36 protein-coding genes and 3 pseudogenes are annotated in these 52,333 nt (G+C 72.2%); 25 read left to right on the plus strand and 14 right to left on the minus strand.

The genetic code is table 11. From position 1 onward, the window contains the following. Nucleotides 1-149: 149 nt before the first annotated feature. The gene (locus tag ACGF2Y_RS33295) at nucleotides 150-557 is read right to left on the minus strand and encodes an SgcJ/EcaC family oxidoreductase (RefSeq protein ID WP_392955157.1); all 408 of its coding nucleotides are present in this window, start codon (nucleotides 555-557) and stop codon (nucleotides 150-152) included. 711 nt (nucleotides 558-1,268) lie between these two features. Beyond that, entirely contained in the window at nucleotides 1,269-2,459 is a 1,191-nt protein-coding gene (locus ACGF2Y_RS33300; protein ID WP_392955159.1) for an acyl-CoA dehydrogenase family protein, read from the minus strand. Between the two features lie 878 nt (nucleotides 2,460-3,337). Between ACGF2Y_RS33300 and ACGF2Y_RS33305 the strand changes: the two genes are divergently transcribed. Together ACGF2Y_RS33305 and ACGF2Y_RS33310 are read left to right on the plus strand one after the other, a co-directional pair. Beyond that, entirely contained in the window at nucleotides 3,338-4,354 is a 1,017-nt protein-coding gene (locus ACGF2Y_RS33305; protein ID WP_392955161.1) for an alcohol dehydrogenase catalytic domain-containing protein, read from the plus strand. 292 nt (nucleotides 4,355-4,646) lie between these two features. Then, on the plus strand, nucleotides 4,647-5,843 hold the full coding sequence (locus ACGF2Y_RS33310) for an acyltransferase family protein (protein ID WP_392955163.1): 1,197 nt from the start codon (nucleotides 4,647-4,649) through the stop codon (nucleotides 5,841-5,843). A gap of 58 nt (nucleotides 5,844-5,901) precedes the next feature. On the opposite strand, the gene ACGF2Y_RS33315 is transcribed toward ACGF2Y_RS33310, so the two are convergent. Next, nucleotides 5,902-7,467, minus strand: a complete 1,566-nt coding sequence (locus ACGF2Y_RS33315; protein WP_392955165.1) for an MFS transporter — start codon at nucleotides 7,465-7,467, stop codon at nucleotides 5,902-5,904. A 1,082-nt stretch (nucleotides 7,468-8,549) separates the two neighbouring features. Beyond that, on the minus strand, nucleotides 8,550-9,185 hold the full coding sequence (locus tag ACGF2Y_RS33320) for a DUF2306 domain-containing protein (RefSeq protein ID WP_392955167.1): 636 nt from the start codon (nucleotides 9,183-9,185) through the stop codon (nucleotides 8,550-8,552). Between the two features lie 414 nt (nucleotides 9,186-9,599). Here ACGF2Y_RS33320 and ACGF2Y_RS33325 point away from each other — a divergent pair, with 414 nt between their 5' ends. From ACGF2Y_RS33325 to ACGF2Y_RS33340, 4 genes are all read left to right on the plus strand, one after another. Then, the gene (locus ACGF2Y_RS33325; RefSeq protein ID WP_392955169.1) at nucleotides 9,600-9,866 is read left to right on the plus strand and encodes a hypothetical protein; all 267 of its coding nucleotides are present in this window, start codon (nucleotides 9,600-9,602) and stop codon (nucleotides 9,864-9,866) included. Nucleotides 9,867-10,152: 286 nt separating this feature from the next. Further along, complete coding sequence (locus tag ACGF2Y_RS33330; RefSeq protein WP_392955170.1) at nucleotides 10,153-11,640, plus strand: FAD-dependent oxidoreductase; 1,488 nt, start codon at nucleotides 10,153-10,155, stop codon at nucleotides 11,638-11,640. A gap of 681 nt (nucleotides 11,641-12,321) precedes the next feature. Continuing rightward, entirely contained in the window at nucleotides 12,322-12,576 is a 255-nt protein-coding gene (locus ACGF2Y_RS33335; RefSeq protein WP_392955172.1) for a phosphopantetheine-binding protein, read from the plus strand. Between the two features lie 5 nt (nucleotides 12,577-12,581). Continuing rightward, entirely contained in the window at nucleotides 12,582-13,463 is an 882-nt protein-coding gene (locus tag ACGF2Y_RS33340; RefSeq protein ID WP_392955174.1) for a phytanoyl-CoA dioxygenase family protein, read from the plus strand. 387 nt (nucleotides 13,464-13,850) lie between these two features. Here the strand turns inward: ACGF2Y_RS33340 and ACGF2Y_RS33345 are convergent, their stop codons facing one another. Next, complete coding sequence (locus tag ACGF2Y_RS33345) at nucleotides 13,851-15,353, minus strand: FAD-binding protein (protein WP_392955176.1); 1,503 nt, start codon at nucleotides 15,351-15,353, stop codon at nucleotides 13,851-13,853. A gap of 121 nt (nucleotides 15,354-15,474) precedes the next feature. Between ACGF2Y_RS33345 and ACGF2Y_RS33350 the strand changes: the two genes are divergently transcribed. The 4 genes from ACGF2Y_RS33350 to ACGF2Y_RS33365 all read left to right on the plus strand — a co-directional run bounded on the left by ACGF2Y_RS33350 (nucleotide 15,475) and on the right by ACGF2Y_RS33365 (nucleotide 20,018). Then, nucleotides 15,475-16,743: an RNA polymerase sigma factor gene (locus tag ACGF2Y_RS33350; protein WP_392955178.1), complete on the plus strand. Its 1,269-nt coding sequence runs from the start codon at nucleotides 15,475-15,477 to the stop codon at nucleotides 16,741-16,743. 459 nt (nucleotides 16,744-17,202) lie between these two features. Beyond that, nucleotides 17,203-18,549: an FAD-dependent oxidoreductase gene (locus ACGF2Y_RS33355; RefSeq protein WP_392955180.1), complete on the plus strand. Its 1,347-nt coding sequence runs from the start codon at nucleotides 17,203-17,205 to the stop codon at nucleotides 18,547-18,549. A 54-nt stretch (nucleotides 18,550-18,603) separates the two neighbouring features. Beyond that, nucleotides 18,604-19,263, plus strand: a complete 660-nt coding sequence (locus tag ACGF2Y_RS33360) for a dihydrofolate reductase family protein (protein ID WP_392955181.1) — start codon at nucleotides 18,604-18,606, stop codon at nucleotides 19,261-19,263. Beyond that, nucleotides 19,245-20,018: an SDR family oxidoreductase gene (locus tag ACGF2Y_RS33365; protein WP_392955183.1), complete on the plus strand. Its 774-nt coding sequence runs from the start codon at nucleotides 19,245-19,247 to the stop codon at nucleotides 20,016-20,018. The genes ACGF2Y_RS33360 and ACGF2Y_RS33365 overlap by 19 nt, the downstream gene beginning before the upstream one ends. A gap of 250 nt (nucleotides 20,019-20,268) precedes the next feature. Here the strand turns inward: ACGF2Y_RS33365 and ACGF2Y_RS33370 are convergent, their stop codons facing one another. The 4 genes from ACGF2Y_RS33370 to ACGF2Y_RS33385 form a co-directional block, all read right to left on the minus strand. Further along, on the minus strand, nucleotides 20,269-21,525 hold the full coding sequence (locus ACGF2Y_RS33370; protein WP_392955185.1) for an acyl-CoA dehydrogenase family protein: 1,257 nt from the start codon (nucleotides 21,523-21,525) through the stop codon (nucleotides 20,269-20,271). Nucleotides 21,526-21,534: 9 nt separating this feature from the next. Further along, the gene (locus ACGF2Y_RS33375; RefSeq protein ID WP_392955187.1) at nucleotides 21,535-22,869 is read right to left on the minus strand and encodes a condensation domain-containing protein; all 1,335 of its coding nucleotides are present in this window, start codon (nucleotides 22,867-22,869) and stop codon (nucleotides 21,535-21,537) included. 672 nt (nucleotides 22,870-23,541) lie between these two features. Then, a complete protein-coding gene (locus ACGF2Y_RS33380; protein WP_392955188.1) occupies nucleotides 23,542-24,384 on the minus strand; it encodes an SAM-dependent methyltransferase in 843 nt (280 codons plus the stop codon). 258 nt (nucleotides 24,385-24,642) lie between these two features. Beyond that, nucleotides 24,643-25,020: a YciI family protein gene (locus ACGF2Y_RS33385; protein ID WP_392955190.1), complete on the minus strand. Its 378-nt coding sequence runs from the start codon at nucleotides 25,018-25,020 to the stop codon at nucleotides 24,643-24,645. Nucleotides 25,021-25,429: 409 nt separating this feature from the next. Here ACGF2Y_RS33385 and ACGF2Y_RS33390 point away from each other — a divergent pair, with 409 nt between their 5' ends. Then, on the plus strand, nucleotides 25,430-26,662 hold the full coding sequence (locus tag ACGF2Y_RS33390; RefSeq protein ID WP_392955192.1) for a cytochrome P450: 1,233 nt from the start codon (nucleotides 25,430-25,432) through the stop codon (nucleotides 26,660-26,662). 310 nt (nucleotides 26,663-26,972) lie between these two features. Here the strand turns inward: ACGF2Y_RS33390 and ACGF2Y_RS33395 are convergent, their stop codons facing one another. Beyond that, nucleotides 26,973-27,113, minus strand: a complete 141-nt coding sequence (locus ACGF2Y_RS33395; RefSeq protein ID WP_392955194.1) for a hypothetical protein — start codon at nucleotides 27,111-27,113, stop codon at nucleotides 26,973-26,975. A 74-nt stretch (nucleotides 27,114-27,187) separates the two neighbouring features. Here ACGF2Y_RS33395 and ACGF2Y_RS33400 point away from each other — a divergent pair, with 74 nt between their 5' ends. From ACGF2Y_RS33400 to ACGF2Y_RS33420, 5 genes are all read left to right on the plus strand, one after another. Next, nucleotides 27,188-30,385, plus strand: a complete 3,198-nt coding sequence (locus ACGF2Y_RS33400) for an AMP-binding protein (RefSeq protein ID WP_392955196.1) — start codon at nucleotides 27,188-27,190, stop codon at nucleotides 30,383-30,385. Beyond that, the gene (gene cmdF / locus ACGF2Y_RS33405; RefSeq protein WP_392955198.1) at nucleotides 30,382-32,001 is read left to right on the plus strand and encodes a tyrosine 2,3-aminomutase; all 1,620 of its coding nucleotides are present in this window, start codon (nucleotides 30,382-30,384) and stop codon (nucleotides 31,999-32,001) included. Before ACGF2Y_RS33400 ends, cmdF begins: the two co-directional genes overlap by 4 nt. Nucleotides 32,002-32,055: 54 nt before the next feature. Next, nucleotides 32,056-33,585, plus strand: coding sequence for a 4-hydroxyphenylacetate 3-hydroxylase family protein (locus ACGF2Y_RS33410; protein WP_392955200.1), 1,530 nt, complete (start codon nucleotides 32,056-32,058; stop codon nucleotides 33,583-33,585). A gap of 150 nt (nucleotides 33,586-33,735) precedes the next feature. After that, nucleotides 33,736-34,095 carry a YciI family protein gene (locus tag ACGF2Y_RS33415; protein ID WP_392955202.1) on the plus strand — a complete coding sequence of 120 codons (360 nt, stop codon included), beginning with the start codon at nucleotides 33,736-33,738 and terminating at the stop codon, nucleotides 34,093-34,095. A gap of 373 nt (nucleotides 34,096-34,468) precedes the next feature. After that, the gene (locus ACGF2Y_RS33420; protein WP_392955204.1) at nucleotides 34,469-35,827 is read left to right on the plus strand and encodes an FAD-binding oxidoreductase; all 1,359 of its coding nucleotides are present in this window, start codon (nucleotides 34,469-34,471) and stop codon (nucleotides 35,825-35,827) included. Between the two features lie 92 nt (nucleotides 35,828-35,919). On the opposite strand, the gene ACGF2Y_RS33425 is transcribed toward ACGF2Y_RS33420, so the two are convergent. Beyond that, on the minus strand, nucleotides 35,920-38,049 hold the full coding sequence (locus ACGF2Y_RS33425; RefSeq protein WP_392955206.1) for a molybdopterin oxidoreductase family protein: 2,130 nt from the start codon (nucleotides 38,047-38,049) through the stop codon (nucleotides 35,920-35,922). 265 nt (nucleotides 38,050-38,314) lie between these two features. Here ACGF2Y_RS33425 and ACGF2Y_RS33430 point away from each other — a divergent pair, with 265 nt between their 5' ends. Further along, nucleotides 38,315-39,901, plus strand: a complete 1,587-nt coding sequence (locus tag ACGF2Y_RS33430) for a class I SAM-dependent methyltransferase (protein WP_392955208.1) — start codon at nucleotides 38,315-38,317, stop codon at nucleotides 39,899-39,901. A gap of 3 nt (nucleotides 39,902-39,904) precedes the next feature. Then, the gene (locus ACGF2Y_RS33435; RefSeq protein WP_392955210.1) at nucleotides 39,905-41,296 is read left to right on the plus strand and encodes an extracellular solute-binding protein; all 1,392 of its coding nucleotides are present in this window, start codon (nucleotides 39,905-39,907) and stop codon (nucleotides 41,294-41,296) included. A gap of 255 nt (nucleotides 41,297-41,551) precedes the next feature. Here the strand turns inward: ACGF2Y_RS33435 and ACGF2Y_RS33440 are convergent. Together ACGF2Y_RS33440 and ACGF2Y_RS33445 are read right to left on the minus strand one after the other, a co-directional pair. Beyond that, nucleotides 41,552-41,668 (minus strand): annotated as a pseudogene (locus tag ACGF2Y_RS33440) (IS5/IS1182 family transposase); the annotation flags it as partial. Between the two features lie 57 nt (nucleotides 41,669-41,725). Then, nucleotides 41,726-42,554: pseudogene (locus tag ACGF2Y_RS33445) on the minus strand (DEAD/DEAH box helicase family protein); the annotation flags it as partial. 873 nt (nucleotides 42,555-43,427) lie between these two features. Between ACGF2Y_RS33445 and wecB the strand changes: the two are divergent. The 4 genes from wecB to ACGF2Y_RS33465 all read left to right on the plus strand — a co-directional run bounded on the left by wecB (nucleotide 43,428) and on the right by ACGF2Y_RS33465 (nucleotide 47,390). Next, nucleotides 43,428-44,567: a non-hydrolyzing UDP-N-acetylglucosamine 2-epimerase gene (gene wecB / locus ACGF2Y_RS33450; protein WP_392955212.1), complete on the plus strand. Its 1,140-nt coding sequence runs from the start codon at nucleotides 43,428-43,430 to the stop codon at nucleotides 44,565-44,567. 118 nt (nucleotides 44,568-44,685) lie between these two features. Further along, the gene (locus ACGF2Y_RS33455; protein ID WP_392955214.1) at nucleotides 44,686-44,832 is read left to right on the plus strand and encodes a hypothetical protein; all 147 of its coding nucleotides are present in this window, start codon (nucleotides 44,686-44,688) and stop codon (nucleotides 44,830-44,832) included. Nucleotides 44,833-44,920: 88 nt separating this feature from the next. Further along, on the plus strand, nucleotides 44,921-46,300 hold the full coding sequence (locus tag ACGF2Y_RS33460; protein ID WP_392955216.1) for a glycosyltransferase: 1,380 nt from the start codon (nucleotides 44,921-44,923) through the stop codon (nucleotides 46,298-46,300). 439 nt (nucleotides 46,301-46,739) lie between these two features. Next, the gene (locus ACGF2Y_RS33465; protein WP_392955217.1) at nucleotides 46,740-47,390 is read left to right on the plus strand and encodes a hypothetical protein; all 651 of its coding nucleotides are present in this window, start codon (nucleotides 46,740-46,742) and stop codon (nucleotides 47,388-47,390) included. 10 nt (nucleotides 47,391-47,400) lie between these two features. Here the strand turns inward: ACGF2Y_RS33465 and ACGF2Y_RS33470 are convergent. Next, nucleotides 47,401-47,499, minus strand: a pseudogene (locus tag ACGF2Y_RS33470) (restriction endonuclease); the annotation flags it as partial. Nucleotides 47,500-48,142: 643 nt separating this feature from the next. Between ACGF2Y_RS33470 and ACGF2Y_RS33475 the strand changes: the two are divergent. From ACGF2Y_RS33475 to ACGF2Y_RS33485, 3 genes are read left to right on the plus strand one after another with little or no spacing between them, the layout of a single operon-like run. Beyond that, a complete protein-coding gene (locus ACGF2Y_RS33475; RefSeq protein ID WP_392955219.1) occupies nucleotides 48,143-48,604 on the plus strand; it encodes a hypothetical protein in 462 nt (153 codons plus the stop codon). Between the two features lie 42 nt (nucleotides 48,605-48,646). Further along, on the plus strand, nucleotides 48,647-49,870 hold the full coding sequence (locus ACGF2Y_RS33480; protein ID WP_392955220.1) for a hypothetical protein: 1,224 nt from the start codon (nucleotides 48,647-48,649) through the stop codon (nucleotides 49,868-49,870). Next, nucleotides 49,867-52,242, plus strand: a complete 2,376-nt coding sequence (locus ACGF2Y_RS33485) for a lanthionine synthetase LanC family protein (protein WP_392955222.1) — start codon at nucleotides 49,867-49,869, stop codon at nucleotides 52,240-52,242. Before ACGF2Y_RS33480 ends, ACGF2Y_RS33485 begins: the two co-directional genes overlap by 4 nt. Nucleotides 52,243-52,333 lie beyond the last annotated feature (91 nt).

Genomic DNA, 52,333 nt, shown 5'->3' on the forward strand with positions numbered 1-52,333 from the left:
CCCGGCGGCGGGGGGGGCCCGGGCCGCGGCCGGGTCTTTTCCAGGGTTGGGCGGTTTGCCCCCGGGGGGGGGGGGGGGGGGGGGGCACCGGGGGGGGGGGGGGGGGGGGGGGCCCCCCCGGGCCCCCCGGCCCGTCCGGTGCAGCGGTCTCAGTTGACCGGAGTGTTCTGGTAGGCGGCGAGCTGCCACCCGGTTCCCTCCTTGACGACCACCCAGGTGGCCCGGATGGAGCGCTCCGCCGAGACCTCCTTCTCTCCGGGCAGCAGAACGCCTCCCGCGGTGACAAGAATCGCGGAGTCCGGGCTGATGAACTCGACCGAAATCGGTTCACCGGTCACGCGCGTCCCCTTGAAGGGGCCGGCGAAAGCCTCGGTCATGAACTCTTCGACGGCCTCGCGGCCCTTCTTGAAAACCCCGGGCAGAATCAACGTGCCTTTTTCGGTGAACACTGCGGCGAACTTCTTCGCGTCGTGGCCCGCCCACGCCGCGACAATCCTCTGCGGAACCGCCGCCGCGCCTGCCTGGTCGGTATGGGTGGAGCCGGTCGTTTTCGGCATGTCCATCTCCCTCTGGTACGCGTGTTTCCCGGTCCGCGACAGCGTGACAATTTTCTTCCCACCGCAACAACTCCGACGATGCCATTGCATCGGGGAACGGCCCGGGACCGGGCTCGAAATGACGGCGCCCGCAACGGAGAAGGGAATGAGGAAAAGAAACCCGGGTGCGGACTCACCTTCCTCGGAACCTGCTCCCGGGGGACAGGAAGCCGGCAGCCGGCAGCCGGCGGAAGAGGACCGGCCGTGCGCAGGAGTGCGGGCAGCCGAAGACGCAGCCACACGGTGCGGCGCGTGCCCACGGGACACCCCCCGGGGCACGGACTCCGCCCCGGACGAACAGCGAGAGCGGGGGGCGAAGACCCCCGGCGGCCGAGCACGACACAGGAGGGCGGGCGCAGGACTTCGCGGAGGCTACCGGAACCACAGGGCCGATGCCGTCCGAGAACGGACGAACGAACGGACGAACGGACGAACGGACGGGCGGGCGGGCGGACGGGCGGGCGGTGTTCACGGCCGTGCCGCACGTGCGGACCCGCCGGTCCGCGTGGCGGTGCCCGCCGCAGCCGTCCGGACTCCCGCCCGGCGGCCGGGGAACGACGCCCGCAGCCGTGCGGCGGAGACCCGCGGACGCCCGGTGCGAAGCGGCCGGGACCGGAACGGCAGCAGCAGCCACCGTCCCGGTCCCCGGCCCCTCGGCGAGGAGAGGGACGCTCAGAGGTACTGGGTGTTGGGGGCCAGCCCGCACAGGATGCGGCCGTACAGCTCCAGGTTGGTGTTCGGGTGCATGATGGCGTGGAGGTTCAGCGTCTGGACATCGCGCTCGATGCGCTGGATGGGCACGTGGGTGTAGATCGACGAGCCACCGCTCGCCGTGTTCAGGATGTCGACGGCTTCCTTCGACCGCTGGCACGCCGCACCGGTGTCAAGCCGGACGCGGGCCCGTTCCTCCAGCGTCCACGGCTCGCCGGAGGCGTTCTTGGCGTCCACGAGATCGGCGATGCGGTACACGTGGAACTCGGTCTCGTCGATCCTGACCGCTGCCTCGGCGACCTGGAGGTGCGTGAGCGGGGCCTCGCTCTGGTCGGTGTACTCGGTGTAGGTGATCTTCCGGCCGGGCAGCCGCTCGAAGAAGACGTCCCTGGCGCCCTTGGCCAGACCCAGGGCGGTCGCGCTGACCGTGGCGCACGCCGTCGGCATGATCGGCGCCCGGTGGATGAGCGCGTCGGCGTTGCTGCCGTGACCGCTGTGCCCCTGGAGGATGCCGCCCAGCGGGATGTACCAGCCATCAGGCACGAACACCTCGTGGGCGACGGTACTGACACTGCCCGAACCACGCAGCCCGGCGGTGTGCCAGTCGTCGTCGATCTCCAGCGAAGCCAGCGGAATCAGCGTCATGACCGGCTGGAAACTGCCGTCCGGCATGGCCAGCACTGCCGCGTTGGTGTTCCACTTGCTGTGCTTCGCCCCGCTGTTGAACGCCCACCTGCCGTTGACGACGATGCCGCCCTTCGCCGGCGCCGCCATGGCCGTCGGACTGATGATGCCGCTCACCAGGTCGTCCGGGGAGGCGAACACCTCGTCCTGCACGGCGTCGGAGAAGAGCCCGGCGACCCACGCGCTGATGGACCACACACCGGCGGTCCACGACGCGGATCCGTCTCCCTTGGCCAGTTCCGCGAGCACCTCCACCTGGGTCCTCATGTCGGACTCGTAACCGCCGAGGCGGGCGGGGAGCCGGGTGCGCAGCAGACCGGCCTCCGCCATCGCCTTGACGGTGCCCTCGTGCAACTGACGATTCTCTTCGGCCCAGGACGCGTTCTCGCGGAGCGTCGGCACCAACTTCGCCGCGCGGGCAACGAGGTCGGCGCGGCTCGGTGTGACCGCAGGCTCGGTGGTGTCCACAGATTCTCCTTGGGAAGCGGCGACAGGGGGTTCGGTGGGTGCCCGGTGATCGGAGTCCCGGATCACCGTCGCAGGCACCGGTGTGCGTGACATCTCCCGGATTGCGGGTTACGGGCCCCGGGAGCAAGGGACTTGAGCATCCGGTGGCCCCGGACCGGCGGACCGCCCGCCCGCCGTGCGGAACTCCGCGCCCCGGCCCCCGTACACCGGGGAGCCGGTCGCGGTCCACACCGAGGGCCCCGGCACCATGCCGGACGGGAGCCCGGGGCCGGAGCCCCGCGGCGCTCCCGCCCGGCACCACCGCACGACCCCGGGTGCGCTCACCCGTCGAGGCCACTCTCCGGAGCCCGCCGGCTGATCTCACAGCGCAGCCTGCCGCGTCCCGCCGGCTGCCGCATCTCTTGGCTTGCGCTGCCGGGAAGAACCTTCCCCGGACCAACACCGCTGCCCGGGGCACCGGTTCGGCCCCGGACCCGGACCCGGAAGAGGGGCGGGCCGCCCAAGAGCAATCCAGGAGATGCCGGGCGCCCGACCGGATGTGAGGCTGACGCCGGATCGAAGCTTCGGGCGGAGAGGTCCTCCACGGCCGTGCCCGCCCGACGGCCGCCCTCCGTTTCGAGGGACTCCTCACCGCCCGTGTGACGGTCTCGACCCGGCCGGAGCCGACAAGGCGCACCCCGCCCCGGCCCCGGCGGTCACCGCCCGATCGTCATGCCCGTGATGCGGGTGGAAGCCCGGACCGCGCTCCCCGAACCCCTCACCCGGTTCCCCGGCCTCCGTCCGACAGCGGTCCCGAGAACGACGAGCAGCAGAGCCCCTTGACCATGAACGGCCCTGCGTGGCCTTCCCGAACGTATGAAGCCGGAGAGTGTACGCCCATGAAAGCAGCCGTCATTCCCGCGATCAACGCCCAGTGGGAGATCAAGGAGGTCGCGACCCCCCGGCCGGGCCCCGGCGAGGTGCTCATCAAGGTGCACGCGTGCGGGATCTGCCACAACGACATCTGGGTCGCCCAGGGCGTCTTCCCCTTCCCGGCGTGCGATCCGGCGATCACCGGACACGAGGCGGCGGGCGAGATAGTCGAACTGGGTCCGGGCACCACGACCCGCCGGGTGGGCGACCGGGTCGGCACCACCTGGGTCCAGGCCGCCTGCGGCCGCTGCTCCTACTGCCGGCGCAACCTGCCGCTGACCGGCCAGTCCGCCATGACGTGCACCGCACCGGTGATGACCGGTCTGAACCGACAAGGAGGCCACGCCGAATACCTCTGCGTGGCCGCCGCGAGCACCGTACTGCTCCCCGACGGGATCGACTACGCGACCGCCGCGCCCGTCCTCTGCGCCGGCTACACGGCCTGGAGCGCACTGCGCGTGAGCGAACCGCAGCCGCACGAGCGGATCGCCGTTCTCGGCATCGGGGGGCTGGGGCACATGGCCGTGCAGTACTCCCGGGCCTGCGGGTTCGAGACCGTCGCCATCACCCGCTCGCCGGACAAGCACGCACTCTCCGAGAGCCTCGGGGCCGACCTCGTCGTCCGCGACGGGGCGGAACTGCGCGAGGCCGGCGGCGCCGACGTGGTCCTGGTGACCGGTACGTCCTACGAGGCCGCCACGGACGCGCTCCAGGGACTGCGGGTCGGCGGGCGGATCGTGCTGGCCACCATCGACCCGTCGAGTTCGTTCACCATCGGCCCCGCCACACCCTTCTGGGCGCGGGGCCAGCGGGTGCTGGGCGCCACCCACAACGGGCTGCGCTATCTGACCGAGGCGCTCGACCTGGTCGCGGAGGGCGCGGTGACCCCGATGATCGAGGTCTTCCCGATGGACAGGATCGCGGACGCCGTCGACAAGGCGGCGAAGGGCGAGGTCCGCTTCCGGGCCGTCGTGACGTACTGACCGGCTCCCGCCCCCGCCGCAGGGGCCCGCACGCGATGCCCCCCAGGGCCTGCCGCCGGGCGGATCACCGGATCACCGATCACCGGATCACTGATCACCGGATCGCCGGTTGACCGGTTGACCGGCCGGACCGCGCGAGCCCGGCGGACCGGAGCGAACCCGGCACGCCGGAAGAACGCTCAGGGAAACACCGCACTCTGGAAGACGCCGACTCGTGGCACAGCCCGGACAATCCACTTCCGAGACCGGTTGTGGATCTCTTCCGGTCCCTCTGACGACGAGGCAGGTACGCATGACCGAGGCAACGACACCCAGTCCGGGCAGACTTCCCTCCCTGACCGCGTTACGGTTCGTCGCCGCGTTCCTGGTCTTCGTCTTCCACGCGCACTACCTGGGCATATTCGGCGACACCTCGGTGCAGAAGGCGTACACCTTCGTCACCAGCAGTGCCGGCGGCATCGGCGTCTCGTTCTTCTTCGTCCTCAGCGGGTTCGTACTGACCTGGGCGGTGAAGCCGGCCGACACGATGGGCAGATTCTGGCGCCGGCGGTTCTTCAAGGTCTTCCCGAGCCACGCCGTGGTCTGGGTGATCGTCCTCGCCATGCTGCTCGTGTCCGGCACCGCGATCGAGGCCGGGCCCGCCACGGCCAACCTCTTCCTGGTGAACGCCTGGGTGCCGGACATGAACAACCTCATGTTCGCGGTCAACGGGGTCACCTGGTCGCTGTCGGCGGAGATCGCCTTCTACCTGCTGTTCCCGTTCCTGATCCTCGGCATCAACAGGATCCGGGCCGACCGGCTCTGGTTCTGGACCATCGCCGTATCGGTGCTGGCCCTGTCGGTCCCGCTGCTCTCCAAGGCCTTCCTGCCCGACGCTCCGATGTTCCCCGGATACGACCAGTTCTCCTGGCCGCAGATGTGGTTCGCCTACCAGTTCCCGCTGGTGCGCTGCCTCGAGTTCATCGTCGGCATCCTTTTCGCCCGTATCGTCCTGAGCGGGCGGTGGGTCCGCCTCGGTCCGGGCCCGGCCGCGCTCGGCGTCCTCGCGGTGTACGTGGTGGCGCTGTGGCTGCCCGCGCTCTGGTCGTTCGCCGCGCCCTACGCGTTCCCGCTCGGGCTGCTGGTCGCGGCCGCCGCCGCCGCCGACCTCGCCGGCCGGGAAACACCGCTGGCCCGTCGACCGCTGGTCTGGCTGGGCGAGATCTCGTACGCGTTCTTCCTGATCCACCTCAACGTGCTGAACTCGGCGCAGGCGGCGCTCAAGGGGCAGTGGATGGGGTACGGCGCCTTCGAGCGGACGTCGTTGAGTACACCGGCGGCGGTGCTGTTCCTGCTGGGCTGCCTGGCCGTCAGTATCGTCCTGGCCTGGCTGCTCCACCGGTGCGTCGAGATGCCGGTCATGCGGAAGTGGTCCGGCACCCGGCCGCACCGGCCGCCGGTGCCCGCGGCCGGCACCGGTGAGGCCCCCACCCCCACGCCCACGGGCTGAGCCGGGCCCGGCGCTCCGCCCGGTACCCGATGCGGGGGTACCGGGCGGAGCGCCCTCATCAGGATTCGGCCGCCTGGGGGCGTTCGGCGACCGGATCCAGGTCGTCGGACGCCGAAGGCGCCGCCGCCTTCTGACCCATCGTCATCCACACGAGGACGAAGATGACCGCGATGATCACGATGCCGACGACGGCCACCGTGTTCAGCCCGTCGGTGAAGGCGCTGCGGGCCGTGTCCAGCAGCGACTGGGCCTGGGCGGCCGGGAGCTTCGCGGCGGCCGAGACCGCTTCGGCCAGCGTCTGCCGGGCCTCGGCGACCGGAGAGCCGGCCATGCCGGACTGGTAGACCGCTCCGCCGACGCTGCCGAGCAGGGCGAGTCCGAGGGTCGAGCCGAGGAGGTTGCTGGTCTCCGACATCGACGCCGCCGAGCCTGCCTTCTCGGGCGGGGCCGCCCCGACGACCAGGTTGGTGCCGAGCATGAACATCGGCGCGATGCCCAGCGCCACCAGCGCCACGCTCAGCGACACCAGGCCGGGGCTGCTGGTCCTGGTCACGGTGCTGAGCACGATCAGGCCGATGAAACACAGCGTGAGTCCGCCGAGAATCGCGGTGCGCGGCTGGATCCGCCGGACGATCACCGGTGTGAGCAGGACACCGACGGCGATGCCCACGCCGGTCGGGGCCTGCCACAGCCCGGCCTCGGTCGGCTCCAGCCCGAGCACGCTCTGGATGAACTGGCTGGTCAGCAGCCCCAGCCCGGCCAGTGTCCCCGAGGCGAGCAGCATGGCCAGCAGGGAGCTGCTGAACCTGATGTTGCGGAACAGCCGCAGGTCGAGCAGCGGGTTGGGCAGGTGCAGCTGCCGGCGGGTGAACAGGACACCGAACGCGACGCCGACGGCGATGGCCACGTACGCCCCCACCGGGGAGCTGGTGTCGCCGGCGGCCAGCTGCTTGATGCCGTAGATCACCGGCAGGATCGCGGCCAGCGACAGCACCACGCTGACCAGGTCGAGGCGCTTGGCATCGGCGTCGCGGTACTCGGGCAGCAGGATCGGACCGGCGATCAGCAGGAGCAGCATGACCGGGATGCTGATCAGGAACACCGAGCCCCACCAGAAGTGCTGCAGCAGGACCCCGCCGATGACCGGGCCCAGGGCGGCACCGCCGAAATTGCAGAACGCCCACAGCGAGATGGCCGTGCCCATCTGCTTGGGATTGCGGAACATATTGCTGATCAGGGCGAGCGTCGAGGGCGACAGCGTGGCGGCGGCGATGCCCAGCAGAGCACGGGCGATGATCAGCATCAGCGGGCTGGTGGAGAACGCCGCGAGCAGCGAGGCGACGGAAAAGGCACTCGCACCGATCATGAGGAGCTTGCGACGGCCGATCCGGTCACCGAGAGTACCCATGGTGATCAGGAAACCGGCGAGCATGAAGCCGTAGATATCGGTGATCCACAGTTGTTCGGTACCGGTCGCGCCCAGGTCCGCGCTCAGATGGGGCAGTGCCAGGAACAGGACACCGATATCGAAGGCGACGAGCAGCGTGGGCAGGGCCAGTGCGGCCAGGCCCAGCCACTGCCGGCGCCCGGCCAACGGGGCCGTGTCCTGAGTCGTGTCACTCATAGAGATCCTTTCTCGTTCACCACCGCGGGCGGCACCCGCGCATGGCGCCGTTACCCGGTAGTCGGAGCAGGCTCCGAGAATCCGACACGTGAGCCGTGCGGAGTCACGAGCGGTTCGGATCGATCGGGAGCGATCGGGAGCGATCATGCCGCAGGCCCGGCAGCGTCGCGGTGAACTGCGGCGCAGCGCCCTGCCCCCCGGCCTCGGCCACCCTGCACGGCCTGCCCCGCAGAAGTCCGCGGAGAGAGATCCGACCAGGGCGCCGGACCGCCGGGCCGCCGGAACGCAAGCCGCAGGCGCACCCGGAGCGGAAGCGCACCCGGGCGGGGGCGAGGGCGAGCACGAGCGGGGCCGGTGCTCCCTGGCACAGGTGTTCGTACGGTCACACGGGCGGTCCGGCATGGACACGGGCGGACTTTTCGGCACGGGCCCATCCTGCTGGGTCACCCCCGCATACGCCGTGATCACCACCGTGGCCGGGCGGGGGAGTACGGCGGGCCGACCGGGCCCGCCCTCCGCCGCCCTCCGCCGCCCGCCCGCCGCCCTCCGCCGCTCTCCGCCGCGGATACGGCGACGGCCTTCCGGCGGTGACCATCCGTGAGGAGCGCTTCGGCCCCCGCATGTCGAGGGCCCGCGTGCCGGGCCGCGGCGATGCCTGACGCGTCGGCGCGGTCAGGAACCTTCGGGTGCGGTCAGGCCGGCCGGCAGGACAGCGTGTCCACGGCGGCGGTGCGCAGCCGGTCGGCACCGCCGGCCCCGGTGCACCCCGCGCCGCCAGGAGGCACCGCCCCGGGGCACCGGCGTGGCGGACGGGCGGGACGACGAGCACACCGCCGGCCGGGGCTGGAGACCGCTCGCCGAAGGCTGCCCACGGGACAGCCCCCAGACTCCGCAGGAGCCGCGAGACGACGCCCTGCCGAGATGCCCTGCTGAGACGTCTTGACGAGACGCCCTGCCGGGATGCCCTGCCGATCGTGCGCCGGTTCTCCCGGAACAAGGCCCGTCACCGCAGACCGCAGACCGCAGGGCATCTCTTCGTACGGGGTCCGGCGCAGGAGCCCTCACCGGCCGGCTCAGGCCTCCTACTGCCGGATCGCCCCGGTCGCCGGGTCGAGCTGCCCGGCGTGCGGGTTCTTGCCGCTCCGGCGTGCCGTGAACTCCAGGTACGCCTGCGCGATCAGCAGGTGGAGGATCCACACGCCCCAGCTGGTGGCCTCGATCAGGATCTGGATGTTCACCTGCAGGCCCCAGTTCAGCATCATCCAGGCGACGATGCGGCCGTAGGTCGTGAACAGCGCGAGCGAGAAGCTGTAGACCATCCAGCGGCGGTGCTCGGCGTAGCGGCCCTGGCGGGCCTTGCGCCAGGCGTACAGCGTCGTGCCCAGCCACAGGACCGCGCCGAAGGCGAGGCCGGTGCTGCCCTGGTTGGCGCGGTGCGGGACCAGCACGAACAGCACGATGAGCGATGTCGGGACCACCGCGCCGAACACGTACACCCGGCCGACCATGCGGTGGACCCTGGGGCGCGTACGGCGCAGGTGGGGCCAGGCCTGGAGCATCATCGCCACCAGGGCCAGGTTGCCGGTGACCACGTGGGCGACCAGGAACGCGAAGTGCGGCTGGAAGCCCGGGTCGAGCTGGCTCCGGGAGACCTCGGGGTCCGTGGCGAAGTAGTGAGGGAAGGAGTAGAGCAGGTTGAACAGCACCGCCCCGCCCACGACGGCGAACCAGGGGTAGTACCTTTTCCACCAAGGCCGTTGTGCGGGTGCCGCGGGCCGCTGGTCGGTGTCAGGGTCCTCCGGAGGGGTCATCTGGAGGCCTGTCCGGTGTCTGTTCTGAGACATGCCTGTCCTCGGCTCTCTCACGGCTGGGGTGAAACGCAGCTAGAGCATCGGGCCTGAGGGCCCCGGCGGGCATCTTCGTAAGTGCTGTGTTGTGAGGCCCCCGGGCACGCCGGTCCCCGTCCACCGGCACGGTGCCCGCGGCGAACTCCCGGCAGGACACCCCCGGTCGCAGAGGCCCTGCCCCTGTGCCCACGCGTTCGGGACACGCACACCGGCCCGGCACCGGCACCGACCGGCCCGCAATCCAGGAGATGCCCCGCACCGGCCCCGGACCACATCGTGAAGCCCATGGGCGATGCCGACGGCAGCACGATCCGGATCACCGGCGACAGCGACAGCGTCATCGGTATCGGTATCGGCCTGGCGACGGCACGCACGCTGCGGGCCGTCGGCGCGAACGTCGTCCTGGCCGGCCACGGCGCCGAACGGCCGGACGGCGGCAACCGGGTGCCGCCCGTGCCGGCCGGCGTGTCCGTCACCGGCGTGACCAGCCGGTTCGCCGGCCGCCCGGGGGCGCGGCCGGGGCCGCCCTGCTCAACCTGGCCGGCCCCCTGACCCCGGGCCCCGGCAACCCGGGCAATCCGGGGCGACGCCGTAGTCCTCAAGGCCGCACCCACACCGAGATGCCCGACGCGAACACCGGCTCGTAACAGGTCCGGAAGCACTCCCGCTCCGACACCACGCAACGCCCCGCCGCCCGGCCCCCGGCGACCGACCCCACACCGACACCCCAGAACACCGGAACCCCGGAAACCTCAGAACACCGGAACCCCGGTGCCCCGGAAATACCGGAACCGCAGACTCCCAACATCCCCAGCACGATCTCCAGGAGGTGGGCAAGATGCCCCAGGAAACACCCCGGTCGGCGGCCGATGGCGACCCGACCCGCGCCGTCGTGCTGGGCGGCAGCATCGCCGGGCTGTTCGCGGCCCGTGTGCTCGCCGAGGCCTACGACGAGGTCCTGGTCGTCGACCGGGACACGGTCACCGGCGTCGACGGCCCGCGCCGCGGACGTCCCCAGGGCAAGCACATCAACGCCATGCACGTGCGCGGCCGGGTGGTGATGGAGGAGCTCTACCCCGGCATCACCGACCAGCTCATCGCCGACGGCACCCCGATCGGCGACTACTCCGGCTCGGTCCGCTGGTACTTCCGCGGCCGCCCGGTCAAGCGCGCCGACATCGGCTACATCGCGGTGCCGGCTTCGGCGCCGCTGATGGAGCGCCGGATCCGCGAACGCACGGCCGGGCTGGCGAACGTCCGGTTCGTCGAGCGCTGCGACATCCTGGGCCTGACCGCCACCGCCGACCACGCGCAGGTGACGGGGGTCAAGGTCCAAAGGAGCGGCACACCCGGCGAGACGATCGCGGCCGACCTGGTGGTCGACGCGACCGGGCGCGGCTCGCGCACCCCGGTGTGGCTCGAGGAGATGGGCTACCCGCGCGTCGAGGAGGAGCGGACCAACATCGGGCTGGGCTACGTCACCCAGAACTACAAGATGAAGACCGACCCCTACAACGGCGACCTCGCGATCATCGCTGTCGCCTCCCCCGAGGTCCCGCGCGGCGTCATCTTCACCAAGACCGAGGGCGACAGGACCCTGATGACCGTCTACGGCATCCTCGGCGACCACCCGCCGACAGACCAGCAGGGGCTGTACGGGTTCGTCAAGCGCCTGCCGGTCCCGGACATCCACGAGGCGCTGAAGCACGCCGAGCCGCTGGACGAGCCGGTCGCCTTCCGGTTCCCCACCACACAGCGCCGCCGGTACGAGCGGATGGGCCGGCTCCCGGCCGGCCTGCTGGTCATCGGTGACGCGGTGTCCTGCTTCAACCCGGTCTACGCACAGGGCATGACGGTCGCGGCGCTGTCCGCCCTCACCCTGCGCCGCCACCTGCACTCCGGAGCCACGCCGGACGCACGGCAGTACTTCCGCGACCTGGCGCGCGACGTCATCGACCCGCCGTGGGAGATGACGCGCACCGTCGACCTGGGCTTCGACGGCGTCGAGGGCAAACGGGACCTCAAACTGCGCATAGGCCAGCGCTACCTGGCGATGGTCCAGACAGCGGCGACCCGGGACCGCTCGGTGACCCGCGGCTACATGCGCGCCGCCGGGATGCTCGACCGGCCGGAGCAGCTGATGCGCCCCGGCATGATCGTCCGGGTCCTGCTGAACGCGCTGCGCGGCCCGGCCGGGCCGGCCGCCGTGCCCCCGGCCGTGGCCGAAGCCCCCCGAACCGGCCGGCACCCCGCCGACCGGGTCCCGGCGACCGGACCCGCCGAGCGGACTCCGGCCCCGACGGGCAGTGAGGACAAGAGCCCGTGACCCCGATGAGGACCGGGACACCGGCCGGCGCGGCATCGGCCGTGCACGCCAGGGCACTTCGCGGCCTTGGCACGCACCCGAAGGCACCGGGCCCCACCCGCCGCCCCGGGGCCGCCGCGGTCCGGCCTCACGCCGAGGAACCGGCTGCCGCTCCCGCGGGCGGGACGGGATGGCAGTTCAGGAGATGCTTCGCAGGCGCCGCGGCTGCGAAAGTCGAACCCGAGGGTGCCGGGACTCGAGGAGGGGCAAGGGAGAAGGCCACCACGTTGCCGCGGACCGAACTGCCGGGCCGCCGCTGATCCCGGCCCGCCGGCGAGGTTCTCCCATCGCTGTGCGGACCGGGTCAGCCGCGGGCCCGGACACCGAAACGGACCCGGACACTGCCCCGCCCCGCCCCGGTGCGGTGTCCGGGGACGGGGGAAGCCGCCGATCTGCCGGCCGGTGCCGGCGCGGGGCACGTCGTCGCACCCCGATGTGCCGATCCAGCGGATCGAGCGGGACACCGAGACCGAGGCGCTGGACCAGCACACGATCACGCACCGGACACGAACCCCGAACCGTACGGGCGGTGGCCTGCGGGAACGCCCCCGACACCGTACGAACCTCGGACTGTACGGGCGGGTGGCCTGCGGGCACGCCCCCGACATCCACTATCTCGGAAACGCAGTGAGGAGCAGTGACATGACCACTCAGCAGCCGTCGGCCACCGCGGACGTCGCCCAGCGGGTCGCCGCCATCTGGGCCGAAGTCCTGGGCCCGGGATCCGACCGGCCCGGCGCCACGTTCGTCGAGCTCAACGGACAGTCCATCGCCGCCGTGCGGATCGCCGCGGGGGTCGAGGAGCAACTGGGCATCACGCTCGACATCGGCGACCTGTTCGAGGACCCGGACCTGGAGACCCTCACCCGGGGCATACTGGCCCGCATCGAGGGGTGAGAGGGATGGCCGAACTGACCCACGTCAGCCCTGCCGCCCCGCTCGACGAGGTCGTCGAGATCCTGGAACGCGACGGAGCGGTGATCGTCGAGAACTTCGTCGATCCCGAGACGCTCGCCGCGCTCCGGGCGGACCTCGGACGGGGCCTCGAGGAGGCCGGCTACAGCGAGAGCGGCTACGACGGGAAGAAGACCAAGCGGCTGTCCAGCCTGTTCCAGCGGTCGCCGCGCCGGATGTCCAGCGTGGTCCTCCAGCCCCAGTTCCTCGGCGCGGCCCGGCGTCTGCTGCAGCGGACCACGCACATGTGGATCGGCAAGCTCCGGATGGAGGTGACCCCGAGCATCCAGATCAGCTTCACCCAGGCGATAAGAATCGATCCGGGCCAGGGCCGGCAGCCGTTGCACCGCGACGACGCGATGCATCTGTGGCGGCATCCGGGGCCGCCGTGCCGGCTCCAGCTGATGCTGGCGATGACCGACTTCACCAGCGCCAACGGCGCGACCCTGGTCATCCCCGGCAGCCACCACTGGGACGACGAGCGGGCCCCCGCCTACGCCGAGGCGGTTCCGGCGGTCATGCCCGCCGGCTCCGCCCTGCTCTGGCCGGGCGGGGTCTACCACGGCGGCGGAGCCAACACCACGAACTCGCCGCGCTACAGCCTCTCCGTCGCGCTCGACCTGGGCAACCTGCGGCAGGAGGAGAACCAGTACCTCGCCGTCTCCCGGGAAACCGTACTGACCCTGCCGCAGGAGGTGCAGCGGCTGCTCGGCTGGGACCGTTGCCCGCCCGGCCTCGGCCAGGTCGAGACACAGGACCCGCACCTGCTGCTGGAACAGACACCGCAGGAGCTCGCCACCAGACCACGCGGTGCCAATCCGCTGATGTAGCGGTGGTGAGCGAAAAGCAGCCGGTGCGCCGTCGCGGAGGCGGGCGCACCGGCTGCTTGTCTGCCGGGGTTGTCTGCCGGGCCTGCCTGCCGGGCCTGCCTGCCGGGCCTGTCTGCCGGGCGGCGCGGGTGCAGCACACCGGCACGGCCGGCAGCGGGCGGCAGGTCTCTCCGGCGCGGCGGCCGGGGCACCAGGAACGCCGCCCGTGCCGCGGCCGCCGCGTCCGCCCGCGCCGTCCCATGACACCGCGCCGGCGCAGGGAGGAGGACCTGCCACTGACACCGCGCCGGCGCAAGGAAGTGGACCTGCCGCTGGCACCACGTCAGCGCGGGGAGGGGGGACCTGCCGCTGGCATCGCGCCGGCGCGGGGAGGGGCCTGCCGCCCGCTCAGGGCAGGCGGACGGACAGCCCGTGGCGGAACACGTCGAGCGGGTCATAGACCTGCTTCGCGCGTTGCAGCCGGGCGTAGTTGTCCTTGAAATACAGCGCGGACCAGTCGACTCCCGACGTGTTCCACTCGGGATCGGCCAGATCGGCGTCGGGGTAGCCGATGTAGGAGCCGTCGCTTATGTCGTCCGGGACCGGCACGCCGCCGGAGTGCGCGTAGACGTCCCGGTAGTACGCGCGCACCCAGGCCAGGTGACGTTCGTCGTCCGCCGGATCGGTCCAGGAACCGGTGCTGTAGGAGGCCTTGAGGATGCAGTCGCGCTGCGCCACCGCGGTGGCGTCCGGGGCGACGGCGTTCACCCTGCCGCCGAAACCGGTCAGAACCAGGCATCCCATGGGGTTCTCGTAGTCCGACGACGACAGACAGCGGTGGATCGCGGTGATCTGCGCGTCGGAGAACCCGCGCCGCAGATAGCCCGCCTTGTTCTTGTACCGGCCCCGCGGATCGCTGGGCCAGCTGTAGGACGGCAGCCAGGTGTCCAGCCACGGGGAGGTCTCGGACGTCGCCGACATCGGCTCCGCCCCGATTCCGCCGGTCACCGCCGCGGTGTGGGCTTCGAGGACATCGGCCGCATCCGGCGCGTCGTCGGGGATCACCGAGGTCAGGATGAACATGGCGCCCGAGCGGTGGGTGATGATCAGGTTGCTCCACAACGCCGCGGCCGGTGAGCCCGGCTCGCTGTTCTCCTCGTACCAGGTGCAGTAGTTGCGCAACAGGGTGCGGAAGTCGGCGTCCGAGACCGCGTCCCAGGACCACATGGTGTCGCGGCGCAGTACCGCTCGCGGCGCGCGGGGCAGCTGCCGGGCCGGGTCGCCGTCCGGCGTCCCCGGCGTGCGCAGCCAGTACTTCGTGACCACGCCGAAGCTGCCGCCCCCGCCGCCGGTGTGCGCCCACCACAGATCGTGGTGCGGGTCCTGGGGCCGGTCGGTGCCCACCACGGTCCGGGCCCGGCCGTCCGCGCCGACGACGACCGCCTCGACCGCCGTGACATGGTCCACCACCAGGCCGTCGCGCCGGGACAGCGGACCGTAGCCGCCGGCCGCGATGTGCCCGCCGGCGGCCACCTCGAAGCAGGTGCCGGCCGGGATGGTCACCCCCCAGCCGTCGTGCAGTGTGCGGTAGACGTGGTCCAGCCGCGCTCCGGGCTCCACCACGAAGGCGTCGCGCCCGGCGTCGTGGCCGACGTGGTTCAGCGCGGACAGGTCCACGAGCACCTTCACGTCCCGGTGCGCGGTGAAGTCCTCGAAGCAGTGGCCGCCGCTGCGCACGGCGATCCGCCGCCCGGCGTCCACGGCCGCCTGGACCGCGGCCTGCACGTCGGCGGCGTCGGCGGCGAGCCGGACCTCGTCGGGCCGGCCCACGAAGCGATGGTTGTAGCCCTCGACGAGGGCGGAGTAGCGGGGGTCGTCGCGGGTGACGACGGCGGCGGTCGTGTCCGTCATGGCGGCCTTCCTCACTGGTTCGCGGTCTCTGCCCCGACCGTGCCACCGCCGGCGGGCGCCGGGCATCTCAGCGTGTGCGCACTTCCCCGGGCGGCCGGGTGCCCGCATATAGAATGAGCTGGTGCGTTCCGATCAACGCCTGGAAGGCCTGCTCGCGGAGCTGCGGCCCTCGGTCCTCGGCGCCCTGGTCCGGCGCCACGGGCAGTTCGACGGCTGCGAGGACGCGGTGCAGGAGGCGCTCGTGGCCGCTGCCACGCAGTGGCCGGCCGAAGGCGTCCCGGACAACCCGCGAGCCTGGCTCCTGACCGTCGCCGGACGCCGTCTCACCGACTACTGGCGCAGCGACCGGGCCCGCCGCACCCGTGAGGTCACCGTCGCCGCGATGGCACTGCCCGGGGCGTCGGTGGCCCCGGCCCCCGACGACGAGGACCTGGTCTCCGTCGACGACGACACCTTGATGCTCCTGTTCCTGTGCTGCCACCCGGCACTGACCCCGCCCTCACAGGTGGCACTGACCCTGCGCGCGGTCGGCGGCCTGACCACCGAGGAGATCGCCCGCGCCTTCATGGTCCCGCAGGCCTCGATGAGCCGCCGCATCTCCCGCGCCAAGCAGCAGATCAAGGACGCCGGCATGACCTTCCGCATGCCGCCGGAACCCGAACGCCCCGAACGCACCAGCGCGGTCCTGCACGTCCTCTACCTCATCTTCAACGAGGGCTACACCGCCACCGCCGGACCCGACCTGCTGCGCCCGGACCTGACCGCCGAAGCCATCCGGCTCACCCGCCAGGCCCACCGCGTCCTGCCGGACAACGGCGAGGTCGCCGGACTCCTGGCGCTGATGCTCCTCACCGAAGCCCGCCGCCCGGCCCGCACCCTGGCCGACGGCACCCTTGTCCCGATGGCCGAGCAGGACCGCTCCCAGTGGAACGGCGACCTCGCCGAGGAGGGCCTGGCGCTGGTCGTCGAGGCCCTGGCCCGCCCCGGCGTCGGCCTCTACCGCCTGCAGGCCGCCATCGCCGCGGTACACGTCGAGACCCCGGAAGGCGGTGAGACCGACTGGCCGCAGATCCTGGCCCTGTACGACCTGCTGGAGCAGATCGCACCCGGCTCGGTGGTGCGCCTGAACCGCGCGGTGGCGATGGCGATGGTCAAGGGCCCCCGCGAGGGCCTGCGCCTGCTGAAGCCGCTGGAGCAGGACCGCTGGATGACCGGCAGCCACCGGCTCAGCGCGGTGCGGGCCTACCTGCTCGAGATGGACGGCGGTCTGGACAGGGCACAAGAGGCGTACCGGACCGCGGCACGGCAGGCGGCAAGCGGGCCGGAGCAGCGGTTCCTCATGGAGCAGGCGGAGCGGGTGGGGGCGGCACTGGAGCACGGTACGGGGTAGGGGAGCGCGGCTGGACGGGCGCCGGCGGACAAGGCAGGACACCGGGGGCCGATGAGCCCGGACGGCACCACGGCCGTCAGCCCGCCCGGACACCCGGACGCGAACCCGGCCCGCGCCCACGGCGACCGCACGGGTGCACAACCCGTCCCGGACGACCGCCGGCATCAAAAAGCTCCGCTGTTCCGCAGCGAAAATCCTCCAGCCCGCTTTGCGCGACCCGCACAAACGCTGACCACCCGGCCCCGGGCCGGGGCCCCTCCAGCAGCGAGGCCGGCGGACGGACACCGGCCCCGTGCCTGCGGCGAACGGTTCCGGCCCGGCCGGCACCACGGTCCGGGCGACCGGGCCGGGCGACTTCGAGCCTGCGCCGCCGGCGCTGAGCACGCTGGCGGATGCCCGCGCGACTGCCCGGCCCACACCCTCGAGGAGCAGAGCCGCCCGGACCACCAAGGGGAGTTCATGCCCGACACCGCGCCCATCGCCTACCCCGGCGACCCCGCCTACGACACCGCCACCGGCGTGTTCAACCTCGCCGGCCCGGCGCACCCCGCCGCCGCGCTCACCGCCACCAGCCTCGCCGACGTACAGGCTGCGATCAGCCATGCGTCGGCACGCGGCCAGGGCGTTCGCGTCCACACCACCGGCCACTCCGCCGGCGCGGCCACCCCGATGACCGGCGCCCTCCTGATCCGCCCCGTCCTGTCCGGCGGCGTCGGGATCGACCCCGGCCGCCGCCTGGCCCGCATCCCCGCCGGCACACCCTGGAGCGCCGTCGTCCGGGCCGCCGCACCCCACGGCCTCGCCGCACCCCACGGCACCTCGGGCACCGTCGGCGCCATCGGCTACCTGCTGCACGGAGGCGTGAGCCTCTACGGCCGCAGACTCGGCCTCGCCGCCAACCACATCCGCTCCGTCGAACTCGTCACCGCGGACGGACGCCTGCGCCGCGTCAGCGCTGCCGAGGACCCCGAACTCTTCTGGGCCGTACGCGGCGGAGGCGGCGGCTTCGGCGTCGTCACCGCCGTCGAGATCGGCCTCTTCGCGGTGACCGACCTCGTCGCCGGCGCCGCCTTCTGGTCCTGGGAGCACGCCGGGGCCGTGGCCGGAGCCTGGTACGACTGGACGCTGCACGCGCCCGACGAGGTCTCCACCTCCCTGCGCGTGATGAACCTGCCGGACCTGCCGGAGATCCCGCCGATGCTCAAGGGCGGTCCCGTGGTGTGCGTCGCCGGCGTCGCCCTGGCGGCCGCCGGCGCCCGCGACCTGCTGGACCCGCTGCGCAAGATCGGCGAGCCGGTACTCGACACCTGGCAGGACTGCGGTCCCGAACAGGTCCCGGACGTCCACCTGGACCCCGACGAACCCGGCACCTTCATCGGCGACCACCTGCTGCTCGCCGAGCCGGGCCGCGAAGGAATCGCCGCGTTCCTGCGGACGACCGGCGAAGACCCCGGCTCGCCCCTGATCGCCGCCGAGCTGCGACAGCTCGGCGGGCGCATGGCCGTCGCCGCCCCGGCCGGCGGCGTGCTGAACCACCTGGACGCACGCCTGGCCTACATGGGCGCAGGCGTCCCGGAACTGCGCGGCACACCGCAGGAGATCACCGAACACTGCGACAAGGTGCGCGCCGCCCTCGCCCCGTGGGACACGGGCCGGACCGCACCCGGCTTCGTGAAGGGCCTGGACCGGCCGCGCGGGCACCTGTCCGAAGCCGATGTCCGGGCGGTCGAGCGGATCCGGGCGCGCGTGGACCCCGGCGGCCTGTTCCGGGGCGACGCGATGCCGGAGACCGTGACCGCGCCCTGACATCGGCACGCAGGAAGACGCCCGAGGCCCCCGTGCCCTGCGATCGTCAAGGACATGCCCCAGGTGATCGCGGACATCTCCGTCTCCCTCGACGGCTTCGTCGCCGGCCCCGAGGACAGCTCCGGCCGCCACCCCCTGGGCATCGGCGGCGAACGCCTCCACCGATGGCTCTTCGAACTCGCTACCTGGCGCACCCGGGCCGGGCGCGGGGGCGGCGAGCGGGGAGCCGGCGCCGACATCATGGGCGAGTACTTCACCCGCACCGGCGCCGCCGTGATCGGCCGCCGCATGTTCGACCACGGCGAGAAGGCGTGGGGCGGCGAACCACCTTTCCGCGTACCGGTCTTCGTCGTGACGCACCGGCCGCTGCCGCCGCGCCCGATGCCCGGCGGCACCCACTTCGAGTTCGTCACCGGCGGCGTCGCGGAGGCCGCCCGCCGGGCCACCGCCGCAGCCGCGGCGCGGGGCAAGGACGTGGCGGTGATGGGCGGCGGACAAGTGATCACCGCCGCCCTGGCTGCCGGTGTGCTGGACGAACTGCGCCTCCACATCGTGCCGGTACTGCTCGGCGGCGGCCGCCCGCTGTTCGCCGAGCCCCTGGATCCCGCGATCACGTTGGAGACGACGCGCGTGGAGCTGTCGTCCGGCGTGACCCATCTATTCCATCGCGTTCCCAAGCAGGAAGGAAGGCACAGATGCTCTCCGACAAGGTGATGCTGGTGACCGGCGTCGGCCCCGGCCTCGGCCGCGAGATCGCGGTCCGCGGCGCCGCGGCAGGAGCCGACGTGGTCCTGGCGGCCCGCACCGGGACGGTCCTGACGTCGGTGGCCGCCGAGGTCGAGTCCCACGGCCGCCGGGCGCTGGCCGTCCCCACCGACATCCTCGCCCCGGACGCCTGCCGGGCTCTGACCGAGCGTGCCCTGGAAACCTTCGGCCGGGTCGACGTGTTCGTCAGCAACGCTTTCGCGCCCCCGGCGATGGGCGGCCTGGCGACGATGGACCTGGACGCCGTGCGCGCCTCGCTGGAGACGGACGCCCTGGCCGCGCTGCGCATGGTCCAGCTCCTGGCGCCGACCCTGACCGGACACGCCGGTTCGGTGGTGATGGTCAGCTCGGCGGTGGTGCACCACTCCCGCCCCGGCTTCGGCGCCTACAAGGCTTCGAAGTCGGCGCTGCACTCACTGGCCGGCAGTCTGGCCACCGAGCTGGGCCCGAGCGGCGTCCGGGTCAACACCGTGGTCCCGAACTACATCTGGACCGAGGGGCTGAAGGGCTGGTTCGCGGCGCAGGCCGCTGAGCGGGGGGTGGCACTGGAGGACGTCTACGCCGAGGCCGCGGCCCCGTCCGACCTGCGCCGGCTGCCCGACCCGGGCGACGTCGCCAACGCGGTGCTGTACCTGGCCTCGGACCTGGCCAGGGCGATCACCGGGCAGAGCCTCAACGTCGACGCGGGCGAGTTCCACTCCTGAGGGCCCTCCCGCCGGGGACGACGGTACAGCCCCCGGCGGGGCCCGGCCGCCCGGCACCGGTGCCAGGACGCCACGGCGACAGGAGGCGGCCGGCACCGGTCCCGGCCGCCGGCCGGCGGTGCGGGCCCGGCGGACACGCCCCCGGGCCCGCACCCTCCTCGGTCTCCTCGCACGGGGGCGGCCGGCGGCCTCCCCGAACGCCGGTCACCCGCGCCGGTGGCCGCCCGCGGCCACCGGCACCGGCCCGGGACTACGCGTCCGCTGCGGGCCGACGCACGCCCGCCAGCCTGAGCTGGGCGAACCCACGGTTGGCCACGGTAGTGAGCAGCACGGCGGAGCTGGCATGCGTACGCCCGGTGGAGAGGTCGCGCCAGACCCGTTCCAGACGGGTTCCCTCACGTACGGCATGACTGCCGGCGGTCGGCTGGAGAATCTCGTCAACGGCCCGCCAGGCCAGCTCCGTCGCCTCACGGCAGGTGATCGCGATCCGCACGTCCTCCTCGGCGGTGAACGCCCCGACCGGCAGCCCGGCCAGCTCGTGCCAGCGCCGCGACGCCGCCAGAACCAGGGTCTCGGCGGCGTCGATCATGCCGCTGGCCTTCCCGTACCAGAGCTGGAAATCGGGATCCTGCGCCCGGGGCACGAACGGCGGGACGATCGTGGTGCGGGAGAACATCAGCTCCGTGTACGCGTCGAGCGCGCCCTGGCACATGCCGACCGCGATGTGCGCACCCTCCAGGGCCATCGAACTCGCCGGCGCGCCCCCGTACTGCGGGTGCGCGTGCAGCTCGCGCCCCGGGGTGCCCTCGGTCACCGAGATCTCCTCGAAATCGACCACGATGCCGAAGTGACCGGGGATGTGCCCGCCGGAGATCCGGATGCTGTGCGAACCGCTGCCCTTGAGACCCAGCTGCCCGCCCCAGTCGTCGAGCATCTCCCACTGATCGCGGGGCGCGATGAACAGCAGCCGGCGCGGCGGGTCCGTATCGTCCCCGGCGATCACGGTGTTGCCGATCAGGTGGGTCGCGTACGGTGCGCCGGAGCAGTACCTCCACACACCGTCCAGGACCCAGCCGCCGTCCTCGGCGCGCGTGGCCGTTCCGTGCGGGGTGTTGACGAGCGGCGCGATGAAGTCGCCGCCGCCGAAGATCTCGGCCTGCGCCTTCTCCTCGAACATGCTGCCGGCGAACAGCGAGTGCGCGGCCCCCAGGCAGAACATCCAGCCCGTGGACGGGCAGGCGCGGCACAGGATCATCGCGACCTGGAGGAACGTGTCGAAGCCGAACTCGTAGCCGCCGTACCGCTTGGGCACCGTTATGCGGTAGAACCCGGCGTCCCGGAACGCCCGGTGGGTGTCCTCGGCGTAATAGGTCCGCTGCTCGGTCTCGTGCTGGCGTGCCACCAGGCCGGGCACCATGGCCCTGGCCCGCTCGATCAGCACGGCCGGAGTGACCTCGTCCCCGTACGGCACGGCCGCGCCCCGCGCGGCGTTCTCGGTGTCGGTCATGGCCGGCCCTCAGATCGCCGAGTCCGGGCCGGCGACCATGTCGCCGATCACCTGGAGGAACCCGGCTGCCTGGTCGTCGATCTCGGCCCTCTCGAAGAGGTGACGGCTGAAGCTGAGCCCGCCGACCACTTCGGTGTCGCTCAGGTGCATCGACCAGATCATGCCGTCCGGGGTGTCGGAGCCGAGCGGCTGCGGGATGACCCGCCGCCAGATCGCCGTGTACTCCAGGTCGCCGATCCGGTCGCCCTGCATCAGATAGGGCGGCTGGACGGCCTGGAACAGGGTCGGCACCGCGTCGGGGCCGGCCGAGGACATCAGCTCGGGCGCCTCGGCGAGGATGTGCAGCAGCGGCAGCTCGTGGGAGAAGGCGCCGATGCAGGCCTTCCTGCTGCGGGCGACGACATCGCGGAAGGTCCGGCAGCCGTCCAGGTCCACCCGCAGCGGGCTGAAGTTGAAGAACGACCCCACCGTGGACTGGAAGCGGTGCTCACGGCCCGGCGTGAAGGTGGGCACCACGATGTCGCTCGCCCCGGTGCGGCGGTTCACGAAGACGGTGAACGCGGCGAGCAGCACCATGAACGGCGAACTGCGCGTCTCCTTGGCCAGCCGGGACACCTCCGCGCTCAGGTCCGCGTCGGTGGTGAACCGGTGATAACTCGTCGCGGGGGACTGCCCGGTGGGGTGCACCGGAGCGACCAGGATCCTGGCGTCGCGCAGCGTCTCGCGCCAGTACGCCCGTGAAGCGGCCACCGCCGGCCCGCCGGCCTCCTCCTGCTGCGCGACGACGTAGTCCCGGTACTGGGCCACCTCGGGCAGCTGCGGCTCGTTCCCGGCCGCGCGAGCGGTGTAGCACTGCGCCAGGTCCCGCAGGATCACCTGGATCGACCAGACGTCGGCGGCGCTGTGGTGGGCGCACAGCACCAGAACGGAGTCCTGCTCGTCGAAGCGGCCGAGCACGGCCCGCAGCAACGGGACCCGGTCGGCCGGGAACGACCGGGTCTCCGCCTGGATCATGAGCTGCTCGGCCCGCCGGTCCCGGTCCGGACCCGGCGCCTCGTCCAGGTCGACCAGCTCCAGCTCCGGCTGTACGGCGGGCAGCACGCTCTGCGCACCCCCGTTCTCCAACCGCACCACGGTGCGCAGCGCCTCGTGCCGCTCGACCACATCGGCCAGGGCCAGGCGCATGGCCCGCACGTCGACGCGGCCCTGGACCCGCCACGCGAAGACCTCCGTGTAATGCGGCCCGAACGGCCCGGTCTTGAAGCCCTGGGCGAACATGCAGAGAAACTGCTGCTGCAGTGAGAGCGCCGCAGTTGCCTGCTGCGATTCCGAAGTCGTGGTCATGTGCGATCTCTCCTCAGAAAGGCGGACGCTGCCGTTGTGGAGGGCGTCGAACAGCGTGTCGTGTACGGGTTCGGCGGCGGCCGGGCCATGGCGGCCACGCCCCGGCCGTCGCGCCGGACGGCACGCCGTGCGGGCCGGCCGTCGCCGGGGTTCTTCGCGACCGGCGTGGCGGCCGGATACCGCGCACGTCCGTCATGAACGGACCGGCCGGCCGGAGCGGTTCGCGCCGGGGAAGATCTCCTGCTTGCCGAAGAACGGCGGGGCGCCGCCGGCCGGCGGGACCGGGTGCGACGGGGTGGGCCGGCGCACTGCCACGTGGCCGCGTCTCGATTCTCATCACCGCTCCGGGGGCCGCGCATCTTCGTGATTGCGCCCCGCCCACCGCCCCGCCCACCGCCACGGCCGGCCGGTCCGGACGGCGGACGGCGGCCGCCCGTTCCTGACGCCATGACGGATCCCGGTCCGGCGGCGCCGGCCTCCTGCGGCTCGAAGGTCCGCCTGACCGCGCAACGGCCGGGTCCGCCGGTATCCGCCGGGATCCCGGCCGCGAACCCCACGACAGCCAGGCCCGCGTCCCTCCCGAAAAAGGGGACCGGTCACCGGCCGGCCCCGCATCCGCGCCGCGCCGTATCCGCGCCGTATCCGTGCCGTGCCGTGCCGTGTTCCGGCAGGTCAGTTCCGGGGCTTCTGGACGGTGACGACCGCGTAGCCGATCTGGTCCGCCCCCGGTGCGAAGAAGTTCTCCAGCGTCTCCCGGAGCCCGTCGACGGCGGCCTCGCCGAACCGGCCGGCCAGCTCGTCGCGCCGCGTATCCACGGCCTGCAGGTACTTGGGGCCCATCCCGAACACCCGCGGCCCGCACTGCAGGTACTCCGCCGGCTCGAACCCGGCCTTGCGCAACGTGTCCAGCCACTCGGCCACCGACAGCATCCGCTTCGCCCCGAAGCCGGCGGCGAACCGGTCGGCGGCCTCGGCACCGAGCCCTTCCCGGGTGGGCTCCGTCAAGCACAGCAGGCCGCCGGGGCGCAACGCCCGGTGCAGGCTGCCGAGCGCATGCCCGAGGTCACCGACGTAGACGAGGGACTCCATCGCCACCACCGCGTCGAAGCTTTCGGCCGGGAAGTCCAGCGAACCGTAGTCGCCGACCTGGAACGTGACCTGGTCGGCCAGCCCCGCCGCCCGGACCCGGGCCCGCGCCTCGGCCACCTGACGGGTGCTGATGTTGACGCCGGTGACCTGCACGCCGTACTCGGTGGCGAGCTGGATGGCCGGGGCCCCGAGGCCGCAGCCGACGTCGAGGACCCGGTCCCCCCTGCGCAGCCGCAGCGAATCCGCCACCTTGCGGGTCAGCCGCTGCGCCGCCTCGATCAGCGGAGCCTCGTCCTGGTCGTCGTACCAGTAGGCCAGATGCACCTGGCCGTCGTTGAACACATTCGACATGTCGGACGAGTCGTCGAACATCTCGGCGATCTCGTCCGTCTCCGGCGTCCGGCCGGTGGTCGTCGCGCTCTCCATGGCTTCTCCTCTCGCGCTGGGACCAGACCCACCAAGCCCTGCTCCAGAGTCGCAGCGGTGACAGGGGCGGACATCTTCCTGCTTGCGCGGCCACCGCGACGAGGACGCCGACGAACCGTCCCGGCCGCGCCCGGTGACACACCGGGGGCACCGGGCGCGGCACCGGCGGGACCTGGGCGGCGCACGGCGGCCGGCCGCCGTGCCACAGCGCACCGCCCCCGGCTCCCGCACGGGAACCGGGGGCGGCGCTCACCCCGGTCAGGTGTTGTCGTCGGGCTTCGGCGCGAATCCGTCATGCAGGACCGGCCACATCTCGACCGGGCTCTCGCTCGCCCACGGCATGTCCGCCGCGATCTCCCGGGCCCGCTCGGCCGAGGCGACCTCCAGGAGGTAGAGGCTGCAGACGAACTCCTTGGCCTCCAGGTAGGGCCCGTCGGTGGAGAACGGGGCGCCGTCCTTGTTCCGTACCAGCGAGGCATCACTGCTGTCGCCGAGACCGTAGGCCGCGAGCAGCTCCCCGGAGGCCCGGTAGCGGGAGTTCCAGGCGTCCTGGTCGGCGATCTCCTTGTCCAGGACCTCGGCCGGGATCGAAGCCCACTTCTCCGCGTTGCCGTAGATCATGAGCAGGTATTTCATGGTCAGCCCTCAGCCTCCTCGGGCCTCACACGCGACGACCCGAACGAATGTTTGGAAGTGCGGTGGAAGCGATCGGCTGGATCACGTTACTCACCTTACGAGAGGCCACTGTACGAGATCCGGCGAAGGGCGCCCGGGGGGCCGCGAGGAGCGCGCCGGCACACCGCGCTCCCGCTCCCGGCCTGCGGTTTGTGAGTGATCTCCGGTGCGGGAGAGGCCGGTTGGGACACCAGGCGGACGGTGCCGTTCCGCCCGGGACCCGCGCATCCGGACCACGGCCGGCACCGGCGTCACCGCGAGGCGGCCCGCTCGGCGGGAGCCGAGTCCGCACCGTCGAAGACGCCCCCGGCGGCACCCCCGGACACCATGGGAGCCGACCGGTACCAATCCGTCCTCACAGGAGGCAGACGTGGACGACGAGCTCTTCGTCATCGATCCGGCCGGGACCGACATCCACGGCGAGGCGGCCCGGCTCCGGGCCCGCGGGCCGGTTACCCGGGTGCTGCTGCCCGGCGGAGTCGAGGCCTGGTCGGTGACCGGCTATCACGCCGCCCGGCAGGTCCTGGCGGACGAGCGGTTCGCCAAGAACGCCCGGCAGCACTGGCCCGCCTACATCGAGGGCGCCCTCGGCCCGGACTTCCCGCTGATCGTCTGGGCCCGGATGGACAACATGTCCACCGCGGACGGCGAGCCGCACGCCCGCCAACGACACCTTGTCGCCGGTGCGTTCAGCCCCCGGCGGATCGCCATGCTGCGACCGCGGGTCGAGCGGATCGTCACGCGCGCGCTCGACGAGCTGGCCGGCCACGCGGCCGGGCGGCCGGACGAGCCGGTCGACCTCAAGGCGCGGTACGCGCACCCGGTGGCGTCCCGGGTGATCGGCGAACTGCTCGGCGTGCCCGACGGCGACCCGGACGGCATCCTGGACCGCGCCGGATACGTCGAGCCGAACCCGCAGAAGGCGGCCGTGGAGTTCGCCGCGCTGCGGAGCAAGATCGAGGCCCTGGTCGCGCACAAGCGCCGGGAACCGGGGGAGGACCTGATCAGCGACCTCGTCGCGGCCGAGCCGGGCGGCTGCCCGGTCACCGGGGCGGGCGCCGGGTCCGACGCCGAACTGGTCGGCCTGGCACAGCTGATGCTCAACACCGGCGCCGAACCGGCCAGGAACCTCATCACCAACACCGCCCTGGCACTGCTCACCCGGCCCGGCCAGCGCGCCCTGGCGGCGGGCGGCGAGGTGGACTGGGACGACGTGGTGGAGGAGACGCTGCGCACCGACGCACCGGTGGCGCACCTGCCGTTCCGCTTCGCGACACAGGACGTCACGGTCGCCGGCGTGACCATCTCCCGGGGCGACCCGGTGGTGGTCGGCTACGCCGCGACCGGCCGCGACCCGGAACTGCACGGCGACACCGCGGGGGAGTTCGACGCCCGGCACACGGACAAACGGCACGTGGCGTTCGGCCACGGTGTCCACCGGTGCGTCGGCCCGGCGCTGACCCGGATGGAGGTGAGCATCGCGGTGGAGGAGCTGTTCACACGCTTCCCCCGGCTGCGGCTGGCGGTGGAGCCGGACGAACTGGCCGGCCAGGGCACCTTCATCATGAACGGCCGGCTCGAACTGCCGGTCCATCTGCGGTGAGAACGGCAGACCCCCGCCACGCACTGATACACCGTCACGCCCACCCGGGGCACTGAACTGATACGCCCTCACGCCCACCCGGCACTGAACCGATACGGCGTCATGCCCCCTCCGGGGAACCCGGACCCACCGGCCGGACAAGCGCCGGCACGCAGCTGACGGACCATCGGCGCGACACCGGGGGCCGCCCCCGGCGGGCGGCCCCGGGGGAGAGGAAGACAGCCGCCGGGCGTGTCGTCAGCGCGCCCTGAACTGCCGCCCCCGGCACACGTACCGGCTGCTGACGGCCCGCCGGAAACCGGGCGGGCCGTCAGGCGAGGGCGCGGCGCCGGGCCGTGCCGGCGGCATACCCGGATCCGATGCGGGGGCCGGTGACGACAGCCGCACTCCAGGAGATGCCGCCGCTGGACGCGGTCGTCATTGTGTAGTCGGGGAGCCTCTCGCCGCGCACCGGAGTTCCGGTGCGGCGCGGTGTGCGGTCCGCCCGAACCCCCAGCGGTGCCGAGTGATCGATGGAGGCTGTCCATGACCGACCCCGCGTACCGGCATGTGCCGGCGACCGAGGTGCAGCAAGGGCTGTGGCTGTTGCGTGCGCTCGGCCAGGAGCCGGCGCCGCGAAGCCGGACGTACCGGGTGGCCGGCGACCTCGACGTGGCGACGCTGGCAGCGGCGTGGCGGTCGCTCGTGGACCGGCACGAGCAACTGCGGTCGGCGCTGGTGCTGCTGGACGGCGTACCGGTGCGGAGGGTCTGGGCGCGTTCCGGGACCGGGGCGTTCCAGCTGTGCGAGGCGGACGGCACACCGGCCGACGGGACGGATGGCACACCGGCCGACGGGACGGGCGGCACACCGGCAGGCCGGGGGGAGCCGGGGCCGGCCGGCGACGGGCCGGATCCGGACGGTGTGCCGGGGGCACGGATGACGGTCACCCGCTGCGGGCCCGGGGAACACCGGATCCGGCTGGCGGTCCCCGCCGCGTTCGCCGACGAGGACTTCCTGGACACACTGGTCGGGGAACTGTCCGAACTGTGCGCGCGAAGAGCGCTCCCGGCAGAGACTCCCCGCGGCGGGGCGACCGCCGCCCAAGCCGAATCCCCCGAGGCGCTGGCCTGGTGGACCGACACGCTGAACACGCTGCCGAGCGAACTCCCGCTGCCCGCGGACCGTCCGCGCCCGGACCGGGCCTCGGGACAGTGGGGAACGGCCGGCGCCCCGGCCGACCCGGAGCTCGGCCGCGCCGTCGCACACTGCGCCGAAGCCCGCAGCAGCAGCCCGTACGTCGTGATGCTCACCGCGTTCCAGGTCCTCCTGCACCGCTACACCGGGGGCGACCGGGTGGCTGTCGCCGTACCGGTCTCGCAGGGCGGGGCGGGCACGGCGGCCAACGCCCTGATCCTGCCGGCCGACATCCGGGCGGGGCAGAGCTTCGACGACGTCCTTCGGCGCGGCACGGCACTGGTCGCCGGGGCGATGGCACGGCGTACCGTTCCGCTGGCGCGGGTGCTCGGGGCGCTGCCGGTGGCCCGCGACGGGCGGCGGGTGCCGCTGTGCGATGTCGTGTTCGACTACCGGGAGCGGCCGGCGCCCGTGCCGGCGATTCCCGGTACGGCCGTCGAACCCTGCCCGGAACACGCCGGGCCGGCACCGGCCGATCTGGTGCTGCGGGTCGACGACAGCGGCAGCGGACCGGCCGTCACCGTGCTCTACGACGCCGACCAGTTCGGGCCGGAGACCGCACGGATGATCCTGCGGCAGTTCCGTACGCTCCTCCGGCACGCCGCCCTGGCCCCGGACACCACCGTCGCCGAGCTGACGCTCGACAGCCCCGGCAGAGCGGCACGCGCCGCCGCCGAGGCCGACCCGCGGGCCGATGACGGCGCACCCGGGCACACGGTCGTGGAGGCGATCAGGAGGCACGCGTCGCGGGACCCGGACGCGGTGGCCGTCGACGGCCCCGACGGCACGCTGACCTACCGCTCCCTGCACGCCACCGCGCTGCGGGTCGCCCAGGACCTGCGGGCCGCCGGGGTACGGGCCGGTGATCCGGTCGTGGTGCGGATGCCGGTGGGCGTGCGCCAATACGCCGCACTGCTCGGGGTGCTGTCGGCCGGTGCGTATCCGTGCTGGTTCGGGACGGCCGACAACGGGGACCGCGGCCGGGCCGTCCTCGGGACGCTGAAGCCGGTGGCGATGCTGGTGGCCCCCGCGACGACCGCCGAACCAGGAGCCGCCGCCCCCGACGGACTCCTCGACCGCTACACGGCCACCGGCGGTCAGGTCCTCACGGTGCACGAGCCCGGCCCCGGGCCGCGAGCATCCGCACCCTCCCCGCCGCCGGGGCTCACCGACCACGCCTACGTCGCCTTCACCTCCGGCACCACCGGCGTCCCCAAAGGCATCGCGCACACGCACGCCGCCCTCGCGCAGTTCACCGCGTGGATGGCCGCCGAGTTCGACATCGGCCCCGGCGTACGCGTCGCGCAGTGGGTGGCCGCCGAACACGACCCCGCCCTGGCCGAGACGTTCGCGGCGCTCGGATCGGGCGCCACGCTGTGCCCGGTGCCCGAGAAGATCCGCGCCAACCCCGAACGCCTCCTGGACTGGCTCGCCGCCGAACGCATCGGCGTACTCCAGACCGTGCCGAGCTTCGCCCGCGAACTGCTCCGCGTCCTCACCGAGCGCCGCTCCGCCGAAGAACTGCGCGCACTCGGCGCCCTGCTGCTGATGGGCGAAGCACTGCCCGGCGATCTCGCCGACGGACTGCTGGCCGCGCTGCCACTGGTCCGCCTCGCCAACCTCTACGGCCCGACCGAGACCGTCGCGGCGACCTGGCACCCGGTTCACCGCGGGCCGGCGCCCCCCACCGGCACATCGGCCGGCACTCCCGCGAAACCCGCCGCCCCGGTCCCCATCGGCCGCCCCATCCCCGGCCGCGGCGTCCTGGTCGTCGACGCGTCGGACCGCCCCTGCCCCGCCGGTGTCACCGGCGAACTCGTCATCACCGGCCCCTACGTCGCCCACGGCTACCTCGCCGACCGCGACCACGCCGCCTTCACCCGCCTCCCGTCCACCGACGCACCCTGCTACCGCACCGGCGACCTCGCCCGCCGCCGCCCTGACGGCACCCTCGAATACCGCGGCCGCAAGGACAGCCAGATCAAGCTCTTCGGCAGCCGCCTGGAACTCACCGACGTCGAAGCGGCCCTGTCCGGGCATCCCACCGTCGCCGACTGCGCCGTCGTCGCCGGCGCCGACCGCGACGGCCTGGCCGTCCGCCTGGTGATCTGCGTCGTCCCGCGCAGCCCCCCCGACGGCGAGCCGCCGGGCTCACCCGGCCAGTGGCGCACCCACCTGCGCCGGCGCTTCGGCCGCGCGCTGCTCCCGGCCCTGTACCGCACCCTGGACCGTCTCCCGCGCACCGTCACCGGCAAGGTCGACCGGCCCCGGCTGGCACGTACCGTCGCCGCCGCCGAGCGCGACGCGGCCGCCCGCCGCCCCACCGCCGGTACCGAGACAGACCTCGCCGCGATCTGGGCGGACCTGCTCGGCACCCCGCCGGCCCACGCCGACCAGAGCTTTTTCGCCGTCGGCGGCACCTCCCTGCTGGTCCCGCGGCTGCTGCACCAGGTACGGCGGCGCTTCGGCGCCGACGTGTCCGTCCCCCAGTTCTACGCACACCAGAGCCTGGCTGCCCTGGCGGCCCTGGTCGACCGAACCCGATGAAGGAGTACCTCGTGCCCACCACCCCCATCGGCGCCCCAGCCGTCCTGGACGGCGAGACGCTCGACATCCCCGCCGTCCGCCGCGTGGCCGAGCACCGGGCCGAGGTGAAGCTGACACCCCAGTCACTGGCCAAGGCCGGCAAGAGCCGCGCCGTGTTCGAGGACGTCGTCCGCGCCGGCACCCCGGTCTACGGCGTCACCACCGGCTACGGCGAGATGATCTACATGCTCGTCGACCCCTCGCGGGAGACCGAGCTGCAGACCAACCTCGTCCGCAGCCACAGTGCCGGCGTCGGCCCGTACTTCCCCCACGACCAGGCCCGCGCGATCGTCGCCGCACGCCTCAACGCCCTGGCGAAAGGCTACTCGGCCGTCCGGCCGGAGATCCTGGAGCGGCTGGCCCTCTACCTGAACTCCGACCTGATACCGGCGATCCCGGAGATCGGCTCGCTGGGCGCCAGCGGAGACCTGGCCCCGCTGGCGCACGTGGCCTCCACCCTCATCGGCGAGGGCTACTTCCTGGGCCCGGAGGGCCGCCGGCCGGTGGCCCCGGTGCTGCGCTCGCACGGGATCACACCGCTGGAGCTGAAGTTCAAGGAGGGCCTGGCGCTGATCAACGGCACCTCGGCCATGACCGGGCTGGGCGCGCTGGTCGTCGACCGGTCGCTGGAACAGGTCCGGCACGCCGAGATCGTCTCGGCGCTGCTGGTGGAGGTGATGCGCGGGTCGATGGGGCCCTTCCAGCCCGAGGGCCACGACATCGCCCGGCCGCACCCCGGCCAGATCGACACCGCGGCGAACATGCGGGCCCTGCTGCGCGGCAGCGGGCTCACCGTGGAGCACGCGGACCTGCGCCGCCAGGTCGCCGAGGCCAAGGACGACGGGGACGTCACCCGCACCGAGATCTACCTGCAGAAGGCCTACTCGCTGCGGGCGATGCCACAGGTGCTGGGCAGTGTCCGCGACACCCTGACGCACGCCACGGCCCGGGTACGGACCGAGCTCAACTCCGCCAACGACAACCCCCTGTTCTTCGAGGACCACGAGGTCTTCCACGGCGCGAACTTCCACGGCCAGCCGGTGGCCTTCGTGATGGACTTCACCACGATCGCCCTGACCCAGCTCGGCGTACTGGCCGAGCGGCAGCTCAACCGGGTCCTGAACCGGCACCTGAGCTACGGCCTGCCGGAGTTCCTGGTGGCCGGCGACCCGGGGCTCAGCAGCGGGTACGCCGGTGCGCAGTACCCGGCCACGGCGCTGGTCGCCGAGAACCGGACGATCGGCCCGGCCAGCACCCAGAGCGTGCCGTCCAACGGCGACAACCAGGACATCGTCAGCATGGGCCTGATCGCGGCCCGCAACGCCCGGCGGGTGCTGTCCAACAACCAGCACATCCTGGCCGTGCAGTTCCTGGCAGCGGCCTCGGCGGTGGACGTCTCCGGGCGTTACGACGGCCTGGGACCGGCCGGCCGCGCCGCCTATGACGCGGTGCGCTCGCTCGTACCGCCGCTGAACGAGGACCGGTACATGGCCGACGACATCGAGACCGTCGCCGCCGCCCTGACCCGCGGGGAGTTCATCACCGCCGTCGAGGACTGCGGCGTGGAACTGCTCTGACACCGGCGTCCGCCGGCCCCGGGCCCGGCGGACCGACAGGAAGGCAGGACAGCAATGGCCACTCGGCCCATGACCGGCGAGGAGTACGTGGAAAGCCTTCGCGACGCCCGCGAGGTCTACGTATACGGCGAACGTGTCAAGGACGTCACCACGCACCCGGCGTTCCACAACCCGGTGCGCATGACCGCCCGGCTCTACGACGCCCTGCACGACGACCGCTACCGCTCCGTCCTGACCTGCCCGGTCGACGGCGGCGGCGAGGGGTACACCCACCGTTTCTTCACCACGCCGCGCAGCGCCGAGGACCTGGTCGCCGCCCAGGGCGCGATCGCGGCCTGGGCCCGGCTGAGCTACGGCTGGATGGGCCGCAGCCCCGACTACAAGGCCTCCTTCCTCGGCACCCTCGGCGCCAACGCCGACTTCTACGGGCCCTACGCCGACAACGCCCGGCGCTGGTACCGCGAGTCGCAGGAGAAGGTCCTGTTCTGGAACCACGCCATCGTGCATCCGCCCGTGGACCGCGACCGGCCGCCGGACGAGGTCGCCGACGTGTTCGTGCACGTCGAGGCCGAGACCGACGCGGGACTCGTGGTCAGCGGCGCCAAGGTGGTGGCCACCGGCTCGGCCCTGGCCCACTACAACTTCATCGCGCACTACGGACTGCCGATCCGCAAGCGTGAGTTCGCCCTGGTGGCCACCGTGCCGATGGACGCCCCCGGCGTGAAGCTGATCTGCCGGCCCTCCTACACCGCGGCCGCGGCCGTGGCCGGCAGCCCCTTCGACTACCCGCTGTCCTCACGGCTGGACGAGAACGACACGATCCTCGTGATGGACAAGGTGCTGATCCCCTGGGAGAACGTCTTCATCTACGGGGACCTGGGCAAGGTGCAGATGTTCACCGCCCGCTCCGGCTTCCCCGAGCGGTTCACCTTCCACGGCTGCATCCGGCTCGCGGTGAAGCTGGAGTTCCTGGCCGGTCTGCTGTCCAAGGCGCTGAAGGTCACCGGCGTGCGGGACTTCCGCGGCGTGCAGAGCCGGCTGGGGGAGGTGCTGGCCTGGCGGAACCTGTTCTGGGGGCTGTCCGACGCGGCCGCGCGCAACCCGGTGCCGTGGAAGGACGGAGCGGTGCTCCCCAACGGCGACTACGGGATGGCCTACCGGTGGTTCATGCAGGTCGGCTACCCGCGGATCCGGGAGATCATCCTGCAGGACGTGGCCAGCGGGCTGATCTACGTTCCCTCCAGCGCCGAGGACTTCCGCAACCCGCAGACGGGGCCGTACCTGGACAAGTACGTCCGCGGCTCGGGCGGGGTCACGGCCATGGAACGGGTCAAGCTCATGAAACTGCTGTGGGACGCCATCGGCAGCGAGTTCGGCAGCCGGCACGAGCTGTACGAGCGCAACTACTCCGGCAACCACGAGAACACCCGGGTCGAGCTGTACGCCAGTCAGCTGGCCTCCGGCCAGCTGGCCGGCTACGAGAAGTTCGCCGAGCAGTGCATGTCCGAGTACGACCTGGACGGCTGGACGGTCCCGGACCTGGAGTCCTTCCCCGACCTCAAGAATCTGATCAACCGGCCCTGACACCACGGCACCCGCCGGGCACGCCGGAAGACGCCGCGGCCGGCGAGCGGCCCGGTGAAAAGTTCGCACGCGATGTCCGGTTTCCCGAGGCGGCTCCGACCCATGGACGGGAGCGTCCACCCCGGACGCCCGACCGCGAGGAGCCCGACGATGAAGTACATGCTGCTGATCATCCTGAACCCGAAGACCAACGAGGCGCTGAGCGAGGAGCAGCAGGCCACCGTGGGCACCGCCCACCAGAAACTGATGGCGCTCACCAAGGAGACCGGCGAGTTCGTCGCCGCGGAGGCCCTGGGCGAGCCCGCCAGGACCACCGTGGTCCGGGTGCGCGACGGCAGGACGGCCGCTTCCGACGGCCCGCTGGTCGATGCCGAGGAGTACTTCTGCGGCTACTACATCGTCGACGTGGCCGGCAGGGAACGTGCCGTCGAGCTCGCCGCCATGATCCCGGACGCGCAGTGGTCCGCCGTCGAGGTCCGGCCGTTCTTCGAGATGCCCGAGGAGGGCTGAGACACCGGCGGAGCCCGGCCGGCGGCGGTCATCCCCCGCCGGCCGCGCCGGCAGGACCCGGCGGGACACCCCCGGCAACGCAATGACACTGCGTCACCGGAACAAAGCGCTGCGTGGTCACCGTAGTAGGGTCCCCGTAGGGCCTGCCCGAACGGTCCTGCCCAAGGGCCACGACGGCGGCGCCCTCCCCGGCCATGACGCGGTGGCGGATACCGGCCGCGGGACCCCGCCCGCAGCCGACCCCTCCGGGCCGTACCGCCGCGCAAACCCGCATGCCGCCGCATGTCCTGATCCGCGCTCCGGCTCCGACCGACAGGTATAGGAAGAGGACAGCGCCGACGGGCGCTGTTCCAACGGAAGAAGAGAGACCGACATGAACAGCGACTTGGACCCCGCGGACATCGCGTGCCTGCGGGCCGAAGTCACCGGTGAGGTTTTCGTACCGGGCGACTACGGATACGAAGAGCTCACCGATCTGATCGTCCACACCGGGCACCCGGCCGTGATCATCCTGGTCCGCAGCAACGAGGACGTGGCCCGCGGCATAGCCTTCGCGCGCGAGCACGACCTGGAGATCTCCACCCGCAGCGGCGGCCACAGCAACGCCGGCTTCAGCACCAACGTCGGCGGCCTGGTCCTGAACCTGTCACACCTGGACTCCATCGAGGTGGTGGACGAGTCCGAACGCCTGGTCCGCCTCGGCGCCGGCGCGCAGTGGGACCAGGTCACGACCGCACTGCACCCCTACGGCCTGGCCTTCACCTCCGGCGACACCACCAGCGTGGGCGTCGGCGGCCTGCTGATCGGCGGCGGCATCGGCTGGCTGGCCCGCAAGTACGGCCTGGCACTGGACAACCTCGTGGCCGCAGAAGTCGTGACGGCCGACGGCCGCGTCCTGCAGGCCAGCACCGAGGAGAACCCGGACATCTTCTGGGCGATCCGCGGCGGCGGCGGCAACTTCGGCGTGGTGACCTCCTTCACCGTCGTGGCACAGCCGGTCCCACAGGTCTTCTTCGGCCAGATCTCCTTCGCCCCCGAAGAGACCGCCACCGTCCTGCGCGGCTGGGCGGCACACATGGACTCCGCCCCCGAGGAACTCACCTCCACCGCCATGTGCTGGCCGACCTTCGGCGAGGCCGCCCCGCCCCTGGCCATCATGGTCTGCTACGCAGGCGAGGACGAAACAGCCGCCAACCTGGCCATCGACCCGATCCGCAAACTCGGCACCGTCGTGGACGACCAGGTCCGCCCGATGCCCTACGGAGACGCACTCGTACCCGCGAACGACCTCCCCCCCGGCTGGCGCCCGCGGGTACGCAACCGCTTCACCCCGGCCCTGACCGCGGACCTCGTCACGACGATCCTCACCGAACAGGCCACCCTCGACAACCTGTACGTCGAGATCCGCAGCATCGGCGGCGCCCTGAACCGGGTACCGCAGGACGCCACCGCCTTCCCCCACCGTTCCACCCAGGCAATGGTGATGGGCGTACTGCTCGGCTCCCCGGAGGGCAACGAACCGTTGCTGCCCGCCTACGAGGCGTTCTGGTCCGCGCTGGCCCCGTCGATGTCCGGCGCCTACAGCGGCTTCCTGAGCGACATCCTCCCGGCGGACGTCGAGGCGGTGTACCCGCAGCAGGTGTACGGACGGCTGGCGGCGCTGAAACGCGAGTACGACCCCTGCAACGTCTTCCACCTGAACGTCAACGTCGTCCCGGCCGGCCAGGACTGATCCCCGCGGCGCCGTGCCCCGCGCACGGCGCCGCCCGGCATCCCTGAACTCGGCACCGTCGTGGACGACCAGGTCCGCCTGATGCCCTACCCTCACACCGGCAGCACGCTCACCGGCACCCCGTTGAACACCGCGTTCCCCGACACCGGGTCCATCACCAGCTCATCGGTCAGCGCGTTGGCGTTGACACCGGCGTTCCTGCGCGCCACCGACTGCCCGGTGTCCTGGTGGCCCCACCCGTGCGGCAGACTCACCACCCCCGGCATGACCGTCTCGGTGACCTCCAGCGACACCTCGACCTCCCCGGCCGCGGACCGCACCCGCGCCCGGTCCCCGAGGCCGAAGCGGGCCACGTCCCGCGGATGGATCTGCAGCGTGCACCGGTTGCTGCCGCCGACCAGCGACGGCACATTGTGCATCCAGCTGTTGTTCGAGCGCAGATGCCGGCGCCCGATCAGCACCATCTCCGGGGCCGGGTCCCCCAGCCGGCCCAGCAGACGCGGCACATCGGCGGCCAGCACCCCCGGCACCAGATCGACCTTCCCCGACGCGGTGCACAGGATCTCCTCCAGCCGCGGCTGGAGCGGACCGAGATCCAGCCCGTGCGGGGCCTGCCGCATCGCCTCCAGCGACAGACCGTAGGACCCCAGCTTCAGCAGCGCGTCCAGTATGCGCTCGGTCCCGTCGGCCCCGTCCAGGCCGTCACGCAGCTCCGGCGCGGCCGCGAGCAGCTGCCCGAGCAGCATCTCCTCGCACACCTCGGGCCCGACGTCGGGACCCTGACCGCCCAGGATCAGCAACAGCTTGGCCAGGATCGCGGCCTCGGAGCGCTGGTCGTGACCCAGCGGCAGCACCGGCGGGGAGAAACGGGCGTAGTTGCGGACCATGATGATCTGCACCAGGAAGTCGAAGTGCGGGCTCTGCAGGATCCGCGGCGGCGGCAGGATCACATCCGCGTGCCGGGTCGTCTCGTTCAGGTAGGGGTCGACGCACACCATGAAGTCCAGCCCGGACAGGGCCCGCGCCAGACGCGGGGCGCCCGGCGCGGACAGCGCCGGGTTGCCCCCCACTGTGACCAGGGCCCGGATCTGCCCGTCCCCGGGTGTCTCCATCTCGTCGGCCATCGTGGCGACCGGGAACTCCCCGAGAACCTCCGGCAGACCGCGCACCCGGCTGCGCCACCCGCCGGTGGCGAACGGCTGTCCGCTGCGGAAGATCTCCAGACCCGCGGTCTTGGCGAACATGACGCCGCCGGCCCGGTCCAGGTTCCCCGTCAGGACATTGATGACGTCGACCAGCCACTGCGCCGTCGAGCCGAACTCGGCGGTGCAGGTGCCGATCCGGGCGTAGACGGACGCCGACGGCGCCGCCGCGACCTCCCGCGCCAGCCGCACCGTCGTCGCCGCCGGCACACCGCAGGCCCGCTCCACCGCCTGAGGAGTGAAGTCGCCTGCCAGGGCCATGAGTTCACTGAGCCCGGTGACCTCCACGTCCACAGAGGTCAGCTCCTCGGCCAGCAGCGTGTGCACGATGCCGAACAACAGGTACGCATCCGTCCCGGGCCGGATGAACAGGTGCTCGTCAGCGAGGTCGGCGGTGCGGGTACGCCGCGGATCGACGACCACGACCTTGCCGCCGCGCTCCTGCAGAGCCCGCAGCCGGCCCTTGAAGTCCGGCGCCACGCACAGCGAGCCGTTGGACTCCACCGGATTCGCCCCGAGGATCAGCATGTAGTCGGTGCGGTCGAGGTCCGGGACGGCCACGGCCATCGGATCGCCGAACATCAGACCGCTGGCGACATGCTTGGGCATCTGGTCGATCGTGCTGGCCGAATACACGTTGCGGCTGCCGAGCGTCCGGGTCAGCGGCTGCCGGTAGAGGAACCCGGCCATGGTGTGGAACGTCGGGTTGCCGAAGTACAGCGCCACGGCGTCACGGCCGTGCGCCGCCATGATCTCGCCGAGCCCGCGGTGCACCTCGGCGAACGCCTCCTCCCAACTGGCGGGCCGCAACTGCCCGTCGACCCGGACCAGCGGACCCGCCAACCGGTCCGGATCCTCGTCGAGCCGGCCCAGCGCCGCCCCCTTCGGGCAGAGGAAACCCTTGCTGAACGGGTCGTCCCGGTCGCCCTCGACCCGCAGTACGGAGCCGGCGTCGTCCAGGGTCAGCCGTAACCCGCAGGACGTCTCACACAGGGGACACGTCCGCAGTGCAGTCTTCATGCTCGCTCCCGGGTTCGGGGTGGGCCGACGCCCCGGGCGCAGCCCCGCCCCCGGCCACCCGGCCGGGTCGTCCGGGCCGTGGAAGCGGGGCGGGCGGACCCCACCGGCGTCGCACGGTCCGATCGCCTCCAGACGCTAGCAGCGGCACGGCGCGGACCCTTCTCGCTGGATGCCGAAGGCGCGGACCGGTTGGGCACTCCCGAAGATGTCGGCCCCGGCCGGGCAGGCAATCGTGGGGGCAGACCTGCAGAGGAGAGGATTCGCCATGGCCCCGAACGCCGGGCCGGCCACCGCCGCCGGACCACTGACCGCCTTCTGTGAAGCAGACCCCGAAACGCTGGCCGAGGCGTTCAACCGCCTGGCCGGCACGTTCTGGACCGACGGAACACTGAACGACCCCGCCTCCGCGCGGGAAGCCGTCCCCGCCCTGCTGACCGCCTGGAACGACACCGGCACCGGCACCGCACACCGCGGCTACCTGGCGATCACCCTCGGCCTGCTCGTCGAGGCCGAGTACCCGGTACTCGACGGCCCGGTCGCCACCGCCGTGCGCCGGGGCCTGGACCCCCTCCTCGACGAAGTCCGCGGCACCACCGCCGTCACACCGCTCACCCTGGCACTGCTGTACCTGCTCTCGCACTTCCCGCACGAGCGCGCCCGCGTGCGGTCCGCCTTCAGCGGTGTGCTGCTCGACCCCGACGACCGGACCCGACTGGACCGCGGGCTGACCCGGCTGGACCCCCTCGACCCCGACCTGGGCCGGGCCTGGCCCTCCCCGTTCGACTGGGACATCGACGAGCGGGAGCGGGACTTCGACCGGGCCTGGATCAGGACCCTGACACCGGAGCAGACCACCGCGACCTGGGACGACGACACCCGCACCCTGTGGGCCACGGCCGGCGCCAAGGCCCTGTGGTCGCTGGCCAACACCATGCCCACCCCGGTCGTCGACCAGAACCCCTACTGGTCGGCCCGCCACGAACCGGCGGGCACCGCCGACAGCGCCACGTTCGCCCGGCACGCATCCGCCCTGTGCTGCACCTCCTGCCGCAGCGCCCTCACCTTCCAGGACACAGGCGCGCGCTGCCAGGGCTGCGCCACCTTCTACCCCGTCGCCCCCGGCGGCATCCTCGACCTGTCCCGCCGGGAACGCCCCGGCGCCGGCGTGAGCGACACCCCCGAGGACACCGAGGCCGACGTGCTGCAGAACGCCGCCGTGATGAGCACCGTCGGCCGGCACTACGAAGCCGGACTGCGCCCGGCCTTCCTGCGCGTCATGGGCCAGAACTGGGACGGCGGCATCACCCCCGCGATCGAGGACGCCTACATCGCCGACCGGCTGCGCCCGGCCGCCGCCCGCACCGATGCCCCCGTCCTGGACCTCGCCGCCGGCGCCGGCCGCTGGACCTGGGTGGTCGCCGACGCCGCCGGCGCCGACCGGGTCATCGCCCTGGACCTCAACGACGCCATGCTCCACTGGCTGCGCGGCCGGCTGCCGCACGTGGCCGCGGTCCGGGCCAGCGCCCTGGAGCTGCCCGTCGCCGACAGCAGCCTGTCCGCCGTCAACTGCTGGAACGCCCTGCAGGCGATGCCGGACGCGGCCCGGGTGATCGCCGAGATCGGCCGCTGCCTGAGGCCGGGCGGCACCTTGACCCTGATGACCTTCCGCTGGGCCGACGACCCGGTGTACCGCTACTTCCAGCGCTCGCACATCTTCCCCGCCCGCCCCGAGGGCTACCTGCTGTTCGAGCCGCAGGAGATCCGCTCCTGGCTGGCCGCCGCCGGGCTGAGCGTGACCGAGGAGTCCGGGCCGGGGACGTTCGTGTTCATCACCGCGAAGCGGGAGGGCTGAGACGTGGGGGACGACGGCCGGACCGTCGTCGACATACTGCTCGCCGACCACCCGTTCGAGGGCTTCCTGGACCCCGTGCGCCGACGGGCCGCGGAGTTCGGCACGGCACATCCCGACTACGAGGTCCGCGTCTCGACGTACCGGTACTGGACCGGGACCGGCCGCGAGGACTTCATCCGCATCCTGGACCAGGGCCGCGTACCGGCGCTCGTCGACGTCTACTTCACCGAGACCCAGCACGCCCGCGACGCGGTCGCCGCGACCGGCGGACCGCTGTTCACCCCGGTGCAGCGCGCGATCGGCCAACGCCGGCAGATCCTCGGCGAGCCGGTGGTCACCGACGACCTCGTCGACAGCGCACGCCGCTACTACAGCTACGACGGCGAACTGGTATCGATGCCGTTCAGCGTTTCCACCGGCCTGCTGTACGCGAACATGACGATGCTGCGGGCGGCCGGAATCACCGAGGTGCCGCAGGACTGGGACGCCTTGGAGGCCGCTTGCCGCACCGTCGTGCAGAGCGACGACGGCCCTTCACACGCCATCGCGTGGGCCGTCGACGGCTGGTTCTTCCAGGGCGCCGTCTGCCAGCAGGGCGGCCTGCTGGCAGACCACGCCAACGGCCGGTCGGGCCGGGCCGGGAAGGTGGACCTGGCCTCCGAGGAATCCCTGGCCTGGGTCACCTGGTGGCAGCGGCTGCACAAGGACGGCCTCTACCTCCACACCGGCGAGGGCCAGGACTGGGCGGGGACGTTCAAGGCCTTCACCGAAGGACAAGTGGCGTTCCTCTGCAGCTCCTCCGTGATGGCCCAGTCCGTGGTGTCGGCCGGGGCACAGGCGGGAATCGAGGTCGTCGCCGCCGGCCTGCCGCGCAACGGCGCCGTGCCCTACTCCGGCGACATCCTGGGCGGCGACTCCCTGTTCCTGGCCGCCGGGCTGCCGCCGGAGGTGGAGGACGGCGCCCTGGCGTTCCTGCAGTACCTCCTCAACCCGGAGGGAGCCGCCGCCTGGCACAGGTCCAGCGGCTTCATCCCGGTGACCCACGGCTCGCACCGCCTGCTGGAAGCGGAAGGCTGGTTCGCCGGAAAGCCGCACCATCTGGAGGCGCCGAAGCAGCTCGACGCCTCCGACGGAACACCGGCCGCGACCGGCGCACTGGTCGGCGAACTCGCGAACATGCACGCCGACCTGGTCCAGGCGATGAGGGACGTACTGGAGCGGGACGCCGACCCCGTGAGGCGCTTCGCGCAGGCGACGGCCGTAGCGCAGCAACGGCTGGACGACTACAGCAGACGGACCGCCGAACGCCACGCGGCGCACCGGCCCGAAGCCGCCGCACTGCCGCCCCGCACGCCGGACCGCGGCCCCGGCCAGGGCCAGGGCTTCCGGCGGTGACGCGCCGCGGGCCATGACCCCCACCCGCCGTGTGCCCGAGGCGCAGGCCCTGCTCACCCCGGCCCTCGGCGCTTGCCCACTGGCCGGCAGTGCCCACGCCGCGGCCAAAGCCGCCGGCCGGCCGCTGCCGTGCCCCAGTGCGCTCCTTGACCGGGCCCTTCCTCCCGCCGACGACGGAAGAAGGCACAGGACCCGGTCCCGGACGGGGAAGTCCACGGGCACCGCCCGCCACTTGACGCCGTTGTCCACGAGATAGCGGATCACGTCGATCACCCGCCGGCGGCAGCAGCTTTCCGGCTCCCCACCCCGGCCCTCGAGCCACCCCGGCACCGGCAGCGCGACACGGACCTCGGCCCACTCGGCATCGGTCATGCCCGACGGACACCGTCGAACAAGCTCACCGCCGACCGACGGCGCGGGGAGCTTCTCCGCCCTCTGCAACAGGGCCGGGCGCCGGCCGCGCCGCGCTTCCTCCAACTCCCCGAGGACAGGGGAAGAGGCGCGGATCTCCAGCACATCGGTCTCGAACCCGGCGAGGATCTCACGCTCGATCGCCTCCGAGAATCCAGGTTCAGCTCCAGGCAGCCAGGCAGCCAGGCAGCCAGGCAGCCAGGCAGCCAGGCAGCCAGGCAGCCAGGCAGCCAGGTGCCGAGCATGGCCGTCCGGGGCGTCGGCCGTGCTCGCGAGCTCCGCCTCTCGGCCGTTCGTGCCCCTCTGCGGCCGGGCCGCGGCGGGGATGCGCGGGGTCGCGGTCAGGTAGAGCCGGAAGTCGGCGGGGACACAGGCATTGTCGTGGGCCGCCGCCCACGGCCGACCAGGATCACCAGCGGTGCCGTGGGCCTCGTCCACGATGACGAGGCCGAACGGGGCCGGCCGCCGGCCGTACAGGCGCTCCCCGTCCAGCGGCCCGCGAACCTTCCGCCGGCCCTCTCCGGGCGCGTCGATGCCCTCACGGTCCGCCAGGGAGGCGTAGGCGGCGAACACGACGACCGTCCCCGACCCGGCCCACAGCGAAAGCTGGACCGGGCGGGTGCTCGTACCCCTGAGCCCAGCACCGCGTCGTTCTCCAGCGAGCACACCGCGACCAACGGCGCGGCGTGGCCCACCAGGCACCACGCCCAAGGGCGGTCTGCGCGAGCAGGTCCGGGGTCGGTACGGTGACGAGGATCCGGCCGCCGGCGAACGACTCCAGCGCGCACGCGGCGGCCGTGATCGTCCTGCCCGATCCGGTCGGCCGGCACGATCGCCGCCCGGGCAAGCCTCCCGCCCGGACGGCTGGTCCGAGCCCCTGGTCTTCGCCCGGCCGATCTGAGGACAGGTTCCTCTGCACCGGGGCGGCGGCCACGCTCTCCAGTACGACGCGCCGCTGAGTATCCAGCGGTACGCCAGCCCTTAGGCAGCGCCGTGCAGCTGGCGCACAGCCTGCACAGCCCGATCACCGGCATCGGCCCGGCGCCGACAAGTGTGCCGCCCCCGGTTCGAAAAGGCGACCGTGAGCTTCACGGGAGCAGGAGGCCTCGTCGCGGAGGACGAAGTACCAGCTGTCTGGGCCCGCTTCGGCGCCCGGGGCGCCGGCCGGCGGTCCTCCTGCGGCACACCTCCCTGCTCGGCGTCGACGTACGCGGCAGCTCCTGACCCAGTTCGACGCCGTCATGTGTCCCCGCTCGCCGGGGCGGGCGCGATACCTGCCGGGGAAGTGGACATGGCCGCCGGAACGGCGAACGCGGCCCCACAGGTCAGAGAGCGGATACGCATGAGGAACCTCGTGCTCAAGAAGCAGACGGGACAGGCCAGGTGGGGAGCCGCGGATCCCTGCGGACGAGGCAGGCCGGCCAGGCCGCATATGCCCTCGTCACGCAAATGAAGTCCGTTTCATCCCTGTTGGGGCCGTGAGGTGATGCCGTGACGGGCCCCGCCCGGTCAGGACTGCGCCATCAGAACGGTTTTCCCTCCCGAGGCACCGAACCTTCTCGTGTTGAGCACAATTTGGTCACAAGTGCCGAGGGTGGCATTTTCGGCCAATGGGTAGCTCATAAGCTTCGGTCGGCTGTTGCGTCGACCGCGTGCGGCTCCGGGTACCAGGCCGCGCGCGCGTGCACCGGATTGCTCGGGGACGCGCGGCAGGACCAACATGAGTGAGATTCCGTCCGGCAGACGCGACGTGGCCGTGGTGCTCGGCACCCGCCCGGAGATCATCAAACTGGCACCGCTGATCCGGCTCCTCGGGGAACGGGCGCGGGTCGTGCACACGGGCCAGCACTACGACAGTGCCCTGTCGGGCGCGTTCTTCGCCAACTTCGGCCTGCCGCAGCCGCACCTGCTGCTGGACGGCGCGACCGGGCCGTGGGGGCGCGGGGCGCAGATAGGCTCGCTGACGGCCGAACTGGCCCGGTCCTTCGTCGCCGACCCGCCGGGCGCGGTCGTTGTCCAGGGCGACACCAACAGCACCTCCGCCGGTGCGCAGGCCGCGCACTACTGCGGCATACCCGTCGTCCACGTCGAGGCGGGGCTCCGCTCGGGAGACCGGGCGATGCCCGAGGAGATCAACCGGCTCGTCGTCGGAGTACTCGCCGATGTCCACTGCGCCGCCACCGAGCAGGCCGCCGCCAACCTCCTGGCGACCGGAACGGACCCCGAGCGGATCCACGTCACCGGCAACACGGTCGTCGAAGCCACCCTGATGTCGCTGCCGGCCCCCGCGGAGCGCGAACGCATCGCCCGCGAGCACGGCGCCGACAGTCCGTTTGTCCTGGCGACGGTCCACCGCCCCGAGAACACCGACAGCGCCGAGCGCCTCCGGGCGCTGCTCACCGCGCTCGCCGGGATCGGCGAGCGCATCGTGATGCCCCTGCACCCCCGGACCCGTACCAAGGCCAAGGAGTTCGGCCTGGAGGACCTCCTGGAACGGCTCGACGTGACCGACCCCGTCGACCACCCCACCTTCCTGGCCCTCGCCGACCGCGCCCGGCTGCTCGTCTCCGACTCCGGAGGCGTTCAGGAAGAGGCCACGGTGCTCAAGAAGCCGCTGCTGGTCGTCCGCACCAGTACCGAACGCCCCGAAGCGGTCGCCGCCGGGTTCAGCCGCCTGGTCGAGCCCGGCCGCCCGCTCCTGGACGCCGCCCGCGCCGCGCTCGCCGATCCGGACCTGCAGAGCCGGCTGGCCGCCACCGCCTCCCCCTACGGCGACGGCACCGCCTCCCGGCAGATCCACGCCCTGGCGACGGCCCTCGCCGACCGCGCGCCCCTGCCGGGCGCCGCGCCGGGCCGCTGACCCCGCAGCAGCCGGCGCGCGCACCGCACGCCGGCGATCACCGGAGCTCCACCGGATGGGCCGGTAGGGCTCCTCGACGAAAGGAGGACCTGTGTACGGGTCGGTAGGAAAGGGCGCCGTGGGCGCTGGAGTGGTGGTCGGCGGAGGACAGCTCGCCGTCACAGGCGGAATGCCCGGTCTCGTCGTGACCCTGCTGGCCGTCGCCCTCGTGGCCGGCGGGGCGCTGATGATGCGCTCCGCACGTCTCAAGGCCGCCAGGGTCTGACCCGAGCCCGGCCGGTCCGCCCGCCGCTCACCCGCCGGCCGGACCGGCCCCTTCCGCAGCACCCGCCTCTCTGGAACCAGGTACCTCCGTGACGTCCTCCGAGCCCTCCGGCCTGCTGGGCCTCCTGGCCGATTTCAGCCTCGTCCTGAGCCTCTTCTTCCCGCTCTACCTTCTCGGGCTGGTGCTGCCCCTGCTCGTACGCCGCAAGCGCAGGCACGGCAAGGCGAGCGACTACCAGTGGCACCTGTTCGTACCGTGCCGCGACGAGGAAGCCGTCATCGGAGACACCATCACCTACCTGCGCGCCTCCTGCCCCGAAGCGCACATCTGGGTCATCGACGACGACTCCGAGGACCGGACCGGCGACATCGTCCGCCAAGCCGAGGCCCTCGACCCGGGCGTCCACCTGGTCCAGCGGCGCCGGCCGAACGCCCGCCTGGGCAAGGGCGAGGCCCTCAACGCCGCCTACGACACGCTCAGCTCGCTGCTCCCGCCCGGCATCGACCGCAACCGCATCATCGTCGGAGTCTTCGACGCCGACGGCCGCCCCGCACCGGGCTGTCTGGACCATGTCGCCGCACGCCGGTTCTTCGGGCGCACGGACATCGGCGGCGTCCAGATCGAGGTGCGGATGATGAACCGCAACGACCACCGGCCCGCCCGCGGCAAGGGCACCGGACGCAACTTCTACAGCCGCCTCCTCATCCGCATGCAGGACCTGGAGTTCCGCGCCCCGGTGGCCGCACTCCAGCACGCCCGCAAGACCTCCCGCACCGTCTGCCTCGGCGGCAACGGACAGTTCGTCCGCCTCTCCGCCCTCGACGACCTCAACACCGAACGCGGCCGTCCCTGGACCGGCCGGCTCCTGGAGGACTTCGAACTCGGCATCCACCTCATGCTCGCCGGCTGGATCAACGCCTTCTGCGCCGACACCCACGTCGAACAGGAAGCCCTGTTCGACACCAAACGCTTCCTCACCCAGCGCACCCGCTGGGCCCAGGGCGTCATGCAGTGCTTCGGCTACATCCCCGCCATCTGGCGCAGCAACAAGATCCCCAACATCGGCTTCCTGGAGCTCACCTTCTTCCTCAGCCAGCCCTGGCTCCAGCTCATCGGCGCGCTGCTCTACCCGATCCCGCTGATCGCCCTCGCCGCCTCCTACAGCCGCCACCCCGAGGCCGCCGCGGCGTACCTCGCCGACGGAGGCTGGCGCGGCATCGCCCTCTACGCCGCCATGGCTCTTGGCCAGTTCGTCATCTGGGGACCCATCTACCGGCGCAAATGCGAACCCGGTACCGGCTTCTGGCGTTCCATCGCCTGGGGTCTGGCCTACCCCTTCTACCTGCTGTTCCTTTACGCCGTCTCCTGGCGCGCCGTCGGCCGCATGATCAGCGGCCGCAACGGCTGGGCCAAGACACGCCGCAACGCTGAAGCCCCCACCAGCGGCCCCGTCGCCAAGGAAGCCTGACCAGGACGCCCCTCAGCTCCCGCTGTCTCTGACGGATCCGCTGCTGATCACTGCGCGAACAGCGCCCTTGAACTGCGAACGCAGTGATCGCTTCAGGAATCCGTGCCGCAGTCGGGTGTCGCTCCGAGCAGCGGAACAGCCCAGGGATTACCGGCCGGGTCTGCCTGGGCCTCAATCAGGCCAGCTGCTCCACAGGGACGATGCGGTGCTGCGTGTACACGTAGGCCGAGGTGACGTACTCGCGGAGAAGCGCGGGGTCGGAAGCCGTTGTCCCTTCTGGACGTGGATCACTGCGCTGTTGACGGCTCGTATATCCGGGCCCTCAAAGACACCTCAGGGGGTCAAGAAGTCGAGCTGACCAGGTGAGACCGTAGGGCACGCTCGCGCGCGGGTACTGACCCGGGGCCGCCTGTCAGAGGTGGGTGGGAAAATCCGCGGCATGCGTGAACACACGGACTGGACGTCGATCTCCTCGCCCGGCCGCATCGCCGCGGGGCTGGCCTACGGCGCGGCGTTCGCCGCCGTGCTGGACCTGCCTCCCCGGCATACGCCCGAGCCCGAACGGGCCGCCCACGACGACGGCGGCGGCAGCTCCTTCGTGCTCGACCTGTCCGGGACCGCACCCGTGCTGGTGACACGCGACCGGGACGTGTACGACGTCCAGATCGCGTACGAGGACGTACGCGCCGCGCTGGACCTCGCGGAACTGCCGGGCCCCTACGCCCACGCGTGGGACCTGGCCTTCAGCGGGGCGGCCCGGTGGGACGGAGCGTCCTGGACGCCCGCCGTCGGCGTCCCCGGCCGCGTCGTCACCGGCGTCGTCGACGACCGGCACCTCCTGAGCGAGGCCGACATCGCCCTGGCCGAGATCGCCGAGGGCGAGAGCGACCCGAACGCGCTGGCCGCCCTCCTGGCCGCGGTCCGCGCCGGCGCCTGGGACCGGGACACGGTTGAGGCCGCCGTACGCCTGACCCCCTACGAGGACGACGAAGACCTCGAAGCCCACCCCGACCCCGAAGCGGCCCTCGACGCCCTGGAGCGCTACGCCCACTTCCTGGAACACGCCCTGGCGGTGGACCGCGGCACCTAGTGACGGCGGGTCAGCCGACCACCGCGGGGCGAGGGACTCCCTGGAATATCCGGCGGGCGTGCCAGTCGCGGTGGGCTGCGGCGACCGGGCTGGCGCCGGGCTGCGAGCCGACGATCAGTAGGGCCGAAGCTTCAACAGCGCCATCCCGCCTTCTCGCTGCCATCCGCTCATGTTTCATCACGAGATGGCGCTTCAGCCCCTGGACGGTACCGCGCTGTTCGGCACGGTCTGCTCAGCGGAGACACCGGTCGGACGGCGGTCCTGGTGCACGGGCCGGGAGTGACGCGGGAAGAGGGCGGCTTCTTCACGCGCCCGGCCGCCCCTGCGGGGTGACCGGTCTGCGGTTCGACCTGCGGGCACACGGGGCCAGCGGCGGACGGGAGCCGGAGCTGACGATCGCCTCGGTGACCGTGGCCTGCGAGAGGACGGAGTGGCCCCATGGGTGAGACCACCGTGAGCAGCCGGCGCCCGGGGCGGCTGCTCGCCGACAGTGCCGGCATCCAGCCCCGCTCGTACAAACGATCGTTTGCCGACGGCTGGCCACACGGACGAGGAACTGCGCCCATGTCAGTTTGCGAGCAACAGGCGCATATGTGACGCTAAAAGAAGCGAATGGTGCGCCACTGTGCAAGCGGCGAGCAGGTCGGATCGCGGCCGGGCGCGTTCGTCCGGCGGACCCTGTCGGCCGGCTCGCGGGAGTAGTGATCGCTTCGCGGCCTCGGCACTTGACGCACCGGGATGAGGTGACAGCCATGGGCCGCTTCAAGATCCGGGACCTCATGATCGACCTGAGCGGAGCGGACCAGCGAGGACGCGCCGCGTGTCCGCTGAACTCGTTCTGTCCCGCCAACTCGTGCGGCTGGACGATCATTCTCGATCCGCCGCAGCCATGCATCGGCGTCTCCGAAGGCTGCGCGGTGTGCAGCCTTCGCCTGACCACTGGATGTCCACCGGTCAGCGACTGCGGTCGCACCCCGTGCCATCCGGCCGTCACGAACACCGGCCCCCTGGACTTCTTCTCAATCGAGGACCTGGAGCTCCTGAAGACCGAGCTTGATCGCGAACTCCGGCATGTCAAGACACGGCTGGCCGAGCGCGAGGAGGAACTGCAGCCGCGGACACTGACCGAAGTCGACGAGCTGGAAAGCAAACTGACCGAGGCCCTCGAAGAGCTCCGGGCACGACGGTCGGAACTCGAAGACAGGGAGGGCTGAGGACGAACCCCCGCGGCACCGAGACGTGAGCCTGACGAGGTGATGGGCGTGCGCGACGCATGGGACGGTCTCGCGGGGTGCCGGATGAGGGTCGGCTCCCATTGCCGCGTGATGACGCCGACCGAACTGCCCGAGGAGGAACGCGCGCTCGTCACCAGGGCGCACCCCGATGTAGATGTCGGCGCACTGCTGCTGCCGACTCGCTCGGGCGCGATGTCGCCCAAGGTCGTGTGCAAGGCAACGGCCCGCGCCGTGTCGCTGCTGCAAGAGCCCCGCTCATACGCCGAGCTGAACGGGTCCCTCACGGCCGGGCCCGGGGTCGACGAGCTGGTCGGTCTGGTGCTCGACGGGATCGTGGAGATCGAGGTCGGGCGATCGTTCATCTCCGGTGCTGCGGCCTACCGGGAGATCTCGAACCGCGAAAGCACAGCGGGCACGCCGGTCGATACGGATCCCTTGTCCAGGCACGCGCTGCAGAGCGCCGCCGGGCTCGGACTGACGGATCCGGAAGGGCTCGCTATCCGACTCTATCTCTCCAACTCGGTTCCACTCACGCCCGGTTGGCTCGGCCGTTTCCCGGACCCGGCGGCGACCGAGCGTCACCTGGGGCTGCACCGCTCGGGGCGGACCCGACGGCAGCTCGAGCGGCGCTGGCGTCACGTGGATGCGTCGCCCATGTCCGACACCTGGTCGCTCTGGGGCCCGGCCGACGACGACCATGGCGAGGACACCGGGGACGAGGAAACCGAGTCCGGGCCGAGGTACAAGCTCTACGTGAGCCCCCGGCCGGACGCGACGTCCCGATGCTTCGCCGCCGTCGTCACGGCCCTGCTCGACAGCGGCACACGGGCGTGGCTGAAGGTGGCACGGACACCGCGCGGCCTCCTGCGCCCCGACAAAATGGTCCTGTATGTGGCGTCGGCCGGTGAACTGCACCGGCTGGCCGCCGTACTCGCCGGTCGGCTCGACCGCCTACCAGGCCAGGGTGTTCCGTTCGCGGCACGGTTCGACGCCGAACGTGTGCTGCTGTCGTGGGGCATGGATCCGCCGGACGGGCGAAGCGACAGTTCGTTGCCCCGGCACAGCTGGCGATCCTGGCTCACCGGCCGGATCGCCGCAGCGCTCGCCCTCGCCCAGTACCTGGGCGTCGGTGCCGACGCGTGGAGATTCGCCCTGATGCGGGTGCGCTGCGACGGCGTCGACCCGGCCACATGGCGTCCCGCGAGCGACTTCTGGGGCCCGGTACCGCCAGGGAACCACAGATGAAGGCGACGGACTCGTTCGTCCTGAGGCCGGACGTGGACGTGGTCCCGGTCCGGGACCTTCCCGACGACATCCGGAGACGGCTGGACGACGACGGCCACGCTGTGACACGCAGGTACTCCCGTACGCCGTCCAGCCTGGTGGATGCCGAGACGGCGGTCCTGCTCGGGCACTTCCGGCGGCCGATGACCATCGTCGAGGCGGTCCTGCGGTACAGCCTCCCGCGCGGGGCTGATCCGGAGGCGGTGCTCGACGAGTCGTTCCCGGTGCTCTCCCGCCTGATCGCGATGCACGACCTCGTGCCTCCTGACGCCGACCTCGCCGCCCCCGTCGGCGCCACCTTGAAGACGGGGGACGTGGTCGACGGCTTCTCCGTCGTCCGATGTGTACACCTGGTCGAGGACACCGAGGTCTACGAGGTGAGCGGCGCGGAGACGGTGGCGGCCCTCAAGCTCGCACGCTCGCCGGAGTCCCCGGCTGCGGCGGCACTGCGGCGCGAGGCCCGGGTCCTGACGACGCTGGACGCGACCGTGAGCCCACGCTGCCTCGCCTCCGGCCTGCTGAGCCGGAGGCCGTACCTGGCGACCGAATGGCGTCCGGGCGCCGACAGCGAGACCGCGGCGCGAATGTTGCGGGAACGCCCCACCGGCGAGGACCGCCCCGGTCTGCTGGCACTGGCACGCGATATCGTCCGGGCGTTCGCGCGGCTGCACGAGGCCGGTGTCGTGCACGGTGACGTGCACCCGAACAACGTGCTGGTGGACATCGCCGGGAGCGGAGGAGTCACCGTCATCGACTTCGGGCTGGCCGGCGTGAAGGGAGACGAGCCGGGTGAGGCACCCCGGGGAGGCCTCGGCCCGTTCCTCGACCCCGAGTACGTCACGTCGGCCCTCGACTCGCGGCCGCCTCCGCCGGTGTCGGCGGAGTCCGAGCAGTACTCGCTGGCGGCGCTGCTCTACTACCTCGTGACAGGCGCCCATTACCGAGACTTCTCCCTTGACCGGCGGGAGATGTTCCAACAGATCGCCGAGGCGCCCCCGCTGCCGTTCTCGCAGCGTGGCGTGGCGCCCTGGCCGGGTCTGGAGAGCGTGCTCCGGCGTGCTTTGCACAAGGAGCCCGGTCATCGATTCCCCTCCCTCACGCATCTCGCTGCCGCTCTCGATCACGTGGCCGCCGGCACGGCGTCGACATGGGACTTCCTGCGCACCGAGACGGGCCGCCGACGAGACCTTCTCCTACGGGAGTTCACCGCGGGGCTCGACATCGGCGGCGTAGCTCGCGCCGAAGGCCTGGCAGGGCCGGCCGCCTCACTGAACTACGGGTCCGCCGGCATCGCCTACGCGCTGTACCGCATGGCCATGGCCGAGGAGTCGCCGTCGTTGCTCGCGTCAGCCGACTACTGGTCGCTCCGAGCGCTCCACGAGATGGACCGGCCGGAAGCGTTCGTGAACCCCGAGCTGGACATCACTCCCGAGACGGTGGGCTCGGTGAGCCCGTTCCACAGGGCGAGCGGCGTTCATGCCGTCCGCGCCCTCGTGGACCATGCCGGCGGTGACCCGATGGCGCAGGAGAACGGTGTTTCCTCGTTCGTCGCAGCCGTTCAGGCACCGTGCCCATCGGTCGACCTCACGCTGGGCAGGTCCGGAGTCCTGCTGGCGGCCTCCCTCCTGCTGGAGGCCACCCGGGACCCGGCGGTCGAAACCGTCGGGGCCGCCCTGCAGACCGAGCTCGTCAGCGAGCTTGAGCGCTCGGCCGAGATGAGGGCCGCGTCCACCACATGGCAGTACCTGGGCATCGCACACGGCTGGGCGGGCGTGCTGTTCGCACTCATGCGCTGGTGTCAGGCGACGCGGAGCCCCGTGCCCAGCGCCGTCCGCGATCGTCTCGACGAGCTGTACGCACTCGCCCGCCGTGACGGCGATCGCCTGCGCTGGCCGGTGAGCGCGGCCCCCGAGGCGGAGGCCGTGTCGATGCAGGGCTGGTGCCACGGCAGCGCCGGATACGTGTTCCTGTGGACGCTCGCGGCCGAGGTACTGGGATGCCCCCAGCTGCTCGACGTCGCCGCGGGAGCCGCCCGGTCGGTGCTGGTCGGCGGCGGAACCGACCGCTCGCTGTGCTGCGGACTCGCTGGCCGCGCCTACAGTCTGCTCGCCCTGTACCGCTCCACGGGAGACGACCTGTGGCTCGACGGCGCCTGGGCCCTCGCGGGGCACGCACTGCGCGCTCCCGGCCCACTCCGAGCCCAGCGACTGAGCCTCTACAAGGGAGACCTCGGCCTCATGGTGCTGCTCGCCGACCTCTCCGTGCCGCACCGTGCGGCCATGCCCTTCTTCGAGTCAGAGGGTTGGCCCGCCGACCCTCAAGCCTCCTTCTAGTGTCCTGCGCCAGTAGTTGATCGTTAGTTGTTGTGTGACTTCTGCTGCTGGTGCGTCTGTTCCTCGTCGGGGCCCGAAGCTGGAGCCGTTA

The organism is Streptomyces sp. NPDC048142, assembly GCF_043202835.1.
Taxonomy (GTDB): Bacteria; Actinomycetota; Actinomycetes; order Streptomycetales; family Streptomycetaceae; genus Streptomyces.

What these genes read in the sequence shown, in the direction of transcription:
- ACGF2Y_RS33305 (WP_392955161.1), top strand. Translation starts at nt 3,338, where the DNA reads ATGAAAGCAGCCGTCATTCCCGCGATCAACGCCCAGTGGGAGATCAAG.
- ACGF2Y_RS33325 (WP_392955169.1), top strand. Translation starts at nt 9,600, where the DNA reads ATGGGCGATGCCGACGGCAGCACGATCCGGATCACCGGCGACAGCGAC.
- ACGF2Y_RS33420 (WP_392955204.1), top strand. Translation starts at nt 34,469, where the DNA reads ATGAACAGCGACTTGGACCCCGCGGACATCGCGTGCCTGCGGGCCGAA.
- cmdF (WP_392955198.1), top strand. Translation starts at nt 30,382, where the DNA reads ATGAAGGAGTACCTCGTGCCCACCACCCCCATCGGCGCCCCAGCCGTC.
- ACGF2Y_RS33335 (WP_392955172.1), top strand. Translation starts at nt 12,322, where the DNA reads ATGACCACTCAGCAGCCGTCGGCCACCGCGGACGTCGCCCAGCGGGTC.
- ACGF2Y_RS33425 (WP_392955206.1), bottom strand. Translation starts at nt 38,049, where the DNA reads ATGAAGACTGCACTGCGGACGTGTCCCCTGTGTGAGACGTCCTGCGGG.
- ACGF2Y_RS33380 (WP_392955188.1), bottom strand. Translation starts at nt 24,384, where the DNA reads ATGGAGAGCGCGACGACCACCGGCCGGACGCCGGAGACGGACGAGATC.
- ACGF2Y_RS33370 (WP_392955185.1), bottom strand. Translation starts at nt 21,525, where the DNA reads ATGACCGACACCGAGAACGCCGCGCGGGGCGCGGCCGTGCCGTACGGG.
- ACGF2Y_RS33295 (WP_392955157.1), bottom strand. Translation starts at nt 557, where the DNA reads ATGCCGAAAACGACCGGCTCCACCCATACCGACCAGGCAGGCGCGGCG.
- ACGF2Y_RS33355 (WP_392955180.1), top strand. Translation starts at nt 17,203, where the DNA reads ATGCCCGACACCGCGCCCATCGCCTACCCCGGCGACCCCGCCTACGAC.
- ACGF2Y_RS33410 (WP_392955200.1), top strand. Translation starts at nt 32,056, where the DNA reads ATGGCCACTCGGCCCATGACCGGCGAGGAGTACGTGGAAAGCCTTCGC.
- ACGF2Y_RS33400 (WP_392955196.1), top strand. Translation starts at nt 27,188, where the DNA reads ATGACCGACCCCGCGTACCGGCATGTGCCGGCGACCGAGGTGCAGCAA.
- ACGF2Y_RS33375 (WP_392955187.1), bottom strand. Translation starts at nt 22,869, where the DNA reads ATGACCACGACTTCGGAATCGCAGCAGGCAACTGCGGCGCTCTCACTG.
- ACGF2Y_RS33330 (WP_392955170.1), top strand. Translation starts at nt 10,153, where the DNA reads ATGCCCCAGGAAACACCCCGGTCGGCGGCCGATGGCGACCCGACCCGC.
- ACGF2Y_RS33485 (WP_392955222.1), top strand. Translation starts at nt 49,867, where the DNA reads ATGAAGGCGACGGACTCGTTCGTCCTGAGGCCGGACGTGGACGTGGTC.
- ACGF2Y_RS33365 (WP_392955183.1), top strand. Translation starts at nt 19,245, where the DNA reads ATGCTCTCCGACAAGGTGATGCTGGTGACCGGCGTCGGCCCCGGCCTC.
- ACGF2Y_RS33315 (WP_392955165.1), bottom strand. Translation starts at nt 7,467, where the DNA reads ATGAGTGACACGACTCAGGACACGGCCCCGTTGGCCGGGCGCCGGCAG.
- wecB (WP_392955212.1), top strand. Translation starts at nt 43,428, where the DNA reads ATGAGTGAGATTCCGTCCGGCAGACGCGACGTGGCCGTGGTGCTCGGC.
- ACGF2Y_RS33480 (WP_392955220.1), top strand. Translation starts at nt 48,647, where the DNA reads ATGGGCGTGCGCGACGCATGGGACGGTCTCGCGGGGTGCCGGATGAGG.
- ACGF2Y_RS33415 (WP_392955202.1), top strand. Translation starts at nt 33,736, where the DNA reads ATGAAGTACATGCTGCTGATCATCCTGAACCCGAAGACCAACGAGGCG.
- ACGF2Y_RS33360 (WP_392955181.1), top strand. Translation starts at nt 18,604, where the DNA reads ATGCCCCAGGTGATCGCGGACATCTCCGTCTCCCTCGACGGCTTCGTC.
- ACGF2Y_RS33345 (WP_392955176.1), bottom strand. Translation starts at nt 15,353, where the DNA reads ATGACGGACACGACCGCCGCCGTCGTCACCCGCGACGACCCCCGCTAC.
- ACGF2Y_RS33340 (WP_392955174.1), top strand. Translation starts at nt 12,582, where the DNA reads ATGGCCGAACTGACCCACGTCAGCCCTGCCGCCCCGCTCGACGAGGTC.
- ACGF2Y_RS33475 (WP_392955219.1), top strand. Translation starts at nt 48,143, where the DNA reads ATGGGCCGCTTCAAGATCCGGGACCTCATGATCGACCTGAGCGGAGCG.
- ACGF2Y_RS33465 (WP_392955217.1), top strand. Translation starts at nt 46,740, where the DNA reads ATGCGTGAACACACGGACTGGACGTCGATCTCCTCGCCCGGCCGCATC.
- ACGF2Y_RS33310 (WP_392955163.1), top strand. Translation starts at nt 4,647, where the DNA reads ATGACCGAGGCAACGACACCCAGTCCGGGCAGACTTCCCTCCCTGACC.
- ACGF2Y_RS33430 (WP_392955208.1), top strand. Translation starts at nt 38,315, where the DNA reads ATGGCCCCGAACGCCGGGCCGGCCACCGCCGCCGGACCACTGACCGCC.
- ACGF2Y_RS33385 (WP_392955190.1), bottom strand. Translation starts at nt 25,020, where the DNA reads ATGAAATACCTGCTCATGATCTACGGCAACGCGGAGAAGTGGGCTTCG.